The sequence below is a fragment of the bacterium genome (assembly GCA_008933615.1).
GTDB lineage: Bacteria > CLD3 > CLD3 > SB21 > SB21 > SB21.
Map to the genome: position 1 here is coordinate 1 of WBUR01000008.1, position 57,671 is coordinate 57,671.

Sequence of the window (57,671 nt, forward strand, 5' to 3'; positions counted from 1 at the left end):
AAGGTACCTTTATGGACTTATCTACGTCGTACATGGGAATGAAGTTAAAAAACCCGATCGTTCCTTCGGCTTCTCCATTGTCCAAGGACATTGCGAATATCCGCCGTATGGAAGACGCCGGCGCATCTGCGATCGTGATGTATTCGCTTTTCGAAGAGCAGATCACGCACGAATCCATGGAGCTTTATTACCACATGACGCACGGCACGGAAAGTTTTTCAGAAGCTCTTTCCTATTTTGTCGATCTGCAAAAATATAATCATGGGCCTGAGGAATATCTTGAGCATATCCGGAAAGCGCGTGAAGCGGTGAATATTCCTATCATCGCCAGCCTCAACGGCTCATCAAATAACGGATGGCTGCAATACGCTAAACAAATTCAGGAAACGGGCGTCGACGGAATCGAACTTAATATGTATTATGTTGCGGCCGATGTCACCGAATCGAGCGAACAATTGGAACAACGATATCTCGAGACCGCCCGATCGATAAAGAACCTGAAAATTCCTGTTGCCGTAAAACTCAGCCCTTATTTCACATCGTTGGCCCACATGGCGAAGCGATTCGACAAATTGGGTATTGATGCGCTGGTTTTGTTCAACCGGTTTTACCAGCCGGACATCGATCTTGAAAAACTGGAAGTGGTTCCGAACGTCATGCTGAGCACGCCGCAGTCCATGCGTCTTCCTTTGCGATGGGTTGCCATTCTGCACGGCCGCATCAAAGCAAGCCTCGGTGCAACCGGCGGCATTCATACGCATGAAGATGCCCTCAAAATGCTGATGGCCGGCGCTAATGTTACGATGGTTTGTTCGACCTTGTTACAAAACGGGATCGGCCGTATAACTGAAATTTTACGCGGCATGGAAACCTGGATGAAAGAGCATGAATACGTATCCGTCGAACAAATGCTCGGAAGTATGAGCCAGAAATCGGTTGCCGATCCGGCCGCATTCGAGCGCGCCAACTACATGAAAGCGCTTAGTACGTATACGCTAACGGACGATCTGCTGTATCATAATTAGAAAACATTGCTGACATCGGAGATAGGAATGCCCGCAAAAATATTTTTTTACGTTCTTTTAATTTTATTTCTATGTGAAACCGACTTCCTAACAGCTCAACGCAGATATATAGATAACGCTCATGGATTTTCTCTTGGCCTGGGAGGGTCTTTTTCACAGGGTTCCGGCGAAACTTCCGAGAGTGTTGATTTAACCACCGGCTTTGCTAAAAGCGCCGAATTTATCTTTTCAGCGGGAAAAATATCGGCGAATCATGCTTCGACGGGTTATTTTGCATGCGGGGCCGAATTGTACGGCGACAACACTATTGCACCGGTCGTTGACGTGGGCTACTTCCGTTTTGGGAACAAAGAAAAATACGGGAAACACGGTTTAGCTATTGCATGCGGTCTTTCAGTTCTTGCTGTTAATACCAAAGAAATCGTGATTGCGCCCGAAGTGGGTTTTGGAACTTCATTGAGTTTAGATAAAATGAATTCCGGCGTTCCCCGTATTTTGTCCATCTCCATATCGGCCGGCATAAAACCCTCTCCAGGCAAATTAATCCTGGTGCATCTGGGTACGGCCGGGGAAAAAAGCCTGTGGGTTACAACTATGGGGTTGAGCATTCTTTTTTGGTAAATTCTAAAATAAACCGATAGATTTTATTACCCATTCCAGGAGGCATCATATGCATTCACTCACCGAAGTCACCCTGACCGAATTCCAATCCGCACTGACACCTCAGAATATTCGTGTTATCCAGATCATTCAGGGCGCCATCGGATTGGGAGTGGTGATGTTCATGGGCGTTGTATTGTTTGTGTATTCATCGCAAACGATGAATGTTGACGCTCGCATCACGAATGACGATTACGATTTGATTAATATACTAACCCTCGCGCACATTATGATTGCGGCCGCTGTTTACACCGTAGCGCGCGTTGTGTTCAATCTTTTACTCAGTTCCTCCGTGCTCCGCAACGGCGTAACTAAAATAATGAAAGACGGACAGGGACGCGTTATTGAAAACCCGGCAGAAAAAATGTTGGCGATAATCCGTTCCGCTATGATCGTCCGGCTCGCCATGATCGAAGCGCCGGCAATATTCGGTTTGGTCATTTGTTTAATTGCCACGTTTAACGGTACCATACAGGAGACCCCGTCGATTTGGTTGAATGCGATCACGGCTTTAATACTCATCGGATTCGTGATTCTTACTTTTCCAAATAAAGAACGTGTCGAAGAAATATTTAATTCAAAAATTTCCGGAACGCCGTCGTGATTGGCAACAACATTCAGTTGCACAACCCAGCTAAATTAAATTTATAATAAACAACCATTAGTAACCGATTGCCGCAAGAGATTTGAACAGCATTTTTGATAATAATTTTACAATTTGATCGCGTTATTTGCTTGAAACAAATTTGTTACTTCGCTATATTCAGTCGCGATTGAATGGACATGTTGAAACTTAATAAATATAGGAGCTGATTATGGCCGGAAAAAAAATAAGCGCTTTCAAAAATGAGCCTTTGACGGATTTTTCTAAATCTGCCAACAAAAAGGCATTTGAAAAGGCATTAAAAAAAGTTGAAAGTGAACTCGGTAAAGAATATTTCGTCATCATTGACGGCGACCGCATTCGCACCAATCAGACATTACGCTCGCTGAATCCTTCGAATCGCGAGCAAGTGATCGGCACGTTCTATCAGGCAAATGAAGAATATGCCAATAAAGCGATTGAACTGGCGCATGAAAAATTTCTGAAATGGCGCACCGTCACGCCGGAAAAACGCGCGCAATATCTATTCAAAGCCGCCGCGATTATGCGTAAACGTAAACACGAGTTTTCATCATGGATGGTATTTGAAGTTGGGAAGAGTTGGGTCGAAGCGGATGCCGATACGGCGGAAGCGATCGACTTTATGGAATTCTACGGACGTGAAATGCTGCGTTATGCCGGCGATCAGCCGTTGGTAAAACTTCCCGCCGAAAAAAATCGCCTGCTTTATATTCCGCTAGGCGTCGGCGCGGTAATTCCCCCGTGGAATTTCCCGTTGGCTATTCTCGTTGGTATGACAACGGCCGCCATCGTTGCGGGAAATACCGTTGTACTTAAGCCCTCCAGTGATTCGCCCTCCATCGCGATAAAGTTTTTTGAGTTGATGGAAGAAGTTGGTTTGCCGAAAGGAGTTCTCAACTTCGTTCCCGGGCCGGGTTCCGGCATGGGTGACGCATTGACCAAGCATCCGTTAACCCGTTTCATCGCGTTCACCGGCTCTAAATCAGTCGGCTTGCATATTAATAAAGCCGCCGCCGAAACACAGACCGGCCAGCTCTGGATCAAACGCGTGGTGGCAGAAATGGGAGGCAAAGATTCGATCATCGTTGATAACGAAGCTGATCTTGATAAAGCGGCCGAAGGCGTGCTTTACTCTGCATTCGGATTCCAGGGACAGAAATGTTCCGCCTGCTCGCGCGCCATCGTAGTTGAAAGTGTGCATCAAAAATTCATGAGCAAACTTCTTGACAAGGCGAAAACGCTGACGGTTGGAAATCCCGCCGATCCTAAGAACTATATGGGACCTGTGATCAATGATAAAGCGCTTGGAAGTATGATGTGGTACATTGACAAAGCAAAACAGGAAGGCGGCGAGATCGTTTTCGGCGGAACCAAAGACGACTCTGTAGGAAGTTTCCTGACGCCGACCATCGTGGATAACGTGAAACCGAAAGACACGATTTCCCAGGAAGAGATTTTCGGCCCGGTACTCGCTGTGATCAAAGCAAAGAATTACGATGAAGCTTTGGAAATTGCAAATAATACCGAATACGGATTGACCGGCGCCGTTTATTCAAAAAATAAAAAGAAGATCGAACGTGCGAAGGAAGAATTTCATGTCGGCAACCTGTATTTGAACCGTAAATGCACCGGCGCCATGGTCGGCGCTCATCCTTTCGGCGGTTTCAATATGAGCGGTACGGATTCCAAAGCCGGCGGCAGGGATTATCTGATGCTTTTCACGCAAGCCAAGGTTTGGAGCGAAAAAGTCAAGTAACCTTTCAACACCTTTTCATAAAAAACACCGATGAGACATCTCTTATCGGTGTTTTTATTTTTTCTTGACAAAAGATCGAAATGTCTTTATGTTTACAGACCGGTTCAAAATCTGCCTCAGGTTCATACTAATTCATCTGCATTTATTGATCGAAAAATAGTGCAGCGTTTCTTGATTTAATTATTATGTAAATGTTATAGTCTGGATTTCAGTATGAATGTGCTTTCGTTCAGCTCACCGATTAACCCTCGAAATAATACCGATTCATGAAAAGAATTCTACGCAAAATAAAGAAAGCGCTGCCTTCGCAATCTGAATACTATTATTCGCGAAGCCGGTATTATGAGAGATTGTCGGCAAGATATAGTAACATCCAGTCCTATTTAAGCTTGCTTTCCGTCAGCAACAAGTTGACTTCGATTGAATCGACCGTTTCTGCCAAACCGGAATTGGGCTGCAGCAGTGAGGACGTACTCAAAAAATACGGCGAACCCCATTGCAGGCTGACCCATATTACGGTTTTAAAAAATCACATTTTATTCTACAAATTTTTGCTGGGCGGCCATAAGACTAAATGTGAGATGCATTTCTTTAAGAACAACATGTTCCTTTTCAATTACACGTTCTCGTATTTGACTCCTAATGATAAAATAAAACTCGTTGAATCGCTGTCTAAGAAATATCTAAGTAAATCAATTGATTTGAAAAACAGCTGCATCACGGATGAACAAGGTAATCAAATTTTCATCCACGATTCGTCCGATTTTATTATATATTATTTAGCCGCGAAGTCTGATTTTTTCAAAGAAGCAGAATTGATCAGGACAAGAGAAAAAGAGCAAACCAAAACAAAGTCGGAACTCAATCAGAAAGAACTTCTCAATAGATTGTAGTCCTTTCAAACATTATTCACAATAACACCGATGAATTATTTGTTGTCGGTGTTTTTTGTTTTTAAGCCAAACTCTTTGTATAATTTCGTGATGGGTTTGCTTAGCCGCAATTCAAATAATTTAACGTAAAAATTAGAACAATTCCGCCGGGAAGACGTTACCATAATATGTCCACGCACGAATTATACGCCGAACTCAAAACAAAGATCGATGCCTTGAGGCGCAGAGAGAACCTTGTAACGCTCTTCTCCGGCATGTTATGGTTTGTGTCATTTTCTTTCATTCTGATTATCAGCGCCGGTTTAATTGAGCTTTTTTTCTCACCTGATGTTCTCGGCCGATGGATTATTGCCATTGCAGCCCTTGTTTCTATTGCCGTATCGTGCCTCATTTTTTTGATATATCCGTTACTGCGTTTCACAGGTATTGCGTATTCGTTTGATGATATTACTCTGGCAAAGAAAGTTGGCGAACGATTTCCGGAAATAAAGGATCGTCTTGCAAATGCCATACAAATTTACAACCTGCGGGCATCACCGGACTATTCCGATTCCCTGGTGCAGGCTGCCCTGCAGACCATTCAATCCGCAACGCAACAATTGGATTTTAGACTGACTGTAAATTACAGCCGTTTCAGGAAAGCAATACGCCGCAGTTCAATCGTTGCGGTTGTTTCCCTTGCCGTTTTTGCCGTATTGTATAGTCCGTTAACCAACGCCTTTGCCCGACTGCTTAATCCAAATATGGAAATGCACGACCCGCCTCCATTCACATGGAAAATAAGCCCGGGTAATACGGAAATTTTACAAGGCCACAATATAACCATAATCATCGAACTTAGCCCGGATCCGGTTTTGACTCCGGTACTTCCCGATCGAATTTCTATCTGGATTCGGCCTGCGGGTGTCGAATTGTTTAAAGAAGAAATATTGAAAAAAGACTCATCCGGAATTTTTAATTATGAAATCCGCAATGTCAGACAGGACCTGTTTTATTACGCGACGGCGGTTGATAAGAATTCGCCGCGGCGGCGCACATTGAAGTCGGATGATTTCCAAATTACGACCCTCAAACGCCCGGCGGTCAAGCGCCTGCAAATCGAGATCGATTATCCGGATTATTCCGGATTGGAAACCAGATCGGAGGATGAAAATATCGGTGACGTAACGGCTCTTAAAGGATCGGTTATCAAACTGATGATCGAAACTACTAAACCGCTTAAAACCGCACAGATAGTTTTTTCAGACAGCTCAACGTTACCTCTTCAATTGGGCAGGTTCTCGCAGCAGAAAGCCGAAGCGTCTTTTCAACTAAGCAAAAACCTGACGTATCACCTGCTGCTTACGGACAAAGAAAATGTCGAGAGCAGTAACCCCGTAGAATACCGGTTGGCTGTGATTGCCGATGAATTTCCCCTTGTCAGACTGGTTGAACCCGATAAGGATCTGGACATAAATGAAAATATGACCGTGCGTTTGTTATCGGATGTACAGGATGATTTTGGTCTGACAAAATTGACGTTGTATTATAAAATCGAACAAACCAATGGCCTCCTCATTCCGCAAGACAAATTTTCGCCGCTGGACTTGTCATTTCTGCTCAATCATTCTTTAATCAATCAAGGTATTTCATATACATGGAATTTTTCCTCGCTTGGCCTGCAGCCCGAAGATAGAATCATGTACTACCTCGAGGTTTTTGATAACGACGCGATCAGCGGCCCTAAAAGCGCCAAGAGTGACGTACGCCAGCTGAGGTTTCCATCGCTGGAGGAAATACTCTCCGAAGTTAACAAAGAACAGAATCAGCATATAGCCAAAGCCGAGGATATTGCCAACGAAAGCGAAAATATCAGGAAAGACCTTGAAGAAATCAATAAGGAACTCCTTAAGGAAAACAAAAAACTTGACTGGAAAGATAAGGAGAAAATAAAACAACTAGCCGAGAAACAGGAAAAGATGCAGAAGGACATCGAAGCGATGAAGGAGTCGCTCGATAAGATGACGGAAAAAATGAAGGATAATAAATTACTATCTAAAGAGACGTTGGATAAATATCAGGAACTTCAAAAACTGCTGTCGGAAGTTAACAGCAAAGAGATGCAGGAAATCATGCGGCAGCTTCAGCAGGCGATGAAAAACAATTTCGATCAAAAACAAATGAAGGACGCGCTTAAGAACTTTAAATTTGATCAGGAATCATTCAAAAAAAGCATGGACAGAACGGTGGAACTGCTCAAACGTATCAAAGCGGAACAAATGTTCGACCTGCTAAAAAAACAAGCCGAAGATCTCCGGCAACGGCAGGAACAACTGAATGAATTGTCAAAAAAAATTAAAAATGAAAACGAGAGGTCTGCGCTAGCCAAAGAACAGGAAAAGATTAAACAATCGCTGGAAAACCTTGAACAGAAAAGCAAGGAATTGAGCGATCTTGTAAAGGATATTGATAAGAAGGCGGAAACGAAAGAACTGGACAAGGCGATAAGCCAAATGGAAAGCGGACAAATGCAGAAACAAATGGATCAATCCCAGTCCGCTATTCAAGGAGGGGAACAAAACTCGAAAGAGAACAAACAGAATCAGCAGGAAATTAAAGAAGGCCTTGATTCACTGGCTCAACAACTGCAAAAGGCCCGGCAGGAGTTCCAGCAACAGCAAAACCAACAGATCATGAATGCTATGCGAAAAATCGTGGTGGATATGTTAGAAATATCAAAAGAACAGGAACGAGTCATGGTCGACAGCCGATCGCTGACATTCGCCAGCCCTCAATTTCGCGCGACGGCGCAGCAACAGGCTGACGTTCTTTCCAATATGAGCCGCGTGACCGAAAATCTGATAGAATTGTCCAACAAGACTTTTTATGTCACAACGGCCCTCGGAAAAATTGTCGCACAATCCTTAAGCGCCATGAACGATGCCGTGAAAGATCTTGAGGAACGCAATACTATTCGCGCTACCAGCAACCAAAACTCATCCATGGTCGCCGTGAACGATGCAATCAAGTTACTGCTGCAATCCATGGATAAAATGAACAGCGGTCAATCCGGAACAGGGCTTGAACAATTAATGGAAGACCTTCAGAAAATGGCAGGCCGGCAGCAAGGGATTAATGACGGCACGATGCCGTTCGGGGAACAAAACCCCGGCAGTATGACGCCGGAGCAACAGGCACAGCTTGGCCGCATGATGGCGGAACAGCAAGCGTTGAGAGAATCTCTTGAAAATATGCAGTCCGGATTGGAGGGACACCAGGATATCAAAGGCAAACTGGAGAACATGGCAAAGGAAATGGACGAAGTGATCAAAGACATGCAGAAAAAAAATATCGGCCGTGAGACGATTCAGCGACAACAGAAAATATTACAGCGCATGCTTGACGCGACCAAATCGCAACAGGAAAAAGATCAGAGCGAAAAAAGAGTAGGCGAAACGGGTAAAGAGTATAAAACTAAATCGCCTAATGAGCTTTCGAAAGATCTGACTGATCGTAAAAGCAAATTACGGCAGGAACTTCTCAAGGAGATGAAACAAGGATATTCCAAAGACTATGAGGAATTGATCAAGAAATATTTCGAAGCGCTGGGAAATTTAGATCATGCACAAGATTAGTGTGAATCATTTTTACTTCATCATCGGTATCTTCACATCCTTTGCCTTGGCAACTTTAACCGCCTCATCGTAACCTGCATCCACATGGCGTACAACGCCCATGCCGGGATCACTTGTCAAAACCCGTTGTAAGCGTTTCGCCGCTTCGGGTGTTCCGTCCGCTACAATCACCATTCCGGCATGAATCGAATACCCGATTCCAACGCCTCCGCCGTGGTGGAGGGAAACCCATGTTGCGCCGTTAACCGCATTAATAGCAAAATTGAGCAGCGGCCAGTCGGCAATGGCATCGCTTCCATCTTTCATCGCTTCCGTCTCACGGTTGGGCGAAGCCACGGAGCCGCAATCCAGATGATCTCGTCCTATCACGATCGGCGCTTTGACCTTTCCTGTGCGAACCAGTTCGTTGAATATCAGTCCGGCCTTTTCACGTTCGCCATACCCTAACCAGCAAATCCGGCAAGGCAGTCCCTGAAATTGAATCTTTTCCTTTGCCTGTCCAAGCCAACGTTGCAGCCCTTCCTTTTCCGGAAACGCATCCATAAGCGCGCGATCGGTCACGTAAATATCTTCCGGGTCGCCGGACAATGCAGCCCAGCGAAAAGGCCCTTGTCCTTCGCAAAATAACGGACGAATGAATGCCGGCACGAATCCGGGAAAATCAAACGCGTTGGCGACGCCCTGTTTCTGAGCCTGCGCGCGGATATTGTTTCCGTAATCAAAAACAATCGAACCCTTTTTCTGAAAGTCCAGCATTGCGCGAACGTGCGCCGCCATAGACTCCATAGAACGGCGAATGTATTCATCGGGTTTGTTCTTTCGCCATTCGCTAAGTTCTTCCACTTTCAATCCTGACGGAACATACCCATGCAGCGCATCATGCGCGGAAGTCTGATCCGTAACGATATCCGGGATCATTCCGCGGTTCAGCATGTCCGGTAGAATGTCCGCCGCATTACCCAAAAGCGCAATTGATTTTCCTTCGCCTTTGATCTTGAATTGCTGCGCCAGTTTCCACGCCTCGCTTAGATCTTTGACCATCACGTCGCAATATTTGGTTTCCAGCCGGCGCTGAATACGGTACGGGTCTACCTCCACACAAATCGCTACTCCGTCATTCATGGTTACAGCTAACGGTTGCGCTCCACCCATTCCGCCTAATCCCGCGGTCAACGTGATCGTTCCTCTCAACGTGCCGTTAAAATGTTTTCGTCCGCACTCGGCAAAGGTCTCATACGTGCCCTGCAGAATACCCTGCGTTCCAATATAAATCCAGCTCCCGGCAGTCATCTGTCCATACATGGTCAAACCCATTTTTTCATATTCACGGAAATTTTCCCAGGTCGCCCAATGCGGAACAATGTTGGAATTGGCGATGATCACGCGAGGCGCGTCGGAATGGGATTTGAATACTGCAACCGGTTTACCGGATTGAACCAGCAATGTCTCATCATTCTCTAAATGCTGCAATGATTTTACAATCGCGTCGAAACATTCCCAATTTCGCGCCGCCTTACCGGAGCCGCCGTAAACAACGAGTTCTTGCGGATTCTCCGCAACCTCAGGATCGAGGTTATTCATCAGCATGCGCATCGGCGCTTCCGTAAGCCAGCTTTTACAAGTGAGTTGATTGCCGCGCGGGGCACGAATGGTTCGCATATTCATTTCCTTATATTTTCAATTTGTATTAATTACGATGACTGTAAAATATACGTTCTATTCTTATTATATTCAATACGACGATTCGATAAAACATGATTCCTACCATTGATTTTTGAAATTTATTTGACTAAAATCCGTTGTGATTTTAAAGAAATACAGGAATTTCGCATGCCATTGATAGACGGATTCAACCGCAAAATAGATTACCTGAGAATTTCTGTTACCGACCGGTGCAATTTTCGTTGCGTGTATTGCATGCCGTCGGACGGTGTCGAGTTTGTTCCGCGCGCAGAACTGCTCACTTATAACGAGATCGAACGCATTGCAAAAACATTTGTCCGGCTCGGCGTTGAAAAGATCCGCATTTCGGGAGGAGAACCAACAGTACGAAAAGACATTGCTGAGCTGGTTTATCGGATTGGAAAATTACCGCTGAAATCATTCGCTATGACAACCAACGGATACCTCCTGAATGAACTCGCGGTTGAATTTAAAAAGGGCGGCCTGCACCGCGTTAACATCAGTCTTGACACGCTGGACAAAAACAAATTCAAGAGTCTCGCGCGATTTGACGGATTTGATCAAGTATGGAATGCGATTTGGCGCGCGGTGGAATTAGGATTTACTCCGGTCAAATTGAACATGGTCGTGATGAATGGGTTTAATGACGGTGAAATCTATGATTTCGTCGAACTTGCGCATAAAACGCCTCTGCATGTACGCTTCATCGAATACATGCCGTCTTCCGGCGGCCTGGGAAATGAATTTGAACATTCCCGCATCATAAAAACAGAGCAGCTGAAGAATATTGTTTCAAAAAAATATGAATTGATCCCCGTGATCGAACCCGAAAAAACCGGGCCTGCCAAACTATTTGAAATTCCTGGTTTCGCCGGAAAGATCGGATTTATCGATCCGTATGCGGAGCATTTTTGTTCTTCCTGTAACCGCATCCGCCTTACCTCCCTTGGAAAATTGAAATGGTGTTTATTTTCCAATGACGGACTTGATCTGAAGGGATTCATCCGAAGCGGACGATCCGATGACGAATTAGAACAATGGATCCGTGAACGAATCCTCATTGACAAACCGGAACATCATCCGCTGGTTATTTCCGATATGATCCAGGTTAATACGGTATTCTCACAAGTGGGCGGATAATTATTTAAAAAAATATCTCTAGCTATTTTGATCTCCATATTTCTTTTGCCTTTATAACCAACCAATTTAATTTCTTCCATTTTCAGACGCCCTTACAAATTTAAAACATTCGACTAAATAATTTCGTACATTATCGTGATGAAAAAACTCGTAGTAATCGGCGGCGGTATCAATGGCGCTGGCATAGCGCGCGACGCGGCTCTGCGCGGATGGAAGGTGACCCTGCTTGAAAAAAATGATTTTTGTTCAGGTACCAGCTGGGCATCAAGCAAACTCATTCACGGCGGTCTACGGTATCTTGAACACTGGGAATTTGGCCTCGTTCGTGAATCCCTGCGAGAAAGGGAAATTCTCCTGCGCATTCATCCCTATAATATACAGCCACTGCACATATTGCTGAGTGTTTACCGTTACTCACCGCATTGGTTGACCACGCTCCGTTTTGGAATGAAGCTATATGAATTTTTGTCAACTAACAGCTCCTTGCCCCTTCACGAGACCTTCACGCCTAAACAACTGAATGCGATTGAGCCGGGATTAGACCAACGTAAACTACAAGGAGGTATCGCGTATTGGGATGCGCAGTGTCCTTACCCGGAACGTCTCGTTTTGGCGAACCTGCATTCTGCTGAAGAAAACGGAGCGAATATCTTTAATTATCATCAGGTCATTCGATTGACTAAAAAGGATGATCGGATACAATCGGTAATAGCAAAAGATCTGATCCACGGACAGGAAAAAGAATTTCAATGTGACTTTGTGATCAATGCCGCCGGGCCGTGGATCGACGAAATGGTAAATCCAAATGAAATTCCCAGTCGGCCAATGATCGGAGGAACGCGGGGAAGTCACATCGTGGTGCCGCGCTTCGCTGACGGGCCGCGCCATGCTATTTATTCGAATGCGCGATTGGACGGGCGACCGTTTTTTATTCTCCCTTGGTTGAATTACTATCTGATAGGAACGACGGACGTTCGACATCAGGATTCCTTGGATGAACTCTCCCCGTCTTTTTCGGAAATCGATTATTTGATTACGGAAACAAACCATTGTTTCCCTGCGGCGGAGATCAATCGCCACTCGATTTTGTTTTCATTTTCCGGTGTGCGTCCCTTGCCTTATTCCGGTAAAAAGAATCCCGGCGCGATTACGCGACGGCACATCATCATGGACCATGCAAAGAAGGACGGAATTGCAAATCTGATCTCACTCGTTGGCGGTAAGCTGACTACGTTTCGCCACGCTGCCAAACTCTGCGTAGACTCAGCAGAAAATAAAACAGCCGGCCACGTGACTGCATGCAGCACGGCCGGTAATCCTCTGTGGGGCGGAGAAATGGAACATTTTGAATCTTTCGTTACATATACATTCAGTGAAGCTCATCGGCGATGGAGCATCGATGAAATTACTTTCCGTTATCTTGTTACACTATACGGAACGCATTTTAAAGACGTTCTGGAAGTGGCAGACTTACATCCTGGCGGGTTTGAAAAAATTTGCTCCCATGGTATCGACTTAAAAGCTCAAGTCATATATGCTGTAAAACATGAATGGGCCAAAACTCTAACAGATGTTATGTTCAGGAGAATGCCGGTCGGCATGAATACGAGTCTAGGCATGGATGCATGCGAAATAATTGGCGACATCATGGGCGGTGAATGGGGGTGGAACGAGAAGAAAAAACGTAATGAAATTGACGGTTACAAAAATTATGTAACCCGCCGGTTATTGTCCCACCAAAATTGAACTCTCCCAATCACCCAGCCGATTAAATTAATATTGTAATGTTGAACTAAAAACATTAGTTTTTAAGAGTCAAGTCTGACCTATGTGTTAACAAATCTTTTTTATTCCTGTCCCTTTCGTATTGTGTGCAATGTGCATATTCAATAAAGCAGATCACGGGTTCTATTTTTTTTATTAGATTGTGAGGTGTTGGCAATGAAGTATCCTGAAGTAAAAAATTATATAGCGGGAAATTTTTCTTCCAACGGGCATAAAACTTTGGACGTATTGTGCCCAAGCGACGGCGCTGTAATCTCTAAGGTGCCTTTGTCCGGCAAAGACGATCTTGACCAGGCTGTAAAAGCGGCTCAGACGGCATTCCCCAAATGGTCTAATACGCCGATCAAAGAACGCGTTCAGATATTTTACCGCTACAAAACCTTGATGGAAAAGCATTTGAACGAACTTGCCGTCATCGTTCATGAAGAAAATGGCAAAACCATGGACGAATCTATTGCTGAAGTTGCAAAAAGTATCGAGCTGACGGAATTTGCCTGTTCTATGCCGCAGTTGGTTGCCGGTGAAGTCATGGAAGTCAGCGCCGGCGTGGAATGCCGCGTTGAGCATAAACCGCTGGGCGTTGTGGCCTCAATCGTACCGTTTAATTTTCCGCACATGGTTCCGCACTGGACTTTACCCAATGCAATTGTTCTCGGAAACTGTTTTATTCTTAAACCTTCCGAACAAGTTCCCATCAGTTCCAATCGCATAGCCGAAATGCTGAAAGAAGCGGGTTTACCGGACGGCGTTTTTAATGTCGTTAACGGCGACCGGGAAATCGTCGAGGCGATATGCGATCATCCCGGAATAGAAGCGGTATCGTTTGTCGGATCAACCGCGGTTGCAAAAATCGTCTATAAACGTTCGTGTTCAAGCCTCAAGCGCTGCGTTGCATTGGGCGGCGCAAAAAACCACCTGATCGTTTTGCCGGATGCGCATGTGGACATGACGGCTTCAAATGTTGCGGCTTCCATGTCGGGATGCGCCGGACAACGGTGCATGGCGGCGTCGGCCATGGTCGGCGTCGGACCGATCGATCCTATCGTCGCAAAAATTTGCGAAGAAGCGAAAAAAATTATACCCGGGAAAAACCTGGGTTCAGTTATAACTAAACAAGCCAAAGAAAAAATTGAACGTTATATAACGGAGGCTGAAAAGGCGGGCGCAAAAATATTGGTTGACGGCCGAAATGCTAAAGTGGCAGGCAGTGAGAATGGCTTTTATGTCGGACCAACCGTTATTGATTTTGTGACACCCGATATGGCCATCGCCAAAGAAGAAGTGTTCGGTCCCGTATTGGCGATCATTCGTTCAAAGAACTTAGATGAAGCGATTGAAATTGAGAACCGTTCCAACTACGGTAATGCGGCGGCCGTGTTTACGCAAAGCGGCGCATTGGCACGAGTTGTCATGGAAAAAGCCAGCGCAGGGATGATCGGAGTGAATATCGGCGTTCCGGTTCCGCGTGAACCGTTTTCCTTCGGCGGATGGAATGAGTCAAAATTCGGCACCTGCGATATTACCGGAAAAAGCTCAATTGAATTTTGGACCAAATTGAAAAAGACCTCGACCAAGTGGAATCCGGAAGCAAGAACCAATTGGATGAGTTAAAACATTGCAAGATTGCAGATTGACGATTTTTTGGTTTAACTCGTCTGTCATTATCTTTTCATTAGTCATCCATTTTTCATTAAACAATTTATACTATGATAGATCCACAGCAAATACTGCAGAATAATTTGAAGCACACGCTTTTTTCATGGTCGAAACAGAGCGGTTTGAATCCTATTAATATTGAAAAAGCAAAAGGCGTTTATCTCTACGCGCGCGGAGGGAAACGTTATCTTGATTTTTCTTCACAGTTGATGAATGTCAACATCGGCCACGGACATCCGAAAGTAACTGAAGCGGTGATGAAGCAGATGAATGAAGTGAGTTATGTTTATCCGGGCATGATCACAAAAGTTCGGGGCGACCTGGGAAAAAAATTAGCCGACATTAGTCCGGGTAATCTCAACAAAACTTTTTTTACGTTGGGCGGGGCCGAGGCGGTAGAAAATGCGGTTAAATTGGCTCGAATTTACACCGGCCGTCATAAAATCATCACACAATACCAATCGTTTCACGGAGCAAGTTACGGCGCGTTTTCTGCCGGAGGCGATCCGCGGCGATTGGCGGTGGACAGCCAGGCTGCGCCGAATTTTGTTCATGTTGAAAACCCTTATTTTTACCGCTGTCCCTGGGGCAGCAAAACGCTTGATGAATGTGCCGATCGCGCCGCCGCTCATGTCGAACGCGTGATCAAATACGAGGGCCCGCAAAATGTCGCCGCACTGTTATTCGAAGGCGAGTCTGGGTCCTCCGGTTGTATCAAATATCCTCCGGGCTATATTAAAAAATTAAAATCAATGTGCGATCGATACGGTATATTGTGGATTGACGATGAAGTGATGAGCGGCTTCGGCAGAACGGGAAAGATGTTTGCGATAGAGCATCACGGAATCGAACCCGACATCATGTGCATGGCAAAAGGACTTACCTGCGGTTATATTCCGCTGGGCGGCATTATGGTTAAGGAAGAAATTGCCAAACATTTTGATGATAAACCATTGCCGCTCGGCCTGACTTATTCCGCACATGCGGTGGCCTGCTCAGCCGCATTAGCGTGTCTTGAAATTTATGAAGAAGAACAATTGATAGGAAATGCGGCGAATATGGGGCGCTATATCGAAAGCCGCGTTGACGAATTAAAGAAAAAACACCCTTCCATCGGCGATTATCGAAACACCGGCCTGCTCGGCTGTATCGAACTCGTAAAAAATGGCGAAACCAGAGAACCCATGGCACCATGGAACGCAAAACCGGATGAAATGGAAATTATGAATAAAGTTGCGGCCAAGATAAGTGAACTCGGCATGTTCACTTTCGTTCGCTGGAATTGGATATTCACTGCACCGCCGCTCTGCGTAACAAAAGAACAAATTGACGAAGGCCTGGATATTATTTCCAAAGCGATTTCTATAGCGGATGAATATTGCCACTAAAGGTGATGATCAAATTCATCTCCCGCAAATATCACAAATTCACGCAGAATGCTTTATCCGCGTAAATTCGCGTGATCTGCGTGAATAAATTTTAGTAGCTGACTTGTAAAAAAAACAGGATCGCATGAACTCCGAGATCATCGAACTCACAGAAGACGTATCCGGATCGCCGTTGTACAGCGCCGATCTGGCCCCGGTTCCCAAAAATAAGCGAACGTGGAATATGTGGAGCCTGGCCGCATTGTGGGTTGGGATGGCCGTGTGTATACCGACTTATATTTTAGCGTCGTACATGATCAAGTCAGGGTTGAGTTGGCAGGCATCGCTCATTATCATCGGCCTGGCAAATATTCTGGTCACCATTCCAATGGCGTTAAACGGCCACGTGGGAGTAAAATATGGAATCCCTTTTCCCGTGTTCGGACGAGCCTCTTTCGGCATCAACGGAATTCACCTCGTGTCCATTTTAAGAGCCGTCGTTGCATGCGGATGGTTCGGCGTGCAGACGTGGATCGGCGGTTTGGCGTTTTATGCGATCTGGAATGCGTTGACCGGCAGTACAGGTACTCCGGAATTAAGCGTAGGAAAATTTGTGTGTTTTGGTTTATTCTGGCTCGTGAATATGTATTTCATCTGGAAAGGCACCGAAAGTATCAAGTGGCTGGAAAATTTATCTGCGCCCATTTTAATTCTTATCGGCATTGTTCTTATCGCATGGAGTGCAAATAAAGCGGGAGGCTTCGGCATTGTGCTCGATCAGGGCGAACAACTTGGGAGACCGTCCGTCGTAATGAATCAAATCAACGGAGCAATTACATTACAATTAAATCCGCTGCTGAATCCCGACGGCAGTAAAAAAGCTGCCGAATTTCAAGTTTCTGTTCCACTCAGTGACGGCTCTGTAAAATCGCTGGACTGGATGCCCATTTCAGATGAATTTCAGCTTCCCGAAGATTCTGAAATCAACAAAGGATCGGTGTCGTCGGGCAAAAAAACTGTACAGGTACAATTTCGTACCGGTGATACTATTAAATCCAGTGTCGTGAATGTCAGCATAACGAATCTACCTGACGGCAGTCCCAATTTTTTAAGTTACATTCTCTGGTTAACGGCCATGGTAGGTTTCTGGGCAACCATGTCCTTGAGCATCTCAGACATCACGCGTTATGCATCCAGGCAAAAAGATCAGGTAGCCGGTCAATTTTTAGGATTGCCCGGGGCGATGGTTTTGTATTCATTTGTAGGCATATTCGTTACGTGCGCCACGGTCATAAATTTCAAAGACATTTTAATCGCGGACGATGCGCCTTGGGACCCGGTTTCCCTGTTAGCCAAACTGGATAGCCCAGCCCTCGTTATCGTTTCCCAAATATTCATGATCATGGCAACGTTGACAACCAATATTGCGGCCAATGTTATTGCTCCCGCAAATGCCTTTTCAAATCTATCTCCGAAAAAAATAAGTTTTTTCGGCGGCGGCGTCATCACGGGTTTTATCGGAATTATTATTTGTCCGTGGTGGTTGCTCAATGAAATTAGCAGCATTTTAATATTTGTCAGCGGGGCATTGGGGCCTGTTCTTGGAATTTTGGTTTGCGACTATTACTTAATAAGGAAAACCTCGTTAAATCTTGAAGCCTTGTTTAGAACCGATGGCGAGTATGCTTACGGCGGCAGGAATTTCAATTCGTCAGCAATGATCGCTTTAGCCGCAGGCGTCTTTTCTGCTCTCATCGGATTTTGGGTTCCTGCACTGGAGATATTTTACCATTTATCATGGTTCACCGGAGTTTTGGTCTCCGGCGGAATCTATTATTTGTTGATGAAATCAAAAATCAGACCTTAACCTATTGCCACAAAGGCGCTAAGACACTAAGCGAAAGCAATTTATATTTTGCTTGCGAAGCTATGTGTCATTGGTTTTTGGCGCTAAATGAATTTTTCAAGATTGGAGGACACTATGTCATTACTTATCAAGAACGGACGAGTGATCACCGTCGCAGATAATCACGTTGCCGATATTTTTGTTGAAGGGGATACGATTTCGGCGATTGGAAAAAACTTAAATATGAAGGCCGATCAGGTTATAGACGCCGCAGGGAAACTAGTTTTTCCGGGCGGCATTGACCCGCATGTGCATCTCGACATGCCGTTTATGGGAACCTATTCCAGTGATAATTATGAAACCGGAACCCGCGCTGCATTATTCGGAGGGACAACGACGGTAATCGATTTTATTTTGCAGACGCAGGGCAAGTCGCTTCGTTCCGCACTAGAAGCCTGGCAAGGACGATCGAACGGTAACGCACTTGGAGATTATTCATTTCATATGGCGGTGACGGATTTTAACGACAACACAAAAAATGAAATTAAAGAAATGATCGAAAAGGAAGGTATTACGTCATTCAAAACATTCATGGCTTACAAAGGCGCATTAATGATCGACGACCGCCAGATGGTCGGTTTGATGAACGAAGTCCGAAAACAAGGCGGCATGGTAACGGTTCACGCAACCAACGGCGACATGATCGATTTCCTTGTTGCAAAACATCGTTCAGAAAATAAACTTTCGCCGCTGTATCACTATTTATCACAACCGGAAATTACCGAATCGGAAGCCGCCGGACGATTTGTTGACATGGCTTATCACACGGGTGTCACGTCGTATATCGTTCATCTCACCTGCGAGGGCGCACTTAATCAGGTTCGCGATGCGGCCAGACGAAATCAGAAAGTTTTTGTTGAAACGTGTGTTCAATACCTTATACTCGATGCTTCGCTTTATGATAAGGGATTTGAATCGGCCAAATGGGTGATGAGTCCGCCGCTGCGCGAGAAAAAAGATCAGGAATCGTTGTGGGCAGGCCTCAATCAGGGCATGGTGAATATTGTCGGAACCGACCACTGCCCATTTAACTGGGAGCAAAAGAAAATGGGTGAAAATGATTTTTCAAAAATTCCGAACGGCCATCCCGGGTTAGAACACCGCATGGAATTGCTGTACTCCGAAGGCGTTAATAAAGGAAAAATCAGTTTAAACAAATATGTTGAAGTAACTTCCACTAATGCGGCGAAAGTATTCGGCATGTTTCCTAAAAAAGGATCTATCGGTATCGGTTCGGATGCAGATATAGTAATATTTGATCCAAATGAAAAACACACGCTTTCTGCAAAAACACATCACCACCATTGTGATTACTCTGCGTATGAGGGCTGGCAGGTTACAGGAAAATGCAAGACCGTCATTATGCGAGGTAAAGTGGCCATTGACAACGGAAAAGCATTGATCGAAAAAGGGTATGGCAAATTTATCAAACGCGGAAAGTCATCATTAGTTGTATAACGATTGGTAAACGGATTGAACGGATTGAACTGATCGATAAAGTTTTCATAAAAAGAATTATAAACCCACACTATGATAAAATTGGTAAATAGATTTAACAGATCAATCGGATAAAGAAAATATCATCCGTTAAATCGGCCAAATCCGTTTACTAAACTCAAGGAGTTCAATATGCCTCGCATGATCAAATCTGGACTTATTCAAATGAGCCTGCCGAAAACGGAAGGAGAAGGTACCATTCGTGAAATTGTTGATGCGATGGTACAAAAACATATCCCATACATTGAAGACGCGGGAAAAAAAGGCGTGCAGATACTTTGCTTGCAGGAAATTTTTAACACACCTTATTTTTGTCCCGGCCAGGACAAATCGTGGTATGAATCCGCAGAATCCGTTCCCGGCCCGACGGTGGAACTAATGCAATCCTATGCAAAAAAATATAATATGGCGATGGTCGTTCCTATTTATGAAAAAGAACAGCCGGGCGTTTTGTATAATACTGCCGCGGTGATCGATGCAGATGGAAAATATTTAGGTAAATATCGAAAGAATCATATTCCGCACACCTCTGGCTTTTGGGAGAAATTCTTTTTTAAACCCGGAAATCTCGGTTATCCGGTTTTTCAAACGAAGTATGCCAAGATTGCCGTTTATATCTGCTACGACCGTCATTTTCCCGACGGCGCCCGAATCCTTGGTTTGAACGGTGCAGAAATTGTCTACAATCCGTCGGCAACGGTTGCGGGCCTGTCACAATATCTGTGGAAGCTGGAACAGCCCGCGCATGCCGTAGCTAACGGCTATTTCATGGGCTGTATCAATCGCGTAGGAACTGAAAAGCCATGGAATCTTGGCAAATTTTACGGAACCTCTTATTTCGTAGATCCTCGCGGACAGATATTGGCGGAAGCATCCGGGGATAAGGACGAACTGCTCATTGCCGACTTTAACCTCGACATGATCGATGAAGTGCGGGCTACATGGCAATTTTTCAGAGATCGCCGTCCGGAAACCTACGGAAAGTTGGTAGAATTATAAAATGATACAGACATCTGCCGACCGTCAAATCAAAGATGTAAAAAGCTTTTTAAACATTTCTGATTAAAATTAGGATTTTCACCATGCCGGAATTTCAAAAACCATCTTCTAAGAAAGAGTTTGATCGCAATTTTTCTCAAATCAAACCCTTCCTGAATGAAACGCAGGCTTACTACGAAAGCTCACGCTGCCTGTTTTGCTACGATGCGCCCTGCATCCAAGCATGCCCGACCGGCATAGATATCCCCCTGTTCATTCGCCAGATTCATTCCGGAAATACCATCGGAGCGGCAAAAACTATTTATGACGCAAACTATCTCGGCCATGCCTGCGGGCAGGTTTGCCCGACGGAAGTGCTGTGCGAAGGCGCATGCGTTTACAACCATCAAAATATTAAACCGATTGAAATCGGACGGCTGCAAAGTTTTGCAACGACTCAGGCTATTACAAACAACAAGAAATTATTCATTACAGGTAAACCCAACGGAAAGAAAATTGCTGTGATCGGCGCCGGACCGGCCGGAATTTCCTGCGCGTGTGAATTACGAATGCTGGGCTATGAGGTCGATGTATTCGAAGCCAAAGAAAAGCCGTCCGGCTTAACGTTGTACGGGGTCGCGCCATATAAAATAACCAATAAAGAAGCGCTGGATGAAATAGGATATCTTCAAGAGCAGTTTGAATTTAATGTTAAATACCGTTCGCCCATAGCATCCAAAAAAGATATCGAAAGACTTGAAACAAAATACGACGCAATATTTATTGGAATTGGACTAGGCGAGACTTCGGAAATAAATATTCCGGGAGAAAAACTGCGGCATTGCATCGGCGCTACTGAATTCATCGAACAGTTACGCATGAAACAGCACAAGGTTCGCGTCGGACAAACGGTCGTGGTACTTGGCGGCGGCAACACTGCCATGGATGCGGCTTCGGAGTCGGCGCGTATGGGCGCAGAAAAAGTGGCCCTGTTCTATCGCCGCTCCAAAGAAGAAATGAAAGCGTATGACTTTGAATTCGAGCTTGCAAAGAAGGTTGGAGTAAAAAGTTTGTTTAATGCTGCCCCCGTCAAGATCATCGGAAAAACCAAAGTGGAAGGTGTTTTATTTATACGAACAAAAACGAAAGCCGGCAAACTGCAAACTATAAAAGGAAGTGAATTTGTAGAAGACTGCGACATGGTGATCAAGGCAACTGGCCAGGCAAAACACGTTGATTTTTTCAGCCACATACCGGCATTAATTTTGAACGATGACGGCAGAATCAAAGTCAATAAATTTTTTCAAACGACAAATAAGAAATATTTTGCCGCAGGTGACGCGGCCAACGGCGGCAAAGAGGTTGTCAATGCGGCCGCAGAAGGCAAAGCTGCCGCACGCGGCATTCACAGGTTTATTTCTGGCAAATAGAATATGGCTCAGTGAGACTTTGCGGTTAGAATTCTAAAAATTAAAGGAGAACTTCATGCCGGATTTATCAGTCAATTTTGCAGGCATAAAATCACCCAATCCCTTTTGGCTGGCCTCTGCGCCGCCGACGAATTCAGGCTACCAAGTCATGAAGGCGTTTGACGCAGGATGGGGCGGCGCCGTTTGGAAAACCTTAGGTATTCCGATCGTCAATGTTTCCAGCCGTTATGGGGCATTGAATTACCGCGACACGCGCATGATGGGATTCAATAATATCGAACTTATCAGTGATCGTCCGCTCATAGATAATTTGCGGGAAATAGAAGAAGTAAAAAAACATTTTCCCGATCATGCGGTCATTGCATCACTCATGGTTCAGAGCCGTGAAGAATGGCATCAAATTGTGAAAGATGTGGAAAACGCGGGCGCCGACGGAGTTGAATTGAATTTCGGCTGTCCGCACGGCATGTGCGAGCGCGGCATGGGTTCCGCCGTGGGACAAGAACCCAACGTGCTGAAGACCATTGTTTCCTGGGTCAAAGAGGTCGCCAAAAAACCTGTAATTGTTAAGCTGACGCCGAATATTACCGATATAACTGAGCCGGCTATTGCAGCCAGGCAGGGGGGTGCAGATGCCATTTCGCTCATCAATACCATTCAGAGTTTAGTTGGAGTGGATCTGGATAATTTTGTTACATACCCTTCGGTAGACGGCAAAAGCACCAACGGAGGTTATTGCGGCCCGGCGGTAAAACCCATTGCGCTGAACATGGTAAAAAACTGCGCTCAGGAACCGGGAGTTAGTTTGCCGATTTCCGGTATCGGAGGAATTGAAAATTGGCGTGATGCGGTCGAATTCATTTTACTCGGAGCAACAAACGTACAAGTCTGTACAGCCGTAATGCATTATGGCTTTGGAATTATCCGCGAAATGATTCCGGGGTTGGAACGTTATATGACCGACAAGGGATTCAACACCATTACTGAGATGGTCGGCAAGGCTCTGCCAAATGTTATGACATGGGAAAATTTAAATCTAAATTACAAAATAATTGCAGAGATTAATAAGAACAAATGTATCCAATGCCAGTTGTGCTATATCGCCTGTGAGGACGGGGCACACCAAGCGATCGGACTCCCAAAAGGCAATGGCCAACGTGTCCCGCATATCATTGAAGAAAATTGCGTCGGGTGTAATCTTTGTTCTCTCGTTTGTCCGGTGGAAGGTTGTATTACGATGATTCGGAAGGATCAGGGCTTACGAGCTGAAACCTGGCATGATCGGACGGCAATGGGTAACATTCCTACGACTTTTAATGATGAACTCGCTGGCGGCCGTCATCACTGGATCCCGGAGCCGCTGGATGCATTGAAGCATAAGAAGTCAAAACGTGAGTGATTTGAAATTCCAATTGAGACAAACTCATTGAATTTGCTTTTCTGTTAAAGGTAACGTTGATTGGTAAGCATAGAATACATGAAATTGGAATAAAGAGGAATTAAAGGTAAGAAAATCCAGAACCTGCCGATTACTGTCCCACCATAGCCGAAATAGACCAATAACATACGGCTCCAACCAAGGCCGATGCCGGGATGGTTAGTATCCATGCTACCACGATATTTCCTGCCACACCCCAGCGAACTGCGGACAATCGTTTAGTGGCGCCGACGCCCATAATTGCCCCGGTGATAGTGTGCGTGGTACTGACCGAAATTCCACCAAACGCAGTAACCAGTAATGTGATCGCGCCTGCGGTTTCCGCACAAAAACCATCGGATGGTTTGAGTTTTGTTATTTTCTGGCCCATCGTTTTTACGATACGCCAACCGCCGAACATAGTCCCCAACGCTATGGCAAAGTGAGAGATTAATACAACCCAAAATGGAACTTCAAAAGTAGTCAAGAAACCCGCCGTCACAAGCAGCCCCGTGATAACGCCCATAGTCTTCTGTGCATCGTTAGTTCCGTGGCCCAGTGAATAGGCTGCAGCTGAAACAAGTTGCAGCTTTCTAAAGGTGGAGTTAACACGGGTCGATGAACGGTCATGAAAAATCCAAGCTAACGCAAGCATGAGTGAAAATCCCATGATCATACCCATCAGCGGAGCCATGACGATAAAAATTATTGTCGGAACCCAACCGCTGACGAGAATCGAACCAACCCCTGCTTTGGCGATAGCAGCACCTGCATATCCGCCCATAAGTGCATGTGAAGAACTCGAGGGAAGGCCGTAATACCATGTGATCAAATTCCATACAATCGCGCCTAACAGTCCGGACATAATGACGTATTCATTAACTGCCTGAAGATCTACCAATCCTTTGCCGATTGTTTTAGCAATGTGAACATCAAACATGAATGCTGCAACCAGATTAAAAAAAGCGGCGAACATAACCGCTTTCCGCGGCGTGAGAACGCGGGTAGAGACAACGGTGGCAATAGAATTGGCGGAATCATGAAATCCGTTAAGAAAATCAAAGATCAGTGCAATGATAATAATCGTTATAACGAGCGTCAGCATGTCGTATCCGGTTTAGGCGTGTTTAATAAGAATAGTTTCCAGCACATTGGCGACTGCTTCGCACTTATCCGTCGCGCGTTCAAGGCTTCCGTAAATATCTTTTAATTTAATAACGAGAATTGCATCTTTCTCCTCATCAAACATTTTAGCCAGCGTTTGTTCGTACACCGTGTCCGCTTCATTTTCATATTCATGCACTTTTAATAACGCTTGACGCAGTTCCTTAAACTTATGGGTATGCCTCAGAAGTGAAATGCCGCGGCTAATTTCACCGACGGACTTGTGCAAAATATCTATCAACTGCGTCATGGGCGCCGGAATTTCTTTGATCTTGTACAATAAACATCGTTTAGAGCTTTCATCCATAAAGTCCATAATGTCGTCCAGTTCCGAAGCCAGCATATGAATATCTTCACGGTCAAAAGGCGTAACAAATGTTTTGTTGAGTTCGTCATACACTTTATGCGTCACGTTATCGCATTCGTGTTCCAACTCTTCAATTCGACGATAAACTCCCTCACGGCCCGCGGGAGATGCTGCGCTGAGTTTGTTTAGTTCATCAGATCCCTTTATAATCAGTTGCGCCGATTCCTCAAAAAAACTGTAAAATTTTTTATCTGTTGGCATCAACGCCTGCAAAAATCGATCAAATCCCATAAGTATTATCGGTTAAGCTTTTAAAAATTCGTGTTATAATATTTAATATTCAGGAAATATTCAAGTTATAAAAATAAAATATAAATTTAACAATAAGTTACTAATTTTGCGAATTGAGTATTCTGGGTTCGTGAAAATAAAATAGATTAAGTGATGGGAAAGGTGAGTATGAATTTAGAGCCCTTGTTCAATTGCGAATCGACGCGGACATGGCCGTTATGAATTTCCATTACATGCTTGACGATAGACAAGCCCAAACCGCTGCCACCTTGTTGTCTTGAACGACCTTTATCTACTCGGTAAAAGCGTTCAAATATGCGTGCAAGGTCTTCCTGTTTGATGCCTTGGCCGGTGTCTTCCACCGTAACGACCACTTCTTTATCTACTTTCTGTACCGAGACTTTTACGTACCCGTTTTCGGTGTACTTGACGGCATTTTCTATCAGATTGGTCATTGCTTTTTCAAATTGATAAGGATCCGCAAACAATTTATACTCTGCGGGCAATGAGGATTCAAATCTCAATTCTAATCCCTTTTTGTTCGCAGGTTCTTCAAAATCCGACAAAATCGGCCGAACATGTTCGCCCACATCAAAATAACGCAGGCTCAATCCTTTGTCCCGTACTTCCAGCTTGGAGAGATCCAGCATATCATTTACGATATTTTCAAGCCGGATTACATTGGAAAGCGTACGTTCAAGAAATTTTCTGCTGACCTCTTCATCATGGTAGGCTCCGTCCAGCAGCGTTTCAACAAATCCGCGGATAGAACTGATCGGCGTGCGCAGTTCATGGGAGGCGTTAGCAACAAAATCTTTCCGGATTTCCTGGAGTTTGTTGAGTTGGATAATATCGCCCTTAAGTTTCGCCGACATCGAGTTTAATATCTTACCGAGTTCCCCGACTTCATTGTCTTCCGAAACAATTATTTCTCTGTCGTAATTGCCGCCTTTAATTTCTTCCGCCGCAGTAATGATATCCGTCAGCGGCTTAGTCAACGATCTGGAGACGCGCGGAACCATGATCAGAACAATGACTATTGCTCCGAATGCAGAAGTAAATAAAAGCCATCGAACTTTCCAAACCACGGCGTCGACAAATAGTTGTTGCTTGGCCAATCGTATAAACCTCTGGCGATCCGCCTTATAAGCCGTGTAAACAAGGTCTTCTTTTACGGTCTGGCTGTAACGGATGGAGGAGCCAAAGCCATCGATATTCCTCAATGCCTCCTGCACTTCGTCCCGATTCAAATGATTATCCAAATCTGTGAGCTTATGATGCTCATCCGATTCGCCTAAGACTTCGCCGGATTGGTCAATAATCGTAATACGGGCGTCCACCATTTTGGAAAGCCGGGAGACAGCCAATTGTATTGAATCAGTATGTTGCGGCAACAGGTTATCGATCAGCACACATTGTATTTTAAGATCTTCAACAATCTGATCTTGCAGATTTTTCTTGAGTAACTGATCTGTAGCTACCAATAATATGATGAAACCGACAAAGAAGAGGCCGATCAGTGCGCCTGAGATCTGGGAACTTATTTTTTTCATATTAGAAATTGCCGTTCGATGTGAATTTATAACCGACGCCGCGCACCGTTTCGATCATGTTGCCGTATCGTCCCATTTTTTTTCGAATCTTCGTTACATGTACATCCACCGTTCGGTCAACAAAAAAAGCGTCTTCGCCCCAAACATGATGGAGAAGATTGTTTCGTGAAAATACCATATTCGGCCGATGCATCAGAAAATACAATAATTCAAACTCTTTGTGCAGGAATTTAACTTCCATTCCATCGACTCTAACGGTGTAATTAATGCGGTTGATTTCAATTCCGGAAATCTTGATAACGCTTTTTTTATCGTCCGTCAACTCCTTTCGCAGTTCGACACGGCGGAACAACGCTTTAACGCGGGTTACGATTTTGCGGGGACTGAACGGCTTTGTCACATAATCATCCGCGCCAAATTCCAACCCGACGATTTCGTCGACTTCATCCGCTTTAGCTGTTAAAAATATAATATGCGTGTCCTTTATGAACATACTGTTACGGATGGCTTTGCATACTTCCAAACCATCTTTGCCGGGCATCATTACATCGAGGATAACCAGGTCCGGCTTTATCTTTTCGGCCAGTTGAATCCCTTTGTCCCCGCTGTCAGCCGTATAAACTGTATACCCTTCTTTCTTGAGATTGTAAGAAAGTATATCCAGAATATCATGTTCATCATCCACGCACAATAGGGTTTTTGTTTTTTTAGCCATCGAGCCGGTCCTATAAAAGTTTTTGGTGTTCCTTGGAGTGTTTAATGGATTTCGCGTCGCGAATGAATACGACGTCTTCACAAATATTCGTGCACAGATCTGCAATCCGCTCAAAATTTTTGCTGATGCGTATGATCTCCATCGACGTAGGGATGACCTTGGGATCTTTGATCATGCTTGCCAGGATATCAGCAAACAAATATTTATTCAGATCATCAATATCGTCGTCGCGTTTGCACACGGACATGGCCAGTTCGACGTCTTTATGAATAAAACTATCAATGGCGTCCTTGAGCATGCTGCGCGCAATATCCGACATTTTCGGAATATAATCTACGGTGATACGCTGATTATTTTCAACAATGACTTTGACGGATTCGGCTATATTCTGCGCATGATCGCCGATACGTTCGAGATCCCCATTGATCTTGGAAATTCCTATAACGTCACGAAGATCTACCGCCACCGGTTGATGCAAAGCCAGTATGCTCAACACTTCCTCATCGATAGTCATTTCCAATTCATCTACTTTGTGGTCGTTCTGCATCACCGCCATGGCCAGCGGGATATTCCGGTCGATCAAAGCTTGTATCGTACTGGATACCTGAGTCTCAACCATGCTTCCCATTTCAATAATAAGTTTTTCTAAATGAGCCAACTGTTCGGTGAATTGTGCTTTCATACTCTTTCGTTCTTTAATAGTAATGAGTTAGGTGTCTTTACTTACTTTTATTAAAACGCAAGCCTCAATAAATTTATCCAAACCTTCCGGTGATATAATCTTCCGTCATTTTTTGATCCGGAGAGGTAAATATTTTTTTGGTTTCGTTGAATTCGATCATTTTTCCGAGCCACATAAATGCCGTTTTATCCGACACGCGAGCCGCCTGCTGCATATTATGCGTTACGATGACAATGGTGTAATCGTGTTTTAGCTCTTTGATCAGGTCTTCGATTTTCTGCGTCGCGATAGGATCCAGCGCGGAACAGGGTTCGTCCATAAGCAACACATCCGGATCTACGGCTAATGCGCGGGCAATACATAATCGCTGCTGCTGGCCGCCGGAAAGGCTGTACGCAGAAATCTTCAGGCGATCCTTGACCTCATCCCACAGCGCAGCTTTCTTCAGACAGCGTTCTACGATCTCGTCCAGTTTCTGCGTCGAGTTTTCTCCATTCACGCGCGGTCCGTAAGCCACATTCTCATAAATCGATTTTGGAAAAGGGTTTGATTTTTGGAAGATCATACCGACTTTTTTCCTCAGGTCAACCACGTCCGTGTCTTTGTGGTAAATGTCCTTCCCGTCAATCCATATCTGCCCTTTGATCGTCACGCCGTCCACGAGATCGTTCATGCGATTGAACAGCCGCAAATAGGTTGACTTGCCGCAACCGGAGGGGCCAATTAAAGCAGTTACTTCATTCTGCAGAATTTCGAGTGAAATATTTATTAAAGCTTGCTGCTCGCCGTAGAACATGTTTACGTCCTTGGTCACGATCTTAGTTCGTGACTTTGTTGCAACGAAATTGGCACCGCCTGAATAATTGATTTGCGCTTCCGCTTCGAGCTTCGACAAATGCGTATCGGCATTTGCTTCGCCCTTTATTTCAGTTTTCTTGTCGATCATAGTTTTTCCTGAATATATCATTTTCAAATCTAATTTAAAATGCCGAACCTTTATATTTTTTCCTTAAGCGGGCGCGAATAATGATTGCGGTCAGGTTGAGCATCAATACAATAAGAATCAATAAAAGCGCCGTCATAAAAACCATCGGTTTTGCCGCTTCGACGTTGGGCGACTGAAAGCCGACGTCATAAATATGAAATCCTAAATGCATAAATTTTCGGTCCAGATGAAAGAAAGGAAACGACATATCGAGCGGTAGATTCGGCGCAAGCTTGACAACGCCGGTAATCATCAGCGGAGCAACTTCACCTGCGCCGCGCGCCATCGCAAGTATCACACCCGTTAATATTCCAGGCGTCGATGCCGGCAATACGACCCGCCACGTTGTCTGCCACTTGGTAGCGCCTAATGCGAGCGATGCGTCGCGCGCTCCCCTTGGAACCGCAGCCAGCGCTTCTTCCGTTGCAACTATGACAACCGGTACGGTAAGGAGGGATAATGTGAGAGATGCCCACAAAATACCGCCCGTGCCCCAGGTTGGATTTGGAAGACGATCAGGATAAAACAGCGCGTCGATCGTTCCTCCGCAAGCGTAAACAAAAAAACCCAGCCCAAAAATACCGAATACGATCGAGGGCACTCCGGCCAGATTATTCACGGCAATGCGGGTCAGCCTGACCATAAGTCCTTGCTTAGCATATTCACGAAGATACAGAGCAGCCATGACACCGAAGGGAACTACAAATACCGTCATGAGAAGCACCATCATCACCGTTCCAAAAATCGCGGGAAAAACTCCGCCTTCCGTATTTGATTCACGGGGATCATCAAATAAAAATTCATGTACTTTTAATAAATAATATTTCATTTTTTGAAATACGTTCATCCCGTTCGGCTGATAAAACCGGATTGCTTTGGATAATTCAATTTCCTTTTGCGATCCGCCCGCCAGAGTTACCACAACGGATAACGAAGATGTCTTTACATTGAGTTCGTCCACTTCTCCCTGGAGAACCTTGTATTTGTTCTCCAAATCCGCAATGGTCTTTTCAATTGAAAGTACGGTTGCGGGATCGTCCTGACCGTAAAATTTCAATTTCTTAATTCTTAATCGTTGTTGCTCGATATCGTAGTTTATCTTCCCTATCTCGTTTTTTTCAAGTTGGTACTTTCTATCAAACACTTCGTTCGATTTATCCAGCAAATTTTCAAAAGTTGTGATAGCCGAGCTGCCCTGAGCAATGAATGCTCCATTATCCTTGATGCCTGCGAGCCTGCCGTATAGATTTCCAAACTCCCTGCGTTCGATACAGATGGCGTCGTCAGGGTAGTAAAGTTCATTAAGTTCATACGTGGATACCCACCGGAAATCGCTGCCGTACACGTCACGATTGCCGATCTTCATTTGAAAACGCTTTTGCGTTTCATCCCGGTATTTTTCCGGTAACGCCGATTGAGGAATCTCTTCTTCTTCTTTAATTTCGCCAAGCAGCACACGTCCGTCGGAATACTTAACCTCCACCAGATTAGAAGGCCAAAAAACACCGACGCCATTCAACGAAACGATGAATAACAATCCGGCAACCATCAGGATGATCAGGCCCAGCACGGCGCCTGTGAACCACAAATAGATTTCTCCAGTTTTGAAAAGTTTACGCATTCCAGCCTCTTAATACATGATTAAAGGGACGCATATTTTTTTCTTAGTCTTTGCCTGACTAACTCCGCGATGGTATTTACAAAAAAGGTCATAATAAACAAGAGTAGTCCAGACAAGAACAGCGTTCGGTAAAGAGTTCCGGCGTGCGGCGCTTCGGGAATTTCAACCGCAATATTGGCAGACAACGTTCTCATACCGTTAAAAATACTCCAGTCCATGATCGGCGTATTTCCGGTTGCCATCAATACAATCATTGTTTCACCCACGGCGCGGCCAAAACCAATCATCACTGCGGAAAAAATTCCAGGACTTGCCGCGGGTAAAATAACTTTGATTGCGGTCTGCCATCGACTCGCACCCAATGCAAGCGATGCCGACGTAAGATGAACGGGCACGCCGGCCAGAGAGTCTTCCGTAATAGTAAAAATGATCGGCATGACTGCAAATGCCATCGCCACTCCGATCACGATAGAATTACGCTGGTCGTATTTTATATTTAAGACGGTATAAAGCCAATGCTGAACATCTCCTCCGAATATCGATTCAGTTACCACACTTCCTATATAGTAGCAAATGACAACGGAAACAATTACGATCGGAATCATTAGAAAAACTTCGTATCCGTGCTTAAACGGATTGGTAATTTTTCGGGGCAGTTTATCAAAAAAATAGACAAACAAAACAATCAAAACCGGCAACAGCAAAAGCATAATGATGAACTCGACCAATACGTCTTTCATTAAAGGCGCTAGCCACAAACCGGCGATAAATCCGATCACCACGCTCGGCAATGCCGCCATGATTTCAACCGTGGGTTTTATTATGTTCCGTATTTTCGGATGAGCAAACTGCGAAGTATAGATCGCGCCAAGAATTGCCAGCGGAATCGCAAAAACCATCGCATACAATGTAGCTTTCAGTGTGCCGAATATCAGCGGGATCAGGCTCAGCTTCGGCTCAAAATCGTCGGTTCCGCCCGTGGACTGCCAGGTGTATGCCGGCTTCGGATAACTTTCATACCAAACTTTGCCAAACAACGTTTTCAGCGTGGTCTCCGGATGCGGATTGTCTATGCTATAGTCGTAGACTGAACCGTCTTCTGTAACAAACAAGACTCCGTCCCCTTTTGGTGAGTACGTTGCATAGGTCAACGGAGCCGAACTAACAGGAATATCCACGAGAAGCTGCTCACTCGTTGAATGATATAAGCGTGCCATACCGGAAGCGTCTGTTACTGCAAAGGATTTATTTCTCCATGAGGCCGTAATAGAAGTAATATTTCTTTCATGAGTACGATAAGTTCTTATTTTCTTCAACGACGCGGTTCCATCTGCATTTTTAACTTCCATCCAGCCGTTGACATGTCCTTTTTCGTCTCCTACGATCAATGAAATATCGCCGATCAGATATTCCATCGCGCTTACGGCAACTTTTTCGCCGTCCGTTGCACGGATACTCTCAATGAGATACGGATTATCCTCCAGGTTCCAGCGTTGAATCTGACCATCCTGAAAACCCATCAACAAATGATCTTGTATCGGATTATAGGCTAACGAAGAAATGATTTCTGCGAAATTTTTCAAATAATATAGCTGAAGCGCCGGATCGGAATACCCGGTTTTAGTTTTTTTGGTATACGCGGCATTTTCTGTTTCCCGAACATTTGCGATGATCAATTCCTGCCGCTCTATCGAGACCATACCGATAAACGTTGGAAGGTTTTCCGTTCTTTGGTATATCAGTTTTACAATAGGGCGTTGTAACGAATCCAATTGATGAGATTCCATTTCGATGAGTTCCGGAACGATCGAGCGTCCGTCGGAATCGAACACGCTGTTGAACTTAATTTCAATCTGTTCAACACGGCCCCGGTCTGTTCCCAAGGCGATGCGATGCGAAGCAAATGAGGACGCCGCTGAAGTGATTCTTTGGCCGATTATATTCTGTAGTAAAACAGTTTTTAAGGGCTTCTGATCTTTGAGTGAAAAAAAGTGAATAAAACCATCATCGGTGATGAGATACAATATCTCCTTTTGTTCTTCTTCACCGATATAGATAATCTTCGATTTCGTTGCCGTCAATGCGTTTGAGTCCACTTTATGTAAAAGCCGCACTTCCGCCGTATACCACAGAGGCAATGTCTGATACAGGATGAAACCCATGATGCCCAAAATAATAACAATGAGCGTTATCCCTCCGGAGGTAATGGCCCGCGTTGCAAGCGCATCATAGAAATTTCTAAGTTTGATTTTTTTCATCCGTAACCGCATTTAAGCTCAAAGCCTCTTTCATTGTAAAAGAGGCTCCGGCGAAATCTAAATTTATTTTGCTTCTACAAGTTTTGATTGTTCAGTTACAATATCCGGCGTCAGAGGCATATAGCCGTCCTTGGCAACGACCAACTGTCCTTCGTAACTTAAAACAAATCTCAGAAATTCCTTAACCAACGGATCCAGGTCTTTTGTCGGGTTTTTCGCGACGTACACATACAGGAATCGGCTCAAGGGATATTTTCCCGACTTTACATTTTCATAACTTTCGCCGACAAACTCTGCGCCTTCTTTAGCCGCAATGGGAATCGCGCGAACATCCGTCGTTGTGTAACCGATCCCGCTGTATCCGATTCCATATTTATCCGTACCTACGCCTTGAACCACGGAAGCTGACCCCGGCTGTTCTTTTACGTTATCTTTAAAATCGCCCTTGAAAAGTGCGTGCTCTTTAAAATATCCATACGTACCCGACGCCGAATTACGTCCATATAAACTGATAGGTTTGTCTTTCCATTCGCCTTCTAACCCCAACTGACCCCAAGTCACTATTTCATCTTTTATTCCGCCCTTGCGCGTCTTAGAAAAGATAGCGTCGACCTGCTGGAGCGTCAGGCCCGTAATTGGATTATCTTTATGAACATACACGGCCAGTCCGTCAAACGCGGTAGCGATTGCCGTGGGCTTGTAACCGAATTTTTTTTCAAATTTGTCGACTTCCTCTTTCTTCATCGGACGCGACATCGGCCCCAATTGCGCCGTTCCTTCGATCAAAGCCGGCGGCGCGGTACTTGAACCTTTGCCTTCTACTTGAACGTTCACGCTGGGGTAAAATTTTTTGAACTCTTCCGACCAAAACGTCATCAGATTATTCATCGTATCGGAACCGATAGAATTCAAATTACCGGAAACACCGCTTGTCTTCGCATACTTTGCTATGCTGTCGTCAACTTTTACTGCGGTCGAAACGGCTGATGTTGTTTCTGTTTTCTGAACATCACTGTCGTCGCTCTTCTTAAATTCCTTTTTCTTATCTCCGCACGACGACACAATTGCAAGTGTCGCCATAAGCACCAGAAAAAGGGCTGAGTTCAAATTTCTCATGTCTTCTCCTTTAATTTTTGAATTGGGTTATACACATTTTTACGAAATTAAAATTAACAACGGAATATTATCTAAGTATTATTCAATTGTTACCGGTTTATTAAATAAATATACGTTAAGACATTAATAATAAAAGATTAACATGGCGTCAGATCGATCTAATGCTGTTCGGGATGAATTCCAATTAACTAACTATAGTTTATCAAAAACAAATTCATAATTTTTTGGGGACTATTTTTTATACTATTACGTTAGAAACCTCATCAATCAATTCTGTAATTCGAAAGTGATGTACGTAAATGCAATTTCCGCTTTAGTATGTCATGCTTCGTTTGGTCTTAAAACTATTGGAGAATTTATTATGACTACAACTACAAAGCCTGATACAGCGACTTTCGGGGCGGGCTGTTTCTGGTGTGTTGAAGCTGTATTTCAGCGCTTAAAAGGGGTCACTTCGGTCACGTCGGGTTATAGCGGCGGTAAGACTGAAAACCCGACGTACAAAGACATCTGCTCCGGAACGACGGGCCATGCTGAAGTTTGTCAAATCGAATTTGACTCTGAGCAAATCACCTATGCCGAACTGCTTCAGGCTTTTTTTTCAAGCCATGACCCAACAACGCTTAACCAGCAAGGCGCAGATAGAGGAACGCAATATAGGTCGGCCATTTTTTACCATGACGATGATCAAAAAACTCTTGCAGAAAAAATAAAACATGAACTGGATACCGCCGGCGTATTTAATGATCCCATTGTTACCGAAATCGTTCCTTTTTCAAAATTTTATAAAGCCGAAGATTATCATCAGAATTATTTCAATGATAACGGAAATCAGCCTTACTGCGCTGTTGTAATTCGGCCAAAACTGGATAAATTCAGAAAAGTCTTTAAAGAGAAATTAAAAACTGAAGAGAGATAAAGACGCGCCCATAAAAAACAATGGGCTTTCCCCGGTGAACCTATAGAATCCCGAAATATTTCGCTGCATTAAACCGTTGTAATCCTGCCCTATTTTTGCTAAAATTAGCCTGCCCGATTCCGAAATAAAATGAATGATTTTTCATCTTTATTGCTTCTATGAAAATCGATTTATTGATTACAAACGCAAAACAAATCGTCTTCTTTGAAAACGATCAATTACGAACGATCGAGAATGGCAGCCTAGCTTGTTCGAGCGGCGTTATTACTTGGTTCGGTCCCGCCGAAGCAAAACCCGAAGAATTCGAACCGGTTGAAACGCTCAAAGCTTCGGATTGCATCGTATTGCCCGGATTGATCGATTCCCATACTCACACGGTATTTGCGGGTTCGCGCGAAGATGAATTCGAATTAAAACTCAAGGGCGCTACCTATCAGGAAATTGCAACGCGTGGAGGCGGAATCAAGAACACCATGCGTGCAACACGAAAAGCTACGCGAGACGAACTTACCGCGATTGGGCTGGAACGACTTCGCAACGCGATCGCATTTGGCATTACTACTATCGAGATCAAAAGCGGATACGGACTTTCATTTGACGATGAAATCAAAATACTTGAAGTCATTCGATCGCTTCGTTCGCTAGTTCCGATCGATATAGCCTCAACTTTCCTCGGTGCGCACACGCTCCCGCCGGAATTTTTCGAAAACAGACAGGATTATATCGGCCTTATTTGTGAAAAAATGATCCCGTATATCGCTGAAAACAAATTAGCTGAATTCTGCGACGCATTCTGCGAAGCCAATGTGTTTAGCATCGACGAAACACGTAGGGTCTTCGAGACGGCAAAACATCACGGCCTGAAATTGAAACTTCACGCGGACCAACTGACGAATAGCGGCGGCGCGGAATTGTGCGCGGAAATGGGCGCCGTATCGGCGGACCATCTCGAAACTATATCTGAACGCGGTATCGACGCATTGGCAAAATCCAATGTCGTCGCAGGGTTATTGCCTGGATGTTCGTTCTTTCTTCGCATGCAGTATCCTCCCGCACTTAAGATGATCGAGGCGGGCATTCCGATCGCGTTGGCAACCGACTTTAATCCCGGATCCTGTATGACGCAAAACCTTCAGATGATCATGTCGATCGCCTGTACGCAGATGCGTATGTCGCCCGCCGAAGTCGTGCGCGCAGTGACACTGCATGCTGCCCGCGCACTCGAACGAAACGATATTGGAAATATTAAAACGGGCATGAAAGCCGACTTCGCATTATTCCGCGCGCCAAATTATCAATTCATTCCTTACAATTTCGCGCAGAACCATATCCGTCACGTTGTAAAAAACGGGAAGATCATATTCAACGCGTAAAAACATAATCATATTTATGTTCCAAACCCGATCTTCGATGTCGTGTTTTCCAATTTATGCCAATTCATAAGAGCCGCCCGTGTCAAACAACCGTTCGCCAACAAATGTCGATATTCTGATTGCCATGCTTTGCATCGGTTTTTACACAGCCATGGCTGTCATGTCCGAGGGTTTTGTCGAACCGGATGAGATGAGTCATTTCATGAAATCAATGGATGCGCTGCAGAATTGGCACTATGTCCTGGATATTTGGGGAAGACCGTTTTGCATCGCTTATTATGCAATTGGCGTTCAGTGGGGAATTACCGTTTCGCGTTTCTTGAGTATTGCCGCCTCCATACTTACGGCGCTTGGAACGATCCGGCTGGCGTATCATTTTTTGGATATCACGCCAGGTTACTTCCGTTCTTACCGTTCATGGTTGTGGTTGCTGCTTTTTGCCCAGCCCTATTTCATGTTGCAGAGCTTTTCTGTCATGACGGAAATATTGCTGGCCTGTTTTTGGATCTGGGCCGCAGTTGCGGTTGCTCATAATCGTTGGTTAATTGCAGGCTTGCTTGTCGGATTGAGCGGTTTAACAAGGCCGGAAGGTTCGCTCGCGGTAGCCGCTTGGCCGTTGTTCTTAATTCTCTCTCAATCCCATCTTGATCTAAAACTTCCAAAGGTGATTGCGTCGAGCGCCGTTGCCATTTTTCCTTCCTTTACATGGTGGGTTGCCGGTATGTATGTGTTTGGAGGATGGAATTGGTTTATCACTCATTGGCCATGGGCCGTTGAAAGCGTGTACGGGAAGACACCCGTAGAAGCGGTTTTAGCCGTTTTGAATGCGGCCAATTTCTGGATGATTATACCGGTTGTCTCCGGCCTGTTCTTTATTATAAAAAAGAATTCTACGGCATATGATTTGCGAAAGCGATCCATTATATTATTGATCATTCCGGTAGGAAGTATTTTCATATTGCATTTTTTGCTTGGCGTCTTAGGATTGTTTGGTTCTCTTAGTTTACCGCGCTACTATATAACGGTTTCTCCTTTCCTTGCCATTATTGCATGGATCGGGATCGAAGGCATGCGGCATCAAATACAAAATACAAAAATGGTCAAATGGATTCTGATTATCATTATTCTGTTAATTCCATCACGGGCTATATATATGATGGATTACGGAACATTGCCGTTTCCAAAACATTGTGACCAGGTGAAACTGGAATTGATGATCAACTGGTTTATGGAAAATCGCAACGATCCCAATATCGGAATGGACCGAAAGCCTGAGAACATCGTTGCGGCGCATCCTTATGTTAATTATGTTTTGAGCGGTTCGTCCAATACTCCCGGTTCTTTGCGATTATTTAATTCAGGCGGAATCAAAACAGCGCCGGCCGGAACGGTGTTATTTGTTGAGGACGGGGTTTGGAAAAAAAACGGATTTCCATCAATAGATTCAATTTTCAGCTGGAATTATACGCGGGTACAATATACCCGATTAGATAAACAGCTGGCGGATGCCTGCGACAACGACCCTTTATATGAAGACATGAATATTTTTGTTAAGAAGTAACTGAAAGCGATAATATGGGAAGCCAAAATATTTTAGACGGCATTCTGATCACATTTCCTCGCGAAACGTGTTCGGACTATTACTTCGCCACTCAGAAAGAGTGGCTCGAGACCAACGGAATCGGCGGGTTTGCCTCCTCCACGATCATTGGCGCGAACGTTCGCAGGTATCATGGGCTTTTGGTGGCCTCGCTTAAACCGCCAACGCACCGGTTTGTACTTCTTTCCAAATTGGAAGAAAATATTTCGATCAACGGGAAAACCTATGAATTTTCAACGAATCAATACCCCTTTATTATTTATCCCGAAGGACACAAAAATATTGAGCGGTTCGAATACGATGTATATCCCCGCTTTATTTATCGTTTTAACGATACGATCATTGAAAAAAGCGTGATCATGCTCCATGGTGAAAATTCTACGATCATTCGGTACCGCGTAGTCAAATCAGAACAACCGGTAACTTTGACCGTTCGCCCCCTGTGCGCTTTTCGCGATTATCATAGTTTGTCGCATGAGAACTCTGCTTTGAATCACAACATTCAAAAAGGCAAAAACAGGTTCTCAATTCACCCCTATCTTGATCTGCCGGCAATACATATGGTTCACAATACGGGACAAATTGATCCGAAATTTTTTTGGTATAAGAATTCCGAATACCGAAAAGAACAAGAACGCGGATTGGATTTTGCAGAAGACGTTTTTAGTCCGGTTTTGTTGAATGCTCAACTTTGTGCCGACGAATCGCTGGATATGGTAGTCACAACGGATGAAAAACGGCTGGAGACGCCGCCTTCAGCGATTGGCAATCTGTTTGACCAGGAAATCCTTCGTCGTGTTGAACTGATCAAGACCATGCCGTTGAAAGACAAGTTAGCAAAATCGTTGGCATTGGCAGCCGATTCATTTATAGTACAAAAACAAGATAAGGCACATACGGTCATCGCAGGATACCATTGGTTCAGCGACTGGGGCCGTGATACCATGATCTCATTAACAGGACTGACTCTGAGTTGCGGGAAATACGATATTGCAAAAAGTATTTTACGAACCTTTTCAAATTATATTTCTGAGGGCATGCTGCCAAATCGATTTCCTGACCTGGACGAGTCGCCTGAATACAATAACGTGGACGGCACATTATGGTACTTCATTGCCATATATAATTATGTGAGCTATACCAAGGATTTGGAATTTGTCCGAAACGAACTTTACGTCAAATTGAAAGACATTATCGATTGGCATCTTCGTGGAACGCGATACCATATTAAGATGGACAGTGACGGACTCCTGTTTGCGGGAGAGGAAGGAATTCAACTTACGTGGATGGATGCAAAAGTGGGTGATTGGGTGGTCACGCCCCGAACAGGCAAACCCGTTGAGATAAATGCATTGTGGTACAATGTACTGTGTGTTATGCGAGAATTGGCTAAACAGTTGAATCAGCCGCGGGATTCTGAGTCGTTCGCTGCACTTGCGGAAAAAACAAAAAAGAGTTTTAACGAACAATTTTGGAATGCCGACAAATCCTGTCTATATGATTTTATAAATGGCGAATTCAAAAACGAGGACGTTCGCCCCAATCAGATATTCGCCGTCAGTCTGCCTTTTGAGATTCTAGATAAAGTAAAACAAAAAGACCTGGTGTCGGTGGTAGAAAGAGAGCTGCTCACCTGTTGCGGACTGCGCAGTCTATCGGACTTGAACGATCGATTTATCGGCACCTATTCTGGAGATCCTTATCACCGGGACGGAGCCTATCATCAAGGAACCGTCTGGCCATGGCTCATTGGCGCCTATCTTGAAGCCTATCTCAAAGTGCATGGGTACTCTTCCGATTCAAAATTGTATTGTGAAAAAATCGTAAGACCGTTTGAGCAACAGCTGACCGACGGAGGTATAGGTACCATTTCAGAGATTGTCGATGGCGCTGAACCGCATTTACCAAAAGGATGTATTTCTCAGGCGTGGAGCGTGGCGGAAATCCTGCGCATTCTGGAAATTTTGGAGAAGAACTAACATGCATGATCTCAACAACCTCGAGGTATGCAGGAACTTAATTCGTTCGATCTATGAAAAACATGACAAACGGAGGATTGAATTAGGTTCGCAGATTCCGGCTTCCGTACTCATTCCCTTTTTTGAAAAGGACGGACAGACGTTTATTCTTTTTGCCAAACGTACGCAGACCGTTCGCCATCATAAAGGACAAATTTCTTTTCCAGGCGGCGCTTTGGACCGGGTCGACAAAGATCTGCTGTATGCAGCTCTTCGGGAAACTGAAGAGGAAATTGGAATCAAAAAAGAGAACGTAGACGTCATAGCTGAATTGGATGATATGGTGACACCAACTAATTTTCATGTTACGCCGTTCGTCGGTATCATTCCTTACCCGTACGAATTCAATTTAAATCCACTGGAAACTGCGGCATTAATTGAAATCCCCCTCTCACATCTTTTGAATGAGCAATATCACCGTCTTGGCTACCGACGCTTTTTGAACAGAACTTTTGAAGTACATTACTATGATTATCAGGAACACAGCGTATGGGGCGTCACCGGATTTATTCTTTTTGAACTACTTCAAAAATTGAAAACTGCATTGTAAGAATTACTTCGCCGGCAACGAAATATTCTAACTATCCCGTGCAACTTTTTTTACTCACTTTACGTAAAAATTCAAGCGTTTCATTCAACAAAAGTCTCTCCAAAAAAGGTCATCGATCATGGAATATAAATGCAGCAAACGAATTCCATCTGCGCACAGGTTGAGATTTACAAATAGTCCTCTACTTATCTCAATAATGGCCTTAGCATTTTTTTTGACGCCAATGCACATGGACGCTTTTGCCAAGGTGCAAAATACTGCGATTGCAGAAAGCTCCAAGAATAGCTTATCCGGCTCCGGCGATTTTAAGCCGAATCCAATCTTGACGCTTGATCTAAAGCCAACATCGGTGAGCTTTGTGATTGACGGCGAGATCGAGGAAGGATGGATGACTGCGGAACGCTTTGAGAATTTTGTTGAAAATTGGCCGAATGAAGGTATGAAACCCAAGGTTGTAACCGATGGATACGTAACTCACGACGACAAAAATTTTTATGTAGCCTTTATTTGTTATGATCCGGAAATGAAAAAATTGCGCGCATCGCTTAGCGATCGGGACCGAGTGTACCGGGATGATTTCGTCGGGATTAATGTGGATCCATTCGGCGCACAGGTTAACGGGTTTGAATTCTTTGTTAACCCTTTGGGCATTCAGGCCGATTTGACGGTAGACGTCAGCGGCAATGAAGATGACAGTTTCGACGCCGTTTGGGAATCGGCGGCAAAAATATATGACGATAGGTGGACAGTCGAAATCAAGATTCCTTTCCAAAGTCTTCGTTTTCCAAATAAACCCGAACAGGATTGGTTGATCCACTTCTGGCGAGTTTATCCGCGTGAACAGCGATATCTTTATTCATGGATGCCTACTTCTCGGGATGTGAGCAATCAGTACTCACAGGCCGGGCACCTGAAAATGGCCTTGTCGGAAACGCCGGGTAAGACCTTCGAATTGCTCCCATATATCGTCGGCTCCACTGCACGTTCTCTTGAAGATAAAGATCCTGCCGGAATCAACGGGAAATGGGGTAAATCTAAGTTTGACAACAATCTGGGTTTTAATTTGAAATACGGGCTGTCATCGAACATAACTCTGGACATGGCCTACAATCCTGATTTCAGCCAAATCGAAGCGGACGAAGGACAAATAAGTGTCAACAACACGTTCGCATTATTTTTCAATGAAAAACGACCTTTCTTTTTAGAAGGCCGGGATATTTTTGACGTCGACCGGGATATTAATTTGTTTTACACGCGCACGATTAATAATCCGTTGATTGCGGGCAAGCTTTCGGGCAAAGCGGGAAAGTTGAGTTTTGGATATATTGCAAGTTATGATGAAGATACACCGTATATCATGCCATTTGAAGAAAAGAGCATAACACTATCCACCAATCAGAACTCTACAACAAATATTCTCCGCACGAAATACGAGTTGGCAAAGGGAACTTATGTTGGGTTTATCGGCACGAACCGACGCATTTCAGGGGGCTCGAATACCGTAGGAGCTTTAGATACAAAGATCCGGTTGAATTCAAAATATACTTTATCCGCACTGGCAGGTTTGAGCCGCACTGACGAACCGACCGATTCCGTATTGTCAGAAGACGACATAAGCGACGTCACTTTTGAAACTCAGGGTAAATCATACAACAGCGATTTTGACGGAGAAAATTTTAATGGTTGGTTCACGCGTGTGACTTTAGACCGTACTGCGCGTTATTGGGGTTTTTTTGCATGGTATAACGACCTCTCACCCGGATTTCGCTCAGAGAACGGGTTTGTTCGAAGTAACAACATTCGGGAATTTGGCGCGGTGAACCGTTATACATTTTATGTCAATGAATCGCATCCCTTGTTGGTCAGAATAGAACCCCGCGTTCAGTTTAATCGTAAATACAATTACGACGGCCAATTGAAAGACTGGTGGATAAACCCCCAATTATTCATCCAATTTAAAAAACAAACTTACGTTTGGATGAGCGTTGCTGCATTAAATAATGAAAATTACCGTGGGCGGCAATTCAACAATATTCACCGCGTAAATTTTGAAAGCGGAAGCCAGGCTTTAAAAATAATCAACGGCGGTTTCTGGACTGAAACGGGAAATTATATTAACCGGGGAGGCGAGGAAAACGACCCTCGAAATCCGCTCGCTAAAGCAAAAGGTTTTGGTTTTCAAACGTGGTTGACATTTAAGCCAACGAGCCGGCTGTCCGATGAGTTTAACTATCGTCAGTTTAACCTATGGACACATTATGGAGGCGACTTAATTTTGTCGCAGAAAATATACCGTAACGCCATTTCGTATCAATTCACTAAACAGCTTTTCCTACGCCTGATCGGCGAATTGGTAAGAATCGCCGAATTCGATTCGGACGAACAAAAGATCGTACGCTCCAAATATTTCAGCATCAATCCGCTTTTAAGCTATAAGATCAATCCGTTTACCGTATTTTTCTTAGGCGCCAATATGGGCGGCGAGAATAAGCCCTATGAAAACTACGACGGCTTGACTACCACAAATCAAAGCGTCTTTGTAAAATTTCAATATTTTATGAGGATCTAGCGGGAGCCTGGATTATTTTTGACTGGGCGATTCGCCGCGGCGATAATCAATATTCATTTCTTGGCGGGTCTTATCAATCAATTCCTTAGTTTTCTGTTTTCGTTTAATCACTTTCAGTCGGGATTCAATCTCTAATGATACTTCACTAAAAGGTTTATAGGTTCCTTTTGGTCGAATTTCGACCACATACCAGAACGAATAATAGCCGTGTCTTGTTAAGATAGGCCCGATGATCTCATCGGTTGCATTCTTTAGGAAAACCTGTTTAGCTACCCTATCTTCAAATTTATTACGAGTCTGAAAATCCGTAGCGCCGACGATATCGCTGTCAGCCGCCGCCTGTGAAACGAGCTCCATAAAATCTTTTTTCCTAAGGCGAGACATCGCAAGAAATTCAGATGCCATTTTCCTTGACCTTAATTTATCCAAAGTTAGAAAATACTGAACTTTGACGTGGTCTTCCGAATAGATAAATGAGTTTCTATTTTGAGCGTAATAATCCTCTGATTCTTTCGGCGTGATCGTCACGCTTTTTTCAATTTCGCTTTCGATAAACGATTGGATAAGCAATTCACGCCGCACGTTTTCAACCTGGCGTTGATACGAAGGATCCTTATCGTAACCTTCACGAATTGCTTTCTGATAAAGAGACTCAGAGTTGATCCAGTTTTGAACATAATCTTGCCGGGCTTCATCCTGCAAACGCATGTCCGCCCTGAGCGCACTGTCGACCACTGTTTCAGTCAATTCGGCGGTACCGATTTTTACAATAAATTTATTTTCAGGCACGTTGCACGCAATGATAACAAACGCGCTGCCGAAAATGAGTAACAAATATGACGTAATTTGAAATTTCATGACTTAATCAAAATCCTTACAGATTATTTTCATATATAACGACTTTCCAACGCTTTTTTAGATTTCTTAGTAATTCTTTTTCGCTCTTTTTTATTTCATTATTCCTATAGTCGTTTTTCATGATATTCTTTACCGTTTCGTAATTTAGCAACTCGGGCTCGATTTTGCTTTCAATTTTGATAATGGAAAAGCCACCGGATTTTCTGGAAACTATTTTACTCACGTCATTTTTTCCCATCCGTAATGCAACATGGACGAGTTCGTTTTTTTCTGTATACTTTGATGAATTATTCGGAATAAATTTTACACTGTTATCATTGTTTTTTGCGTTAATTATCTCCGGAATTTTCGCAAGATCGACCCCGGATTGAATGACTCGTTCTGCTGCATTTATCAGTTCTAATGTTGGAGAATAAATTTCTGACCATCCAATCACACCCTCCGTCTGATATTTTAACCGGTTCCTTGAATAGTAAGCATAGATCTCCGAATCCGATGGACTACTAATAATAAATGCCAATTCATCGGAAACACGCTTGATCACCCGCTTTTTCTTAGATTCCGTTAATTCAGCCCGAAAAGCTTCTGACTCCATAAATCCGTCCTGTACGCTTAAATCCGCAAGCAAAAAAGATTTGCAGTAATCTTTGACTAATCGTTGTATTATTTGATAATTCGGTGATGGAATTTGATCAGGAGAATAGTTGCGTATGAAATCTCGAAACGACACACTTTGTGTCCCTAAGATAGCAATCGGCCTTTCGAGATATTCTTCAGTCAACCCAAATGCTCCTGACTGCGCTTTGGCGGTATCCAGTAGTACGTCCAAAAGTATCTGAATATTCTCGTCAACTATCTTTACGCCTGCAGATTTATATAGTGAATCCAGGAACGCGTTTTGGAAGCGAATAAGCGTAGCATAATCATCTCCCTGCAATCGTGATTTTATCAATTCTTTCGCTTGGGCGATATCAATCGGTTTTTTTAATGAATCATCAAAAGCGATCACGCGACAAATGACATATGCCCCTTGAATTTCAATTGGCTTTGAAACTGAATTGGGCCGCATTTTGATTACTTCTCTTTCATACAATACCGGAATCTGGCCGATTTGCATTTTCTCGTGTGCAATATTGACCTTTTTGGAGTATGGATTCAAATAGTAATCAGAATTTTTTTCGGCAAGCTCTTCAAAATTATTCTTATTGATCAAAATATAAATAGAATCTGCTTTTCGTTTTGCTTGTTCGATGGTTAGTTTGGCAAGCGATCCTTTACGATCTTTAAATCGGATCACTATATTTTGAACGCGAATGGTTACGCCAAAATAATCCATGTAAGCTTTGACATAGTCTTCAGTAACAAAGTTTCCAAATATATATTTTTCGTAGGCATTTCGATACAGTATGTTCTTTATATCTTTTTCTTCGTTCCATGATGTATCTTTATCAAATCCTTTCTCTATCCCATACGCCAATTTGAGCCTGTCATTAATAATCAAATCCAAATATTCTCTCTTTTCAGAAAAAGCCAGCTTTGAAGCGTTTTGTCCGAATTTCTTTTCAAGAAAAATATTGAAGTCGTTTACTGTAATTGCTTCTTTCCCATCGATCGTAGCTAAAACATGATCGTTGCTTTTTTGACAACCGATAATAAAAAAAATACCGGCAATGACAAGCGACCGTACACTTGCACTAATGCGCTTTAACATATTTAACTCCCTGCTTTCTCGATTTTGCGTTTTTCATACATTGAAGCCAGAATACTTATTAAGAAAAGAATGCCGATCACGGAAAACGTGATCCATTTGGATAAATGAAAATTAAAATACTCAGCAAATAATTTACTCCCGATGAAAAATACGATAATATAGGCGCCGTCAACCAATTTAGGAAATCGTTTGATAACGTTCAAAAAAGCTCCGGCAACCATCCGCATGGTAATAATGCCAATGATGCCTCCCGTAATAACTACCCACTGTTTATTTGACAACGCAACTGCTGCCAGTATCGAATCAACTGAAAACACAATGTCCGTCAATTCTACCGCGACAACTGTACTCCAAAAAGCCGACAAACCCAGAAACATTTTGGGAGCCGGTATTTTCTTTTCGGGTTCCTTTTTCTTTCGAACAAAATGATCAACGGCCAGGTAACATAAATAAATTCCTCCCGCTATCTTGACTGCCGGCATATTGATCAGATAAACGGCCAAAAGAACGGCGATCGTTCTGAAGACAAATGCTCCGACAATTCCATACTTTAACGCTTTTTTTTGCTGGTCTTCCGGCAGGGGCATCACTTGTACAGCAAGAACAATGGCATTATCGGCGCTTAACAATCCTTCCAGCAGAACCAGCAAAGCTATCGTGATCAGATCCGATGATTCAAAACTCATAACGTCCTTTTTTTAAAAGCGTGTGAATATAGACCAGAGAACAGCACTTAATCAAGGGAAAATCAGGCGCTTTCGCGTATAAAATTATTCTGAAATTATTAAAATTAATCGTAAATTGTTATGTTTGGTTAACAGGACGTACGCGTATGACAGATCATAAAGAAAAATTTATTTCAATTCTTGAAAAGAACAGAGTATCGGATCGAAGCGACGATCTTCTTGAATACGGCCGGGACTGGACACGCAAACATACTCCGGATCCGTGCATTATCCTGTTTCCTAAAACTGCTAACGAAGTGCAGAAAATTGTTTCCTATTGCTACGAGCATAATATTAAAATCGTTCCTTCGGGAGGCCGGACGGGTCTCGCGGCGGCGGCGGTGGCAGCCAATCAGGAAGTTGTCGTTTCTTTTAAAAAAATGGATCAAATCGTGTCTATCGATATCGAAACGGGAAGCGTTGACGTAGAAGCCGGAGCTATATTGGAAAACGTTCAGAAAGCGGTTGCTGATAGGGGTATGTTCTTTCCTATGGATTTCGCTGCACGTGGAAGTTGCCAGATCGGAGGCTGTATCTCAACCAATGCCGGCGGACTTAAAGTGATTAAATACGGCATGATGCGCGACCTCGTTCTCGGCCTTGAAGTTGTAACGCCCACAGGCAGTATTCTCCGTTTGAATTCAAATGTACACAAAAATAATTCCGGCTATGATCTAAAACAATTTTTCATCGGTGCGGAAGGAACGCTGGGTCTGATCACGGAGGCAACGCTTAAGATCGTTCCGAAACCCAAGAACCTGCAGTTAGCGCTATTGGCAACTGACAATTTCACAACTATTTTGGAAATCCTGAAATCTGCGAAATTGAAGTCGCTTGACATCACCGCTTTTGAGTTTTTTACAAAACCGTGTTTACAGGCCGTTTTAGATTATGTCCATCATTGCCGCAATCCATTTGCAGAAATCTATCCGCTGTATGTGATGCTTGAGATTGATTGCGGAGATCGGATGGAAGACCTGCAATATTTTGTAGAATCCGTTGAGCACTTGATCCTTGATGGCACTTTATCCCTAAACCATCAAACGTTTAAGGAGTTGTGGGCTTATAGGGAAAATATTCCGGAGACTATTTTAAAACTCGGCCAAATTCACAAAAATGATATCGCCGTTCCAATCTCATCCATGCCTTCGTTTATCATGAAACTGGAGAAGATGATTGCTGAGAAATATTCGGCCTTTCAAGTTCTGCTTTTTGGCCATATCGGCGACGGCAATATCCATGTGAATATTATTGATACAACCCGAATGCCGATGGAGGAGTTCACAAAGATAACCGATGAATTGGATATGGAAATGTGCCGATTAATAAAATCCTATCATGGAAGTATCAGCGCGGAACACGGAATCGGATTATTGAAAAAAAAGTTGATGCACCTGCACAGAAATCCGGAGGAAATTCAAATGATGAAAAATATCAAGTCGGTTTTTGATCCAAAAAATATTTGTAATCCAGAAAAAATAATTGACCTTTAAAACACTCTTGCGAAACTTCCGCCGACATAAAACCCTTTCTTGTCCAGCCTTTGCGCCGTGTCAATTCTGAAAAAACCAAACAAACCGTTCAGAGACCATCCGATTTCATGATGAAATTGATCCGTGTAACCCGGCCGGTACGTCAGCGTTCTCAGCCTGTCTTTTGAAATCCATGTTCGGCCCGATGCGCCATGCACGATCACTCCAATACCTTTTTTTGCAATGGATTGAAGCCCGATGAGCTCGAACGGAATGGTTCGAAAATTATGTTCCCAGAAAATCGCCGTGTATTTTTCTCCTTCGTACAGTTGCCCACGTAAGGTCTTAAATACACCAAACGGCGTGAATGCCTGTAACGACCCGTCAATTGCCGAAAGCCGCTGAAGCGGTAAGTGGCCGGTGTATGTTCCGCCAATCCATCTTAGATCCAGAACATTAGGCAAAAATCTTCGTGAAAAAAAAGTTTTGAAACGCCAGTCGACCGAAGCCCTATAGGTCGTAAAATCAAAATCGCTCGATAACCATTGACTAGAGCTGTGTTCTATTTTAACCTCCGCGCGTTCCTGGCCAACAAAACCAAATGGAACATAGTCGTCTCCGTAAATCACAGACATGTGAACGGAACGCATCGTGCCCTCATCAATTTTTGGATTCGGCCTTTGAACATTATTGCGGCCCAAAATATCAAAGTCAGTATTTTTTATGAGAGATGTTTGAATTTCACTGCTCCAGCCAATCCTAAAATTCAGGTCAATTTTACGAAATTCATAACCCGCGCCGAACTCCACTTTTTGATTTTTGTAAAAATCAAAATAGTCGCGAAATCCAAACAGCGCCGGCCCGCTTGCAACCAAAAGAGAATAATTATCTGACGGGTATCGTTCGGTAGTTCCGATATAATAATCACTTTCAAAAAATCCCTGGTGTTTTTTACCCCAATTATATCTGGACCCGGCGCCGTAAAACCACCGTCTTAGGCTTGTCGAATAGCCGCTCAAAACGTAAGCTGAAAATGTTTTCGAAAAATCATATGAATATTTTATCCCGACATGTGCGCCGTCCACGCGATTAAACCAGAACCGAGGCCCCAAGCCGTCTAAGACAGTTTTGAATACATTTTTTTTCTTTTCCGCTATGACAATGCTGTCGTTGTATTCATCTTCCATTTTGACCATGCGAGACAAGGCGCCGGTCGGCTTAAATGCTTTTGAAAATGAATCTCCTCGTTTAATCATACGAAATGCCGAGTCCTCACGGTCGGATAACGGAATGATTATCTGCGTAGAATCAAATTGATTTTCCTTTTTAAGCGAGGTGGAATCCACAATAAAAGCTCGCTTGGTCTTATATAGTGAATCCGGCAATGTCACGTTTATCTGATAATTATTGAATCCGGTGATCTGTGTATATTTTATGGAGGGGAATTGGAGCCCGATCATACCGATCTTGATTTTTCCGTCCATGCGCATGTCGATAGGCAGCCAAAAGGCCTGTCCGAAATTACTAAATTGCTGCATGTAATACACTTTCCACTCTTGCACGGGCATTGGAAATATGACGAAATCATTGGGTCTTAATTCCGCTTCGATCATTACAGAGTCCGTATCCAGCACGGAAATCTGGCCGACGAAAGTTGGCTGGAGTTTTGTTTTGGTTTGGACCGATATGTCGTACACCAACTGATCATCCCGGTAACGCCGCCCGATAATTTTAAAATCGTAATAATCCAACGCATCCGGATGCGTCGGCCCGACAAATTTCGATTCCTGTATGAGAACATCGTCATCATACAAATTGACAATTTCGTCGTCGCCGACAACCACGTTTTCTGACGGACTTAGATTTTTTGTATGGCGCTTTGACTTAATGACGGATCGCAGTCCTCTTATCCGATCCCAATAGGTTTCTGCCAGCACCTCGGAGATCATAACGATTCCTGAATCGTTTTCAATAACCGAACGCATGTACGTATCGGCGCTAAAATTTTGTATTTTCTTATGCCAGCTTTTTTTCTTGGCGATCACATTCCGCATAATGCGCATCCCCGGATCTTCCCCCAAAACAACCAGCGCCTCCATCTCGATGGGCGACTGATTTAATGAGATGTCTTGCTCGCCCGCAGAGGACGACGTTATGGTTATTTTTTTTGATTCGTATCCGATATATCGAACGACGAGAGTCGCAGGCACGTGCTCCACATTAATCGAATATTTCCCTTCACGGCTGGCAATGACTCCTTTTAACGTACCTTCGATCTGAATATTAGCAGCCGGGAGGTTTTCACCGGTTGCAGCGTCCTTAACAACTCCGGATATAATTTTCTGCGCAAAAGACGGCTGTGTAAACAGGAACAAAAGCAGTACTATTTTCTTCATAATCCTATCCTTAAAATGCGAGCCGATGCGTAATGGCCTAAATATTCGTTCTGGATTCATCATATTCAGCACAAGAAAAACGCCCATTCTCCATCAGCGGAAGTCATAGGCGCTAATTGATTCAGTGTTAACGGAGGCGTCAAATCCAATTCTAATGAGCAGCCTTTTTCGATAATCGCTCCGTTACTTTATCCGCGATCTTATCACGAACAGACCGGCTTGAAATTTCTTCATTTGAAAAATTCAATGTTCGTGTCAAAATAGTCGTGCTCACATTTTGTTTGCTGAGCATCGACATAACTGCATACCCTTGTTGGCTGGATGACGAGATGTTGGAAACGGCATTCAAAAACGCAAAGAGAACTTGGTCATCCGAAGGACATACCGCCGCAACTTCTTCCAGAACATCACCCTGAACGGAACTGGATGAGATATGTTCAATGCTTTTTAGGATTTTGATGAATGCAGAGCTGCTCATGTCCTTTTTTCTTAATAATGCCTTTAAAGCGGCGCCTTGTTCGGATGATGAACTTATCCATTTAACGACATCTACGTAAGCTTCGACAACCTTGTCGTTAGCCGAACTTTTTTGCGCAAGGGATTGAAGCACAGAACTTTGTGCGGAACTTGACGAAATATGCTTAATAACCTTAGCCATCGCCTCGGCCGATTCATCGTTGATCACACGTAATTCCGTGAGCTGAATTAAGACTTCGCTTTGTTTTGAACTGGACGAAATTTCTTTCGTAGCGCGGATTAAGGATTCTGTCAAAACGCTGTCTTCTTGGAATTTTCCGGCTGAGGATATCAAAATATCGCCTAATTTTGAACTGCTGGATATTTCATTGGCAACGGTCTCGACTGCTTTTTCAAGCTCTTGCGAACTGAGATCGGGATGATTCAATATCGCTTCAAAGTAGATTTTTTTTGCATAGTTGCTATTCACCCAACGGATCTCACGGATGGCCGCCTGTGCCCCTTGTTCTGCGAGAATTTTCTTAATTCGCCCTTGCGCGCCGAGCCCCGTTTCACGAGCTACGTCCTGCAAAATCAACGACAGCCATGCCTGAGCGTCCGAATCAAATTCGTAATCACGTCCTTGTATGGTGTACTTTTTTTCAATTTTTCCGTCGGCTGCTGCAGTCAATGTGATTGAGCGATACGTAAGCCAATCCCGTTCTTTAATCACGATAAATCCGTCGGGCGAAATACTTTTTATGTCCAGATCGTTTGGTGTCATTTCTACCACTCCGCCCGATCTCACCTCCAGGCTTTTTAGCAGCGTATTGGAATAATAGTCAATACCGCCGTTTTCGGTCGAACTATTTTGAAAGCCGATGAGTATGCCGCGGCCTTTTCTGTCATCCTGAATCCCGGCATGGCCATTCCACGATACCTCCGCAGTAATATTTAACAGCGTGGCGCAGATGATTGTCAAATAAAACATGATAGTGCTCCTTATTGCTTACAAAACATTATTCCGCGCTCTTTTGACTTTTGGCAATAAAATAGTATACGATAAATGCCAAGCCGGCCAATATGGCGACAAACCCAAACGAAGCGGGCCCTTCCATAAGTAAAGGAAACATAGAATTGATAAATAGCGCGATACCGATTGCGATCAACACAATACCCCATTTAAGCGATGGCATCGGCTGCATTTCCGTATTCTTCACAAAAAGATATTTGGCGTTTTCGTCTACGACGCCTTTATCAATCAATTTTTGCCGTAATCGGTTATCGCTGAGCGTTTTGATGGTTAAATAGATAATGTAAAATAAGAAAATCGGGATAAGAAATTCCATGTTGTTCATGACGGTTCTCCTTACTTAAGTTGCGTGTTATTTGAATAGACAGATTAAATTATCAATAGTTGCAAAGTGATCGTTCATTACGACCTTAAATGAATAGACCGGTCAACCGGGAAAATGTTGCACTTGCAAGTTAACAATAATTTTTGCAACATTTGTCAAAAGCCCATGTCTAACTCAACATAGGAAAAGGAGACATGGAAGATCGCGCCATCGTTCATAAAATATTATCCGGCGACCTAAATGCTTTTGAAACAATAGTTAATAGCAATCAAAAGCTGGTGGCGCATGTGGTTTTCAAGATGGTACGCCAGGCGGCCGATCGTGAAGAAGTTTGTCAGGATGTGTTTATTAAAGTGTATGAAAATCTAAAATCGTTTCAATTCAACTCAAAGTTGTCCACTTGGATTGCACGTATCGCTTATAATTCCTGTCTCAATTATTTACAAAAGAAAAAACTGCCCTTGTATAATGATGTGCCGACAACTTATGACGAAAACGAACCCATCTCCGCCGGTTTTTCAGAAAATATCTGGGGCAGTTCGCCCGGGCCGGAAGACGCGCTGATGCGGAGGCAAGTTTCGGAATACTTAAAGACAGAGATTGGACAGTTGCCGGTGCAATACCGAACGATCATAACGCTCTATCATCTGGATGAAATGAGTTATCAGGAAATCGGGCAGGTTTTAAATTTGCCCGAAGGTACTGTCAAGAGTTACCTGTTCCGTGCGCGAAAAATGCTGAAAGATAAATTACTTGCAAAGTATCAGGAAGAGGAATTAATATCATGAACCACTTAACGGATGTCGAAATACAGTCCCTTGCGGACCAAGCGTCTGATAACCCGGAGATTCAATCTCATCTTGAATCGTGCCCGATGTGTCGATCACACGTTTTTGCTTACCGTCAACTTTTTTCAGCATTGAAAAAAGACGACGGGGCCGCATTGCCGAATACTTTTGCCCGCATGGTTTTATCGCGAATTGAAGAAAAACAAGAACAGAAAGCCGTTTGGCGTGATTGGATATTGATAGGCATCGCCGGAATTATGGGCGTCGCGATTTCAATATACTATACCGGCTCATCGCTGACCGGGGACGTCGTTACGGATTCTGTAAAAAACCTACTGAACTCCCGCGAGTCGGTCGCGTCATCATTCCGTCAGGTTCAAAACTGGTTTGGCGGCGGTTTATCCTACTTGATCTATGGCGCACTCCTGCTTTTGATTTTCAATTGGCTCGACGAGAAATTGATTAAGTCCAAGAAATTTTCCGGTCAACATTAGTATTTTTAGTGATGAATAAACCCTTGCTCAGACAAATAAGTAATACTGCGAATAGATCTCCCGCAGATTTCGCGGATTTACGCAGAGCTCTTATCAGCGAAAATTTGCGCTATCTGCGGGAAACTTAGCGGTTTCCAACCCTATCCAGAATAAAAGCATATTCGAAAGCAATTTCCCTCAAATAATCATAACGTCCCGATGCGCCGCCGTGTCCCGCGCCCATATTGGTCTTCAGAAGAATTACATTTTGATCGGTTTTCACACAGCGCAATTTAGCCACCCACTTTGCGGGCTCCCAATAAGAAACACGCGGATCATGAAGTCCGGCCGTAGCGAGTATGTTCGGGTAGTCTTTTGCTTCCACCTGTTCGTACGGCGCATATGACTGAATATAGTCGTAATAAGCTTTTTCATTCGGGTTGCCCCATTCCTCGTACTCCGTCACCGTCAAAGGAAGCGTAGCATCCAGCATGGTATTCGCAACATCGACGAAAGGAACTTTTGCAACAACGGCTTTAAAAAGGTCGGGACGCATATTGGTCACCGCTCCCATGAGCAACCCTCCGGCGCTCGCACCCATAATGGCCATTTTATCTTGTGATGTATATTTTTCTTTGGCCAGGTATTCGGCGCATGCGATAAAATCGGTAAATGTGTTTTTCTTTTTTAAAAGCTTCCCGTTTTCATACCATAGCCGGCCAAGTTCCTGCCCGCCCCGGATATGAGCAATGACAAAGATAAATCCGCGATCAAGTAAACTTACGCGCGATGAAGAAAAACCCGGTTCGACCGTAATTCCATATGAACCGTATCCATACAATAACAACGGGCTGTTTCCGTCTTTAACCATTCCCCTTTTATATACCATCGACATCGGAATTTGAGCGCCATCGGTTGCCTCCGCATACAATCTTTCACACCTATACTGCGCCGCGTCATAACCGATAACTTCTTCCTGCTTTTTTAACTCCTGTACGCGGGTATTCATATCATAGTCAATGGTGCTTGGCGGCGTAATCAATGAACTATAGGTAAAGCGCAGGATTGACGTGCCGTATTCCGGATTGCCGTTGGGAGACAAAGTATAAACCGGTTCAGGAAATTCAACATAGTGCTCTGCGTTCATTTGAATATCTCGAACGCGTAAACGCTTAAGCCCCTTCTCACGCTCATAAATCACCAAATAATTTTTGAAGGCGTCGACATCCTCAATTAATACATCTTCCCGGTGAGCAAGAAATTCCAGCCAATGCATTTTATCCGTTGCATCAACCGGCGTTTTCATCAACTTAAAATTCACAGCATGCTCGTTTGTCAAAACGTAGAAATCGGCATCCTGATGTTCTACAAAATATTCTACATGCTCCTCCCGGGGATGAAATAACTTGAAGCCGCCTGACGGCCGATCGGCATCCAAATAACGCACTTCCGTTGAAACTTTGCTGCCGATGTTCATAAAGATATATTTCTCGCTGCGTGACTTGGCAATTTCCAAAAAATACCGCTCGTCATTTTCTTCGTAAATTAATTCATCCTTGGTATGATCACTGCCCAGTTCATGCCGAAACACTCTGTAAGGGCGTGATGCGGCGTCAATAGTATTGTAGAAAAGAGTACGATTGTCATTAGCCCATTCCATGCCGTAATACGTATTTGGAATTTCTTCATGCAAATTTTTTCCAGCGCGCAAATCTTTAATGTGCAGAGTATATTTTTCGGAACCGTTGGTGTCGATGGAATAAGCCAGGAACTGATGGTCGGGGCTAACCTGAAAAACACCCAGTGAAAAATAGTCTTTTCCTTCTCCGAGTTCATTCGCATCCAGTAGAATTTCTTCCGGCGCATTCAACGATCCTTTTTTTCTGCAATAGATTTCATATTGTTTGCCTTTTTCCGTTCGGCGGTAATAAAAATAATCCCCCCATTTTTGCGGAACGGAATCATCCGTTTCTTTGATCCTGGCAACCATTTCCTGATATAATTTCTCCTGTAATATTTCCGTATGCGCCATCGTCTTCGCCGTATACTTATTCTCTTCCTCCAAATACGCTATGACGTCGGGATTATCTTTGTCACGCAGCCAGAAATAATCGTCGGTTCGCGTATCGTTGTGAATTTTAGCGGTTATTCTGTTCTTTTTGGCAATAGGAAAATCTAAGAGCATGGGTTTATTCATTCTATTCTCAGTGTTCAAGACACTATATTCACAATAAATTGTTTTCTTTTACACTACATTTCTTTATCTTTTTTCAGTCTTGCAAAATATGTAAAAAACGCTTCTCATGCGACTGAAATTTATTTGCGCCTCTTTTTTAATGGTCTCTGCCATTTTTTCTTTGGATGAGGTTTTTCCGGCCAATGCAGCGGTCGCTGATTCGAACAATAATAAGGTAAATCAGAAAATCATAAACCCGAAGGCAACTTTCCATTTCGGGTTTACGTATGGAAGAGCCAGTTTTAGTACTCGAACCGGGGTTCTTTCAGCTTTTTCAGCTTCCGGTTATCTGTATCATGTTATATCACAAGCCGATCCGGGCGCAAAATCCGGCCAGCCGATAGTATACTCCGTTTATGTCGAAGGCAACCTTACAAAAAAAATTCTTCTGGGCGTGCATGTATCAAAAACTAGAAATCAGAAAATCACCGGAAGCAATTGGATAGGCGCGTTGGAGGAAAAAAAGCCTGTCCCCGTGGAACGATTTGACGTGGAGGAAACGTATTCCACCGAATTTATTAACGGAACAATCAATTATATCATACTTCCGGTAGACTTCAATCATTCCCGATGGGAAGTAAGTGTCGGCACTGGCATTAGTTATAATAAACTAAAATTGTCCGGCATGCAGCATTTTGAAAGACGTGAAAGACGGCCTGCCAACTCCGTTCCTCTCGATGACACCTCTGCCTCATATGGAACAAAAGCGAGCGGCTTTGGATATTTATTTGCCGGAAGTATTGATTTTTATTGGTCACGTTTTGTTTCAAACCAATTCAAATTGGAATTTCGACATACGCCTTCTCTGCATGTGCCGGCCCAAACATATACGTACGTGACGACCCGGTCCCGGGTGCGCGTTACCGACTCGCAAACTTTAAAAAAGCATTCCATACGCTATTCCGGGGTGATACTCTCCATTTCTCTGCGCTTTCACATCTGATTTTCAAATTTATTCGACACACTTGCATTGCGAGCCGGTACCTCCCCGATGACGAATGCTATAAAATAAATAAATTCAGCTATGGTTTTATTAACATTTTTCTTATGTTTATTCTAGTTTTTCAGCAAGGCATCATGATATCCGGCAAGGTTTCGCATTCATTATGGTTTTGATTAACATTTTCTCGATTGTTTTTGCCGTGATACGGCTGAATTCGGGAGAAGATCCAATGAATATTGAAAGCTCCGTTTTCAAAGACCGCGGATGGATTCCAAAAAAATACACTTGCGACGGCGAAAATGTTTCTCCACCGCTTTTGTTTAACAGTATCCCGCTAAATGCAGCCAGCCTTGCCTTGATCTGCGATGATCCCGATGCGCCGGCCGGAACATGGGTTCACTGGGTTGTATTTAACTTGCCGCAGAATACGAAAGGCCTGCCTGAAAATATTTTATCCGACACAGCGTTGCCCGGCGGCGCCAAGCAGGGCGTCAACGATTTTCGCAATATCGGTTACGGCGGGCCGTGTCCTCCAAGCGGTAAGCATAGGTATTATTTTAAACTTTACGCCCTGGACTATTTACTAGACCTTGAAGCGGGAGCCACAAAGTGGCAGGTTGTCCAAGCCATGAAAGGTCATATTATTGCTGAAGCAAAACTAATGGGTATGTATCAACGGTAACATTTACTTCTGGCTCCTATCCGTATTGCTCACATACGTCATGCTGAGCCGATCGAAGCATGACTAAGTATCAATAAATCAGCCTTCGACGAGCGCTGACTGTTTTTTATCTTTAATGTGCGTACAGCGGATAAGCACGTTACTTTTTTGCCGGTACTGTTATTTCATATTTTTGTTGTATCTACTTACAGGAGTACACTTCATGGAATCCGGTTCATCACCCGAACTCAATACCTTACAGGAAGAAAATATCAGGCTGCGGCGCGCAGTTGAAGAACTTTCTATTTTGAATGACCTGGCGCGCGTGATCGGCGGCACCATGAATTCTCAGGAAATCATGCAGACGATCATTCACCGCTCACTTCGAGCTGTGCACGCAGAACAGGGTGTTATCACCCTCGTTGACTCCAGCGCCGACCG

Annotated in this window: 44 protein-coding genes (1 of these 44 running past the window's edge); 27 read left to right on the top strand and 17 right to left on the bottom strand. The window is 43.9% G+C overall.

What is annotated here, in order from left to right; genetic code table 11:
• The first annotated feature begins 11 nt into the window (after nt 1-11).
• The 6 genes from F9K33_04305 (at nt 12) to F9K33_04330 (ending at nt 8,573) form a co-directional block, all read left to right on the top strand.
• Complete coding sequence (locus F9K33_04305; protein ID KAB2880586.1) at nt 12-1,025, top strand: dihydroorotate dehydrogenase-like protein; 1,014 nt, start codon at nt 12-14, stop codon at nt 1,023-1,025.
• Nucleotides 1,026-1,052: 27 nt separating this feature from the next.
• The gene (locus F9K33_04310; GenBank protein ID KAB2880587.1) at nt 1,053-1,646 is read left to right on the top strand and encodes a hypothetical protein; all 594 of its coding nucleotides are present in this window, start codon (nt 1,053-1,055) and stop codon (nt 1,644-1,646) included.
• Between the two features lie 49 nt (nt 1,647-1,695).
• Nucleotides 1,696-2,289 (top strand): ATP synthase F0 subunit C, encoded by a 594-nt coding sequence (locus tag F9K33_04315; GenBank protein ID KAB2880588.1) that lies wholly within the window; start codon nt 1,696-1,698, stop codon nt 2,287-2,289.
• Between the two features lie 211 nt (nt 2,290-2,500).
• Nucleotides 2,501-4,066 (top strand): L-glutamate gamma-semialdehyde dehydrogenase, encoded by a 1,566-nt coding sequence (pruA, locus tag F9K33_04320; GenBank protein KAB2880589.1) that lies wholly within the window; start codon nt 2,501-2,503, stop codon nt 4,064-4,066.
• A 266-nt stretch (nt 4,067-4,332) separates the two neighbouring features.
• A complete protein-coding gene (locus F9K33_04325) occupies nt 4,333-4,959 on the top strand; it encodes a hypothetical protein (protein KAB2880590.1) in 627 nt (208 codons plus the stop codon).
• Between the two features lie 167 nt (nt 4,960-5,126).
• Entirely contained in the window at nt 5,127-8,573 is a 3,447-nt protein-coding gene (locus F9K33_04330) for a hypothetical protein (protein KAB2880591.1), read from the top strand.
• Between the two features lie 12 nt (nt 8,574-8,585).
• Here F9K33_04330 and hutU read toward each other — a convergent pair whose 3' ends face one another.
• Nucleotides 8,586-10,232 carry a urocanate hydratase gene (hutU, locus tag F9K33_04335; protein KAB2880592.1) on the bottom strand — a complete coding sequence of 549 codons (1,647 nt, stop codon included), beginning with the start codon at nt 10,230-10,232 and terminating at the stop codon, nt 8,586-8,588.
• Nucleotides 10,233-10,403: 171 nt separating this feature from the next.
• Between hutU and moaA the strand changes: the two genes are divergently transcribed.
• The 9 genes from moaA (at nt 10,404) to preA (ending at nt 23,414) form a co-directional block, all read left to right on the top strand.
• Nucleotides 10,404-11,396, top strand: a complete 993-nt coding sequence (moaA, locus tag F9K33_04340) for a GTP 3',8-cyclase MoaA (GenBank protein KAB2880593.1) — start codon at nt 10,404-10,406, stop codon at nt 11,394-11,396.
• Nucleotides 11,397-11,534: 138 nt separating this feature from the next.
• Nucleotides 11,535-13,142, top strand: coding sequence for a glycerol-3-phosphate dehydrogenase/oxidase (locus F9K33_04345; GenBank protein ID KAB2880594.1), 1,608 nt, complete (start codon nt 11,535-11,537; stop codon nt 13,140-13,142).
• A gap of 195 nt (nt 13,143-13,337) precedes the next feature.
• A complete protein-coding gene (locus F9K33_04350) occupies nt 13,338-14,792 on the top strand; it encodes a CoA-acylating methylmalonate-semialdehyde dehydrogenase (protein ID KAB2880595.1) in 1,455 nt (484 codons plus the stop codon).
• A gap of 95 nt (nt 14,793-14,887) precedes the next feature.
• Complete coding sequence (locus F9K33_04355; protein KAB2880596.1) at nt 14,888-16,225, top strand: aminotransferase class III-fold pyridoxal phosphate-dependent enzyme; 1,338 nt, start codon at nt 14,888-14,890, stop codon at nt 16,223-16,225.
• 124 nt (nt 16,226-16,349) lie between these two features.
• A complete protein-coding gene (locus F9K33_04360; GenBank protein ID KAB2880597.1) occupies nt 16,350-18,071 on the top strand; it encodes an NCS1 family nucleobase:cation symporter-1 in 1,722 nt (573 codons plus the stop codon).
• Between the two features lie 114 nt (nt 18,072-18,185).
• Nucleotides 18,186-19,568 carry a dihydropyrimidinase gene (gene hydA / locus F9K33_04365; protein KAB2880598.1) on the top strand — a complete coding sequence of 461 codons (1,383 nt, stop codon included), beginning with the start codon at nt 18,186-18,188 and terminating at the stop codon, nt 19,566-19,568.
• A gap of 204 nt (nt 19,569-19,772) precedes the next feature.
• Nucleotides 19,773-20,606 carry an acyltransferase gene (locus tag F9K33_04370; GenBank protein ID KAB2880660.1) on the top strand — a complete coding sequence of 278 codons (834 nt, stop codon included), beginning with the start codon at nt 19,773-19,775 and terminating at the stop codon, nt 20,604-20,606.
• An 83-nt stretch (nt 20,607-20,689) separates the two neighbouring features.
• On the top strand, nt 20,690-22,015 hold the full coding sequence (locus F9K33_04375; protein KAB2880599.1) for an NAD(P)-binding protein: 1,326 nt from the start codon (nt 20,690-20,692) through the stop codon (nt 22,013-22,015).
• Nucleotides 22,016-22,070: 55 nt separating this feature from the next.
• Nucleotides 22,071-23,414 carry an NAD-dependent dihydropyrimidine dehydrogenase subunit PreA gene (gene preA, locus F9K33_04380; protein KAB2880600.1) on the top strand — a complete coding sequence of 448 codons (1,344 nt, stop codon included), beginning with the start codon at nt 22,071-22,073 and terminating at the stop codon, nt 23,412-23,414.
• Between the two features lie 130 nt (nt 23,415-23,544).
• Here the strand turns inward: preA and F9K33_04385 are convergent, their stop codons facing one another.
• The 9 genes from F9K33_04385 to F9K33_04425 form a co-directional block, all read right to left on the bottom strand.
• Nucleotides 23,545-24,537 (bottom strand): inorganic phosphate transporter, encoded by a 993-nt coding sequence (locus F9K33_04385; protein ID KAB2880601.1) that lies wholly within the window; start codon nt 24,535-24,537, stop codon nt 23,545-23,547.
• Between the two features lie 12 nt (nt 24,538-24,549).
• On the bottom strand, nt 24,550-25,194 hold the full coding sequence (locus F9K33_04390) for a DUF47 domain-containing protein (protein ID KAB2880602.1): 645 nt from the start codon (nt 25,192-25,194) through the stop codon (nt 24,550-24,552).
• A 146-nt stretch (nt 25,195-25,340) separates the two neighbouring features.
• The gene (locus F9K33_04395; GenBank protein KAB2880603.1) at nt 25,341-26,747 is read right to left on the bottom strand and encodes a HAMP domain-containing protein; all 1,407 of its coding nucleotides are present in this window, start codon (nt 26,745-26,747) and stop codon (nt 25,341-25,343) included.
• Between the two features lies 1 nt (nt 26,748).
• A complete protein-coding gene (locus tag F9K33_04400; GenBank protein KAB2880604.1) occupies nt 26,749-27,462 on the bottom strand; it encodes a response regulator transcription factor in 714 nt (237 codons plus the stop codon).
• A gap of 10 nt (nt 27,463-27,472) precedes the next feature.
• Nucleotides 27,473-28,144 (bottom strand): phosphate signaling complex protein PhoU, encoded by a 672-nt coding sequence (gene phoU, locus F9K33_04405; GenBank protein KAB2880605.1) that lies wholly within the window; start codon nt 28,142-28,144, stop codon nt 27,473-27,475.
• Between the two features lie 73 nt (nt 28,145-28,217).
• Nucleotides 28,218-29,090, bottom strand: coding sequence for a phosphate ABC transporter ATP-binding protein (locus F9K33_04410; GenBank protein ID KAB2880606.1), 873 nt, complete (start codon nt 29,088-29,090; stop codon nt 28,218-28,220).
• Nucleotides 29,091-29,124: 34 nt separating this feature from the next.
• Nucleotides 29,125-30,750, bottom strand: a complete 1,626-nt coding sequence (gene pstA / locus F9K33_04415) for a phosphate ABC transporter permease PstA (GenBank protein KAB2880607.1) — start codon at nt 30,748-30,750, stop codon at nt 29,125-29,127.
• Between the two features lie 20 nt (nt 30,751-30,770).
• Entirely contained in the window at nt 30,771-33,020 is a 2,250-nt protein-coding gene (locus tag F9K33_04420) for an ABC transporter permease subunit (protein KAB2880608.1), read from the bottom strand.
• Between the two features lie 51 nt (nt 33,021-33,071).
• Nucleotides 33,072-34,088, bottom strand: a complete 1,017-nt coding sequence (locus F9K33_04425) for a phosphate ABC transporter substrate-binding protein (protein ID KAB2880661.1) — start codon at nt 34,086-34,088, stop codon at nt 33,072-33,074.
• Between the two features lie 397 nt (nt 34,089-34,485).
• On the opposite strand from F9K33_04425, the gene msrA reads away from it, so the two are divergent.
• The 6 genes from msrA (at nt 34,486) to F9K33_04455 (ending at nt 43,153) form a co-directional block, all read left to right on the top strand.
• Nucleotides 34,486-35,043: a peptide-methionine (S)-S-oxide reductase MsrA gene (msrA, locus tag F9K33_04430; protein ID KAB2880609.1), complete on the top strand. Its 558-nt coding sequence runs from the start codon at nt 34,486-34,488 to the stop codon at nt 35,041-35,043.
• Between the two features lie 158 nt (nt 35,044-35,201).
• The gene (locus tag F9K33_04435) at nt 35,202-36,416 is read left to right on the top strand and encodes an imidazolonepropionase (GenBank protein ID KAB2880610.1); all 1,215 of its coding nucleotides are present in this window, start codon (nt 35,202-35,204) and stop codon (nt 36,414-36,416) included.
• Between the two features lie 79 nt (nt 36,417-36,495).
• Nucleotides 36,496-37,977, top strand: coding sequence for a hypothetical protein (locus tag F9K33_04440; protein KAB2880611.1), 1,482 nt, complete (start codon nt 36,496-36,498; stop codon nt 37,975-37,977).
• A 14-nt stretch (nt 37,978-37,991) separates the two neighbouring features.
• Nucleotides 37,992-39,995 carry a glycogen debranching protein gene (locus tag F9K33_04445; GenBank protein KAB2880612.1) on the top strand — a complete coding sequence of 668 codons (2,004 nt, stop codon included), beginning with the start codon at nt 37,992-37,994 and terminating at the stop codon, nt 39,993-39,995.
• The gene (locus F9K33_04450; GenBank protein ID KAB2880613.1) at nt 39,901-40,584 is read left to right on the top strand and encodes a CoA pyrophosphatase; all 684 of its coding nucleotides are present in this window, start codon (nt 39,901-39,903) and stop codon (nt 40,582-40,584) included. The genes F9K33_04445 and F9K33_04450 overlap by 95 nt, the downstream gene beginning before the upstream one ends.
• 118 nt (nt 40,585-40,702) lie before the next feature.
• The gene (locus tag F9K33_04455; GenBank protein ID KAB2880614.1) at nt 40,703-43,153 is read left to right on the top strand and encodes a carbohydrate binding family 9 domain-containing protein; all 2,451 of its coding nucleotides are present in this window, start codon (nt 40,703-40,705) and stop codon (nt 43,151-43,153) included.
• 12 nt (nt 43,154-43,165) lie between these two features.
• Here F9K33_04455 and F9K33_04460 read toward each other — a convergent pair whose 3' ends face one another.
• Genes F9K33_04460 through F9K33_04470 form a run of 3 tightly spaced genes read right to left on the bottom strand, consistent with a single transcriptional unit; the run spans nt 43,166 to nt 46,408 of the window.
• On the bottom strand, nt 43,166-44,011 hold the full coding sequence (locus F9K33_04460) for a hypothetical protein (GenBank protein KAB2880615.1): 846 nt from the start codon (nt 44,009-44,011) through the stop codon (nt 43,166-43,168).
• A 16-nt stretch (nt 44,012-44,027) separates the two neighbouring features.
• Nucleotides 44,028-45,722 carry a hypothetical protein gene (locus F9K33_04465; protein ID KAB2880616.1) on the bottom strand — a complete coding sequence of 565 codons (1,695 nt, stop codon included), beginning with the start codon at nt 45,720-45,722 and terminating at the stop codon, nt 44,028-44,030.
• A 2-nt stretch (nt 45,723-45,724) separates the two neighbouring features.
• Nucleotides 45,725-46,408, bottom strand: coding sequence for a hypothetical protein (locus F9K33_04470; protein KAB2880617.1), 684 nt, complete (start codon nt 46,406-46,408; stop codon nt 45,725-45,727).
• A gap of 146 nt (nt 46,409-46,554) precedes the next feature.
• Between F9K33_04470 and F9K33_04475 the strand changes: the two genes are divergently transcribed.
• Nucleotides 46,555-47,940 (top strand): FAD-binding oxidoreductase, encoded by a 1,386-nt coding sequence (locus tag F9K33_04475; GenBank protein KAB2880618.1) that lies wholly within the window; start codon nt 46,555-46,557, stop codon nt 47,938-47,940.
• On the opposite strand, the gene F9K33_04480 is transcribed toward F9K33_04475, so the two are convergent.
• The 3 genes from F9K33_04480 to F9K33_04490 form a co-directional block, all read right to left on the bottom strand.
• On the bottom strand, nt 47,937-50,402 hold the full coding sequence (locus F9K33_04480; GenBank protein KAB2880619.1) for a carboxypeptidase-like regulatory domain-containing protein: 2,466 nt from the start codon (nt 50,400-50,402) through the stop codon (nt 47,937-47,939). The genes F9K33_04475 and F9K33_04480 overlap by 4 nt on opposite strands.
• A gap of 64 nt (nt 50,403-50,466) precedes the next feature.
• Nucleotides 50,467-51,762, bottom strand: a complete 1,296-nt coding sequence (locus F9K33_04485) for a hypothetical protein (protein ID KAB2880620.1) — start codon at nt 51,760-51,762, stop codon at nt 50,467-50,469.
• Nucleotides 51,763-51,790: 28 nt separating this feature from the next.
• On the bottom strand, nt 51,791-52,129 hold the full coding sequence (locus tag F9K33_04490; GenBank protein KAB2880621.1) for a hypothetical protein: 339 nt from the start codon (nt 52,127-52,129) through the stop codon (nt 51,791-51,793).
• Nucleotides 52,130-52,323: 194 nt separating this feature from the next.
• Here F9K33_04490 and F9K33_04495 point away from each other — a divergent pair, with 194 nt between their 5' ends.
• Both F9K33_04495 and F9K33_04500 read left to right on the top strand, forming a co-directional pair.
• On the top strand, nt 52,324-52,917 hold the full coding sequence (locus tag F9K33_04495; protein KAB2880622.1) for a sigma-70 family RNA polymerase sigma factor: 594 nt from the start codon (nt 52,324-52,326) through the stop codon (nt 52,915-52,917).
• Nucleotides 52,914-53,411: a hypothetical protein gene (locus F9K33_04500; protein ID KAB2880623.1), complete on the top strand. Its 498-nt coding sequence runs from the start codon at nt 52,914-52,916 to the stop codon at nt 53,409-53,411. The genes F9K33_04495 and F9K33_04500 overlap by 4 nt, the downstream gene beginning before the upstream one ends.
• 124 nt (nt 53,412-53,535) lie before the next feature.
• Here the strand turns inward: F9K33_04500 and F9K33_04505 are convergent, their stop codons facing one another.
• Entirely contained in the window at nt 53,536-55,587 is a 2,052-nt protein-coding gene (locus tag F9K33_04505; protein ID KAB2880624.1) for a S9 family peptidase, read from the bottom strand.
• 106 nt (nt 55,588-55,693) lie between these two features.
• Here F9K33_04505 and F9K33_04510 point away from each other — a divergent pair, with 106 nt between their 5' ends.
• The 3 genes from F9K33_04510 to F9K33_04520 all read left to right on the top strand — a co-directional run.
• The gene (locus F9K33_04510) at nt 55,694-56,569 is read left to right on the top strand and encodes a hypothetical protein (GenBank protein KAB2880625.1); all 876 of its coding nucleotides are present in this window, start codon (nt 55,694-55,696) and stop codon (nt 56,567-56,569) included.
• A gap of 229 nt (nt 56,570-56,798) precedes the next feature.
• Complete coding sequence (locus F9K33_04515; protein ID KAB2880626.1) at nt 56,799-57,251, top strand: YbhB/YbcL family Raf kinase inhibitor-like protein; 453 nt, start codon at nt 56,799-56,801, stop codon at nt 57,249-57,251.
• A 115-nt stretch (nt 57,252-57,366) separates the two neighbouring features.
• Nucleotides 57,367-57,671, top strand: the beginning of a protein-coding gene (locus F9K33_04520) for a SpoIIE family protein phosphatase (protein KAB2880627.1). The gene runs 1,078 nt beyond the window's last position; 305 of the gene's 1,383 nt are visible here — the first part of the coding sequence; the start codon lies at nt 57,367-57,369; its stop codon lies off the right edge, out of view.

What these genes read in the sequence shown, in the direction of transcription:
- F9K33_04305 (KAB2880586.1), top strand. Translation starts at nt 12, where the DNA reads ATGGACTTATCTACGTCGTACATGGGAATGAAGTTAAAAAACCCGATC.
- F9K33_04310 (KAB2880587.1), top strand. Translation starts at nt 1,053, where the DNA reads ATGCCCGCAAAAATATTTTTTTACGTTCTTTTAATTTTATTTCTATGT.
- F9K33_04315 (KAB2880588.1), top strand. Translation starts at nt 1,696, where the DNA reads ATGCATTCACTCACCGAAGTCACCCTGACCGAATTCCAATCCGCACTG.
- pruA (KAB2880589.1), top strand. Translation starts at nt 2,501, where the DNA reads ATGGCCGGAAAAAAAATAAGCGCTTTCAAAAATGAGCCTTTGACGGAT.
- F9K33_04325 (KAB2880590.1), top strand. Translation starts at nt 4,333, where the DNA reads ATGAAAAGAATTCTACGCAAAATAAAGAAAGCGCTGCCTTCGCAATCT.
- F9K33_04330 (KAB2880591.1), top strand. Translation starts at nt 5,127, where the DNA reads ATGTCCACGCACGAATTATACGCCGAACTCAAAACAAAGATCGATGCC.
- hutU (KAB2880592.1), bottom strand. Translation starts at nt 10,232, where the DNA reads ATGCGAACCATTCGTGCCCCGCGCGGCAATCAACTCACTTGTAAAAGC.
- moaA (KAB2880593.1), top strand. Translation starts at nt 10,404, where the DNA reads ATGCCATTGATAGACGGATTCAACCGCAAAATAGATTACCTGAGAATT.
- F9K33_04345 (KAB2880594.1), top strand. Translation starts at nt 11,535, where the DNA reads ATGAAAAAACTCGTAGTAATCGGCGGCGGTATCAATGGCGCTGGCATA.
- F9K33_04350 (KAB2880595.1), top strand. Translation starts at nt 13,338, where the DNA reads ATGAAGTATCCTGAAGTAAAAAATTATATAGCGGGAAATTTTTCTTCC.
- F9K33_04355 (KAB2880596.1), top strand. Translation starts at nt 14,888, where the DNA reads ATGATAGATCCACAGCAAATACTGCAGAATAATTTGAAGCACACGCTT.
- F9K33_04360 (KAB2880597.1), top strand. Translation starts at nt 16,350, where the DNA reads ATGAACTCCGAGATCATCGAACTCACAGAAGACGTATCCGGATCGCCG.
- hydA (KAB2880598.1), top strand. Translation starts at nt 18,186, where the DNA reads ATGTCATTACTTATCAAGAACGGACGAGTGATCACCGTCGCAGATAAT.
- F9K33_04370 (KAB2880660.1), top strand. Translation starts at nt 19,773, where the DNA reads ATGAGCCTGCCGAAAACGGAAGGAGAAGGTACCATTCGTGAAATTGTT.
- F9K33_04375 (KAB2880599.1), top strand. Translation starts at nt 20,690, where the DNA reads ATGCCGGAATTTCAAAAACCATCTTCTAAGAAAGAGTTTGATCGCAAT.
- preA (KAB2880600.1), top strand. Translation starts at nt 22,071, where the DNA reads ATGCCGGATTTATCAGTCAATTTTGCAGGCATAAAATCACCCAATCCC.
- F9K33_04385 (KAB2880601.1), bottom strand. Translation starts at nt 24,537, where the DNA reads ATGCTGACGCTCGTTATAACGATTATTATCATTGCACTGATCTTTGAT.
- F9K33_04390 (KAB2880602.1), bottom strand. Translation starts at nt 25,194, where the DNA reads ATGGGATTTGATCGATTTTTGCAGGCGTTGATGCCAACAGATAAAAAA.
- F9K33_04395 (KAB2880603.1), bottom strand. Translation starts at nt 26,747, where the DNA reads ATGAAAAAAATAAGTTCCCAGATCTCAGGCGCACTGATCGGCCTCTTC.
- F9K33_04400 (KAB2880604.1), bottom strand. Translation starts at nt 27,462, where the DNA reads ATGGCTAAAAAAACAAAAACCCTATTGTGCGTGGATGATGAACATGAT.
- phoU (KAB2880605.1), bottom strand. Translation starts at nt 28,144, where the DNA reads ATGAAAGCACAATTCACCGAACAGTTGGCTCATTTAGAAAAACTTATT.
- F9K33_04410 (KAB2880606.1), bottom strand. Translation starts at nt 29,090, where the DNA reads ATGATCGACAAGAAAACTGAAATAAAGGGCGAAGCAAATGCCGATACG.
- pstA (KAB2880607.1), bottom strand. Translation starts at nt 30,750, where the DNA reads ATGCGTAAACTTTTCAAAACTGGAGAAATCTATTTGTGGTTCACAGGC.
- F9K33_04420 (KAB2880608.1), bottom strand. Translation starts at nt 33,020, where the DNA reads ATGCGGTTACGGATGAAAAAAATCAAACTTAGAAATTTCTATGATGCG.
- F9K33_04425 (KAB2880661.1), bottom strand. Translation starts at nt 34,088, where the DNA reads ATGGCGACACTTGCAATTGTGTCGTCGTGCGGAGATAAGAAAAAGGAA.
- msrA (KAB2880609.1), top strand. Translation starts at nt 34,486, where the DNA reads ATGACTACAACTACAAAGCCTGATACAGCGACTTTCGGGGCGGGCTGT.
- F9K33_04435 (KAB2880610.1), top strand. Translation starts at nt 35,202, where the DNA reads ATGAAAATCGATTTATTGATTACAAACGCAAAACAAATCGTCTTCTTT.
- F9K33_04445 (KAB2880612.1), top strand. Translation starts at nt 37,992, where the DNA reads ATGGGAAGCCAAAATATTTTAGACGGCATTCTGATCACATTTCCTCGC.
- F9K33_04450 (KAB2880613.1), top strand. Translation starts at nt 39,901, where the DNA reads ATGGCGCTGAACCGCATTTACCAAAAGGATGTATTTCTCAGGCGTGGA.
- F9K33_04455 (KAB2880614.1), top strand. Translation starts at nt 40,703, where the DNA reads ATGGAATATAAATGCAGCAAACGAATTCCATCTGCGCACAGGTTGAGA.
- F9K33_04460 (KAB2880615.1), bottom strand. Translation starts at nt 44,011, where the DNA reads ATGAAATTTCAAATTACGTCATATTTGTTACTCATTTTCGGCAGCGCG.
- F9K33_04465 (KAB2880616.1), bottom strand. Translation starts at nt 45,722, where the DNA reads ATGTTAAAGCGCATTAGTGCAAGTGTACGGTCGCTTGTCATTGCCGGT.
- F9K33_04470 (KAB2880617.1), bottom strand. Translation starts at nt 46,408, where the DNA reads ATGAGTTTTGAATCATCGGATCTGATCACGATAGCTTTGCTGGTTCTG.
- F9K33_04475 (KAB2880618.1), top strand. Translation starts at nt 46,555, where the DNA reads ATGACAGATCATAAAGAAAAATTTATTTCAATTCTTGAAAAGAACAGA.
- F9K33_04480 (KAB2880619.1), bottom strand. Translation starts at nt 50,402, where the DNA reads ATGGGCGTTTTTCTTGTGCTGAATATGATGAATCCAGAACGAATATTT.
- F9K33_04485 (KAB2880620.1), bottom strand. Translation starts at nt 51,762, where the DNA reads ATGTTTTATTTGACAATCATCTGCGCCACGCTGTTAAATATTACTGCG.
- F9K33_04490 (KAB2880621.1), bottom strand. Translation starts at nt 52,129, where the DNA reads ATGAACAACATGGAATTTCTTATCCCGATTTTCTTATTTTACATTATC.
- F9K33_04495 (KAB2880622.1), top strand. Translation starts at nt 52,324, where the DNA reads ATGGAAGATCGCGCCATCGTTCATAAAATATTATCCGGCGACCTAAAT.
- F9K33_04500 (KAB2880623.1), top strand. Translation starts at nt 52,914, where the DNA reads ATGAACCACTTAACGGATGTCGAAATACAGTCCCTTGCGGACCAAGCG.
- F9K33_04505 (KAB2880624.1), bottom strand. Translation starts at nt 55,587, where the DNA reads ATGAATAAACCCATGCTCTTAGATTTTCCTATTGCCAAAAAGAACAGA.
- F9K33_04510 (KAB2880625.1), top strand. Translation starts at nt 55,694, where the DNA reads ATGCGACTGAAATTTATTTGCGCCTCTTTTTTAATGGTCTCTGCCATT.
- F9K33_04515 (KAB2880626.1), top strand. Translation starts at nt 56,799, where the DNA reads ATGAATATTGAAAGCTCCGTTTTCAAAGACCGCGGATGGATTCCAAAA.